Here is a 55,643-nt window from a genome sequence, read left to right on the forward strand (position 1 = left end):
GGCGGCGCCGCGGTGGCCGTCAGGGCGGCGATCACCGGGCGGCCCAGCGCCTGGGCCACCGATCCGAGCCGCAGGTAGTCGGGGCGGAAGTCGTGTCCCCACGCCGAGACGCAATGGGCCTCATCGACCACCATGAGCGAAGGGGCCGCCGCCGCGAGCTCCTGGATGACGTCGGGGCGGGCGAGTTGCTCCGGCGCGCAGAAGAAGAACTCCGTCTCTCCCTCGCGCAGCGACTCGAACGCCGCCGTCCGCTTGCCCGCCCGAGTTCCGGCATCCAGGCTGACCGCGTCCTCGTCGTGGCTGCGCAGGGCCTCGACCTGGTCGCGCTGCAGGGCGATCAGGGGCGACACCACCAGGGTCGGCCCCCGCAGGAGCAGCGCGGGCACCTGGTAGATCGCCGACTTGCCGCTCCCGGTCGGCATCACCACCAGCGTGTCCCGGCCCTCGGCCAGCGCCGTCATCGCGGCCAGCTGACCTGGCCGCAGATCGGTCAGTCCCAGCGCCTTCCTGGCCATCCGTTCACACTGCGCGCCCACATCCCGCATCGGCCCCCCGCTGGTCCTCGTTCGTCCCGGAAGGTCCCCCTGCCCCGCCGCGCGTACGGCATGTCACCCGGGCAGCAGGTCGCACGCGCGAGCCCGGCACGGGATCGGCCGGCGCCCTGCCGCCGGGTCTGAGCCGTCGCCGCGTGACCACCGCTCGCTGGCACCCCGGTCGTGGCCGCCATCGTGTCATGGCGGTCAGGCCGATCCCCTTGGTGCGGTCCTCAGCGCTGTGGCGGGGCTTCCGGCCCATGCCCATCAGGTCGTACGCACCACCGTGAGGCGCGGTGACTACCTCTTGGATCTGCCGGCAGGCTACCCGTGACGCCAGTCGCCTGTGCCGAGCGCCCCGCCGGCCTGCGGCCCCATCAACCCGAGACCGCCGTCCACGAACAGTGTCGTTCCGGTGATGTAGGAGGCGGCGGGACCGGCCAGGAACGCCAGCGCGGCAGCGACCTCTCGGGCGTCGCCCGCCCTGGCGATCGGGTATCCCGGCCTGCTGCCGATCTGTGGCAGCCGATCTTCCTGTCCCGTCATCGCCGTGGCGATCTCACCGGGTGCCACGGTGTTCACGGTGATGCCGTACTCGGCCAGCTCCAGTGCCAGAACCCGGCTGAGCATCCGCAACCCGCCCTTGGCCGCGCAGTACGGCCCCGCTCCCACCCTCGGGAGTTCCTCGTGCACGCTGGTGACGTTGATGATCCGGCCGCCCCGGCCGGAGTCGATCATGCGTCTGGCGGCGCGCTGCGCACACAGGAACGCCCCATCGAGATCGACCGCGAGGACAGAGCGCCAGCGCTGGTAGTCCATGTCCAGCAGCGGCTCGGCGCTGCCGGTGCCCGCATTGTTGATCAGCACGCCCAGACCGCCCAGCTCTTCAGCGAGCTCATCCACGACGCGTGCCGCCCGTTCCGGGTCCGTCAGATCGTGCTGCCGTACCGCCGCCTCCCTGCCCGATTCCCTCACCAGCTCCGCGACCTCATCGGCGCTGTTCCGGTCGGTGTGGAAGGTGATGCCGACGTCGAAGCCCTGCTCGGCCAGGGCCACAGCGGTGGCCTTGCCGATCCCGGAGTTCGCTCCGGTGACGACCGCGATCCGGTCGTATCCCTTGTCCATGATCTCCCTTTCGTCATCATGACGGCACGTCTCCTTTACCTGCCCCGGTCATACCGTGGCTCCCCCGGCGGACTGCGCTTGATCGGCCCGCTGACGGCGCATCGGTCCGGCGCAGGCGTGCCTCACCGGCCCGCCGGCGCTGGATGTCTGCGGCGGCGCGGGTGCCTTCGAGGAGCTCTTCGACGGCTTCGACCGCGGTGTGGGCGGGGGTCCACCCCAGGTCGGTACGGGCGCGGGTTCAGCAGATCGGCCGGCACGCGCGGCTCAGCGGCGATGTTGAACGGGAGATCATGCCGTTTGACGAAATATCCGGAAGATGGGCCCGTCTTCCTCAACGATCTCTGCGTCCAGGGTCTTGTCGTCCAGGAATGAGGCGGCGGTCGGTTCGAGGTACACCCGAACGCCCTCCGATTCGAGCACCTGATCGTCGGGGTGCGGTCCACCCGAGATCGACAGTTCCAGAGATGTGGCAGGACCGTCGTCCGACGACGATGCGATGCGCAGCCCGGTGTCCGGCGGCGTTTCCGGATGCGACGTCAGGTCGCGGATTGCGGCGACCGCGTCGGCGGTCAGCGTAAGCACGGTGACTCCTCAGTAGGCGAAACTCCGTGATCGTGCAAAGAGCAGTGGCAACTTTCCTTCTCTCATTCGCCCAGAGGTGCGTGCCCGAGCCGGGGCAGAAAATAACCCCAATAGAGGCATTAAGTCACCTATTTCCGGACAAACGTCCTGCGGTCGACAGAAGTCCTCTCTTGCGGACTTAAATGTCCCCATGTGAGGATATAAGTGGAACAGCGGATCGCCAGATTCGCGAGCTAGGAGGGAAGTTCCATGGTCGATCTTCCGAGTGGTCCGCTGGCCGAGGTGGACCTCGAATTCCAGAAGATGGCGCTGGAGACGGGCGGGCTCACGTTCGACCTGGCGGGGACCACGGTGCGGGAGAAGCTGCTGCAGGCCACCGCGCACGACATCTGCCGCGGCCATCTCGGGCTGGCCTTCACGATGCACATCACGGCCCTGAACATGCACGGCGTCCCCTACGCCGACATGCTCGCCCTGATCAGGTTCGTCGCCCCCTACGCCGGGTATCCGGCGGCGGCCGACGCGCTGGGCCGGGTGGCTCAGGTCGCCGCCGAACTGGGTCTGGACACCACCCCTGAGCCGAGCGGGGTGGCCGAAGGTTCACCCGGCGTCGCCTGGCCGGTGAGTGATCCGTGGATGGCCGAGTTCCTGGCCTCGCGTACCGGACGGGCCTGGTCGGAGGAGCGGCTGAGCGCCCGCGAGCGCGCGTTCGTCGCGCTGACCTCGCACATCGCCAGGAGTTCCTTCGGGGAGTCCTTCCACCGGCACGTCACGCTGGCTCTGCGGGTCGCCGGCCCCGGCGACGTCCGCGACGCCGTACGATTCACCGCCGAACTGGGCGTCACCGACGCGGCCGCCGCGCTGGAGGCACTGGAGGAGGTGCTGGCGGCGGCGTGATGTCGCCCGCACCGGTGCGCTTGGCGAAAGGCGCGCCCATATGACAGTTGCCACCTAGATTGGAGTGCCGTCAGACGCGTCTGACAGCGGTGGCCTTCGGCGCGATGTTGCTGCCCGGAGGTGCGGCACGCGCCGCTGATACGCCCTGCCGGTCGATGAGGAAGGCGGGGTGCACCAGCTCCTTCATGCGCCATCGACCCCTCCTTCCGTCGGCGGGCGGGCAGGTGTCAGTCGAATGCCGTCAGTTGTCGCTCACGCGCCGCACTCAGATGCCCCCGCATCGCCGCCTCGGCCGCGTCCGGGTCCCCGGCCCCGATGGCCGCGGCGACGCGTTGATGCTCCTCGATCGTCGTACCGGCGTGGGCGTAGGGGAAGTATCTCCGGTGCAGGTGAAGGTGGACATGCAGGCGCTCGAGCCCGTCCCGGAGGAGGGGGTTGCCCGACGCCTCGGCGATGAGGTCGTGGAAGCGGGCGTCGTGGGTGGTGAAGGCCGCGTGCCAGCGCCAGCCTCCGGGGTCGTCCGGCTCCTGGGCGATCGAGGTGGAGGCCTCCGCGATGATCGACTCGCGTTGCGCTGAGGTGGCCCGCTCGGCGGCCCATCGCACGGTGGCGGACTCCAGCAGCAGCCGCATCTCGAACAGGTGGTTGAACTCGGTACGGGTGAGCAGCGGGGTGACCGTGTAGCCCACGAGGGCGCGCTTGCGGACCAGCCCGTCGGACTCCAGGCGAGCCAGGGCCTCACGGATCGGCGTCTGGGACACCTCGAGCTCCCGGGCCAGCGCGTCGATGTTGACGCGGTCGTCGGGCTGCATGCTGTGCTCGAGGATGCGCACCCTGAGCACGTCGTAGACGTCGTCGCCGAGCGTCGACCGCCTGAGCCGGATCGGTTCGGTGGATGCCATCGGGCCAATCCTCCCACGGAGAAGGTCAGGCCTTGACGCCCTGACGAGCAGCCACTATACCTCCATGAAACATCCTATAGGATCTATGATTCTGAGAGGCGCGGTCATGAATCCACGATCACTGATCCGGCTCGGCGGGCTGGCTGCCGCCCTCGTGCTCGCCGCCACCGCCACCGCCGGTTGCACGAGGAAGAGCGACGACACGACGGCGGCCGGCGCGCCCACGCGGACGCCCGACCAGGTCAAGATCGCTCTGGTCCCCGGCGGGGCACATCCCTACTTCCAGCCGTGGAAGGACGCCGCCGCCAAGGCGAAGAGCGAGCTCGGCGTCGGCGACGTCACCTTCAACGAGACCTCCGACTGGGACCAGACCAAGCAGAACGACGTGCTGAAGTCCCTCGCCGCGCAGGGCTACAACGCCTTCGGCGTCTTCGGCGTCTCCCCGGAGAACATCAACGCCACCTTCGAGGACCTCAAGCGGCAGGGCTTCCCGGTCGCCTCGCTGGCGTCCTGCCCGGCCGGCGAGTCCGACAAGGCGGACTTCTGCCTGTCCACCGACGTGCAGCTGGCCGCCTACAAGGCGGCGCAGGCCGCGATCGAGGCCATGGGCGGTCAGGGCGACCTCGTGCACCTGACCGGCAACAAGGTGGACTCCAACACCCAGCGCCGCATCGCGGGGGTGCAGAAGGCGGTCGACGAGACCGGCGGGAAGGTCAAGCTCCTGCAGACCGTGACCGACGTGGACAAGGACCTGCAGACGGCGCAGAAGGCCGTCGCCGACCTCCTCGCCGCCAAGGGCGACCAGATCCAGGGCATCGTCAACACCGCCTACAACCCCGCGGTGGCCGCCGCGGAGGGCGTCGAGCGGGCCAAGCTGCCGATCAAGGTCGTCGCCATCGACGACGACAAGACCATTCTCGCCGGCCTCAGGAACGGCTCGGTCGCCGCGACCGTGCTGCAGAACCCGGCCGGCCAGGCGTCCGTCGGATCGTACGCGCTGATGAAGCTCGCGGGCGGCTGCACGATGGCGCAACCGGGAGTGATCATCGACTCCGGTTCCTTCGTCGTGACCAAGGACGACATCGACACCTACGACGCGGACCGCCAGGCGAAGACGGACGAGCTGAAGAAGGCGTTCGACAGCCGGTACCTGTCCTGCAAGTAGTCAGTCCCGCGAGCCCAGGAGGAGCCACTTTGCCCGCGATCATCCACGCGGAGGCGTATCTCGTCGACCTCGAGGTCGAGACCGTCCGCACGGACGCCGTCCAGTCGTTCATCAAGCAGGAGACCGTCTTCGTCGAGATCCGGACCGATGACGGCGGCGCCGGCACCGGTTATACGTACACGATCGGCACCGGCGGCACCGCCGTGCTCGCCCTGCTGCGCGACTACCTGTTGCCCAGGCTGGCGGGCGCGGACGCCCGCCGGGTGGAGGCCGTGTGGCACGACCTGTTCGCCGCGACCCGGGCGACCACGGTCGGCGCGATCACCTCTCTGGCCCTCGCGGCCGTCGACACGGCCCTGTGGGACTGGCGGTGCCGCGACGCCGGCCAGCCGCTGTGGATCCTCGCGGGTGGCGCGAAGGACCGCATCCCGCTGTACGACACCGAGGGCGGCTGGCTGCACCTCACCACCGAGGAGCTCATCGCCGGCGCCCGGGCCAGCCAGTCCGCGGGCTGGCCCGGCGTGAAGCTCAAGATCGGCCGCTCTCCGGTCGAGGACGCGGAGCGGCTGGCCGCCGTCCGCACGGCGGTCGGGCCCGGCTTCGACCTGATGCTGGACGCCAACCAGTCGCTCACCCCGGCGGAGGCCGTCAGGCGGGCCCGGCTCCTCGAACCGTCCGACCCCTACTGGTTCGAGGAGCCGCTGCCGGCCGACGACGTCGCCGGGCACCAGGCGCTGGCCGCGGCCGCCTCGATCCCCGTCGCGGTGGGCGAGTCGCTCTACTCCGTGGCGCAGTTCCGCGAGTACCTGCACCGGCAGGCGGCCGGCATCGTGCAGGTGGACGTGGCGCGCATCGGCGGCATCACGCCCTGGCTCAAGGTCGCGCACCTGGCCGAGGCGTACAACGTGCCGGTCTGTCCGCATTTCCTCATGGAGCTGCACGTGAGCCTCTGCTGCGCGGTCCCCAACAGCCGCTACCTGGAGCACATCCCCCAGCTCAGGGCGATCACCCGGCAGGAGATCGGGATCGCCGACGGGCACGCCCTGGCGCCGGCCTCCCCCGGGCTCGGCATCGAGTGGGACCGCGACGCGATCGACGACCGGAGAGTCGCGTGAGCACGCGGACGGCGACACCGCCGGAGATCCCCGCGGCGGGTCCGCCCGGACCGCGCGGGCCGTCGAGGATGCCGCTCTGGGCGAACCCGCGCCTCGGGCTGCTCATCCTGCTGATCGCGCTGGTCGCGATCTTCACCGTGCTGCGGCCGGCGTTCCTGGACACCACGCTCACGCTCGTGCCGCTGCAGTCGGACATCAGCGTGTACGCGGTGGTCGGCCTCTCCCAGCTGGCGGTCCTGTCGCTGGGCCACATGAACATGGCCGTCGGCCGGATGGCGGCGATGAGCGCGTTCGCCATGGGCCTGGCCTATGACCGGCTCGGCGTGTCGCTGGTCGTCGGCCTGGTGATCGGGCTGATCGTGGGCACGTTGCTCGGCGCGCTGGCCGGGCTGATCATCTCGCGTACCGGCGTCAACTCGTTCGTGGTCACGCTGGCGATGGACTTCGCCCTGGTGGGGCTCATCACCATCCTCTACACCAGGTTCACCGACGGCGTCGCCTTCGCCAGCCGGCCCGATGGCATGGACGCGCTGCGCAACGACACGTTCGCCGACTACTGCATGGGCGACCTGTGCGGCCCGCACATCCCGCTCGTCGCGCCGATCGCCCTCGTCGCGGTGCTGGCGGTGGGACTGCTGTTCCGCTTCGGCAGGCTGGGCCGGGAGATCCTGATGACCGGCGCCAGCGAGAAGGCGGCCGAGCTGTCCGGCATCCCCGTCCGGAGCCGGGTGGTGCAGGCCCACGCGCTCAGCGGGCTGCTGGCCGGGCTGGCCGGCTTCCTGCTCGCCGCGAACAACGGCGCGTTCTCGGCGCGCATCGGCGACGCGTTCCTGCTGCCTTCCTTCCTCGGCCCGGTGCTCGGCGGCACGCTGCTGGCCGGCGGCGCCGTCAGCGTGCTCGGCACGGTGCTGGGCGCGACGCTCACCCAGGTCATCTACAAGGGGCTGAACCTGCTGCAGTTCCAGCTCGACCAGCTCAATCTCTACATCGGCCTGGTGCTGCTCGGCGCGCTGTCGCTCGATCGGGTGCGCCACGTCGTCGCGGAACGAAGGAGGGCCCGGGCATGAGCACCGGCACCACGACGGCCGGCCGCGCCGGACTCGGCGGAAGCCTCAAGGAGGTCACCGCCCGGCCGGAGTTCACCCTCGCGGTGCTCGCGGCCGCCGGTTTCGTCGCGCTCGCCGTCGCCACGGACGGCAACCTGCTCTCGCGCGGCACGCTGGAGGCGTTCTTCCGCTTCCTCGCCGTCCCGATCGTCATCGGGCTCTCCCAGATGGTCGTGCTGGCCATCGGCCAGATGAACCTGTCGGTCGGCACGCTCACGGGCCTGTGCGCCATGGTCGCGGCATGGCTCATGCTCGAAGGCGGCCTGCCCGCCCCGCTGGCCGTGCTGGGCGCGCTCGGGGTCGGTCTCGCCGCCGGCCTGGTCAACGGGCTGCTCGTCGTGTTCACGCGGATCAACGGGTTCATCGTGACCCTCGCCACCATGACGATCATCGAGGGGCTGCGGTACGGGGTCAACGGCCCCGACACCTTCCAGGGGTACTCGCCATGGCTGCGCGGCCTCGGCACCGCCTCGGTGCTCGGGCTGCCGGTCGTCCTCGTCCTGGCTCTGGTGGTGGCCGCCCTGGTGGCCCTGTTCTTCGGCCGCGCGGTCGTGGGCCGGCAGTTGCTGGCGACCGGCGGCAGCCCGTTCGCCGCGCGGCTCTCCGGCATCTCCAACGATCGCTCGATCGTCATCGCGCACGGGCTCAGCGGCCTGCTCGCCGGCGTCGCCGCCGTCATCACGGTCGCCGCCTCCGGCTCCGTCAACTCCAGCATCGGCGACGACCTGCTGCTGCAGAGCTTCGCCGCGCCGATCATCGGCGGGGTGGCGCTCGCCGGCGGGGTGGTCAGCGTCGCCGGCACCTGCCTCGCGGCGTTCCTGGTCCGGCTGGTGGACGTCATGCAGGCACAGTTCGACATCAACCCGCGCTGGATCGACCTGATCGTCGGCGCGGTCGTCCTCGGTGCGGTGCTGCTCGGCACCGTACGCCAGAAGCTGTCCAAGGGGTCGTCATGATGCTCACCGCCGAGAACCTGGTGAAGACGTTCCCGGGGGTTCGCGCCCTGGACCGGGCCACCCTGCGGCTCGCCGCGGGCAGCGTGCACGCCCTGCTGGGCGAGAACGGCGCGGGCAAGAGCACGCTCATCAAGATCCTCACCGGCGTGCACCGGCCGGACGGCGGGCGGGTCGCGCTCGGCGCCGCCGAGCTGCACCTGAACGGGCCGCTCGACGCCCAGCGGGCCGGCATCGGCGTGGTGCACCAGGAGCGCAACCTGATCCCCGGGTTCTCCGTCGCCGAGAACATCCTGCTGCACCACCTGCCGCGGCGCCTCGGTCTCGTCGACCGGGCGCGGATGCGTGCCGAGGCCCGCCGCTGCCTCGGCCTGCTCGACCTGGACCTCGACCCGGACACCCCGGTCTCCCGGCTCTCCGTGGCGCAGGCGCAACTGGTCGAGATCGCCAAGGCGCTGAGCGTCGACAGCAAGGTGCTCCTGCTCGACGAGCCGACCGCGTCGCTCACCGGGGACGAGGCCGACCGGCTCTACGGGATCGTGCGCAAGCTGCGCGACAGCGGACACGCCGTCGTGCTGGTGAGCCACAAGCTGGAGGAGGTGTTCGCGGTCGCGGACACGGTCACCGTGCTGCGCGACGGGCGCAGCGTGGCCGAGGCCGAGCCGCTCGCCGCCTACACGCGGGACCAGATCGTCGACCTCATGGTCGGGCGGGCGTACTCCTCGGTCCGCCTCGCCGAGCGGCACGTCGACCCGGCGGCGCCACCGGCCCTGCGGCTGGACAAGGTGTGCACCGCGCGGGGCCACCGCGGCATCTCCCTGTCGGTGCGCCCGGGAGAGATCCTCGGGCTGTACGGCCTGGTCGGGGCCGGCCGCAGCGAGCTGGCCAAGGCGCTGCTCGGGCTCGACCGGATCACGTCGGGAACCGTGGAGGTGCGGGGCCGTCCGGTACGCATCCGCGATGTCGGCGAGGCGCTCCGCGCCCACCGCATCGGCTACGTGACCGAGAACCGCAAGGAAGAGGGCCTCTTCCTTGACCAGCCGATCACCCGCAACGTCGGCGTCACCGTGTGGCGGCGCCTGGCCAGGGCCGGGCTGGTGACCGATCGCGCGGAACGTCGCCTGGTGACCCGGTACGTCGACCGGCTGGGCATCCGGATCGCTTCGCCGTCCCAGCTCGCGGGCCAGCTCTCCGGCGGCAACCAGCAGAAGGTGAGCCTGGCGAAGTGGCTCGCCGCCGAATGCGAGATCCTCATCGTGGACGAGCCGACGGTCGGTATCGACGTACGTACCAAGGCGGCCTTCCACGAGCTGATCGCCGAGCTGGCCGGAGCCGGGCTGGCGCTGCTGCTGATCTCCTCGGACCTGCCGGAGATCGTCACTCTCGCCGACCGGATCGCGGTGATGAACGGCTTCGGCCTGCGCGGCGAGCTGGTCAACGACCACGACTACGCCCGGATGAGCCAGGCGATCATCCGGTTGATCCACGACGAACGGGTGCCCGGGGAGCGCCTGGAGTAAAGTCGCCGAGTTTTGCGATACATAACAGCTATGCCGCCACGCCACCCAGATCGGCCACGGCTTCCCCGCTCACCCCGGCCGCAACCGGCACATGGGCAGCGAGAGGCCAGAGAACATCCAGGCCGAGTGGTCGGACACCAGCGGGACGATCACCGTCGACGGGGGATCCTGCGTCCTGGAGGCCACTCCCGAGGCCCTGACATTACGGATCGAGGCCGAGGACGAGGACGGGATGCAGCGCCTCCAGACCCTCCTCACCAGGAACATCACCCGGATGGGCAGAAGGGACAGCCTGGCCGTGGCCTGGAACCGTACGGACGCGAACGCCGAGACGGCGCCCGCCACCGGGACGGCGCGCGTCGCGAAGGCCAGAGGCCGGCACACGGTGCTCGGTCTTGCGTTGGTCGCCGTCCTGGCGGTCGGCGTGCACGTGGGCCTGGCCGCAGGCATTCTGGCGATCCCGCATTGGGCTGGACTGGGCGCGGACGTCGTCCTGGTGGCCCTCCTGGTGAAGGTGGGTCTCGTGGCGACCCACGTCTGGCGCCGCCGCCCATCCGCCAGAGCCCGCTGAGACCGAGCCGGCGTCCGGCTCAGCGGGCCCGCAACCCGGCCAGAGTGAGTCCGACGAGCCTCTGGACAGCGGCTTCCGACGGAAGGGCGGCAGCCGCCTGAAGCGCGTGGAGGCAGAACGTGGCAAGCTCGTCCGCCGCCAGGTCGTCACGTATGACACCGGCCCGCGCGGCATCGGCCAGCGCATCGCGGAGCATGGCGTGCAGCTGCTGCCGGGCGTGGCCGGCGTCGTGCGATCGGTGCAGGAGCGTGACGAGGTCGGGGCTGAAACCGTGCCCTGCCATCTGCCGATGGATGAGCGCGTACGTCTCCAGCATGGCCTCGAGCCGCCGCCCGGCATCGCTCTCGCGCTCCCCCGCCCGCGCGAGGCGCTCCAGATGCCCGGCGACCTGGCGGTTGTGCCAGGCCAGCAGAATCGTCTCGACGTCGGGGAAGTATTTGTAGAGCGTGGCCCGGCCGATGCCGGTCTTCTCGGCGATCTGCGACATGGTCACCGCCAGCAGCCCCCGCTCACCCACCAGCTCCACTGTGGCGTCCAGGATCGCGTCATGCACGGTACGGCGGTGCGCCTCGATCGTCTCGTTCCACAGTTTGGGCACCCAGCCAGTGTACGAGGCGGCATGAGGGCCACATCTTGCCGGCGATCAACCACTCACCGCAGGAGCCGCGCTTCGAAAGGGGCGAGGGTGACCGCACCGGGCAGCGGGTCTCGCTCGCCGGCGGTCGGGTCCGAGGACCAGAGCGTGCTCCTGGAACCGGGAAAGGCGACCGTCTGGTCGCGGCCGGAGAGGTTCACCGCCACGACGACCGAGTCCTCGCCGTCGCCGCGGAGGTACGCGAGATGGTCCGCGTGGGCGGAGAGCACGGTGATGCCGCCCTGACGCAGCGCGGCCAGCTCTCGCCGGGAGCTTCAGGAGCTCCCGGACGAGGCAGAGGAGCGAGCGGGGGTCGAGCTCCTGGCTCTCGACGCTGAACCGTCCCGCCCAAGCGGGTATGGGCAGCCACGGCTCGACGCCGTCGGGCGTGACCCGGCGTGCGGCGGCGTCGCCTCCCAGGGCATGGGCATCCGCTGGGGGTCCCGGCCGAGCCTGAGGCCGGGCGCGCGGAGTTCGGCGCAGTCACGGGCGCGCCAGGCGTCGACCGGGGCGTCGGGGAGGCCGAGTTCGTCGCCGTAGTAGAGCGTCGGTGTTTTCGCGAGGTCCAGCCCCCGCGTGCCGAGGGCGGCGACGCGTTCGAGCTTGAGGTGGAGCTCACCCATCGCGCAGGCGGGCGTCCTTGATGAGCCGCCACACCGCGTCCACGCGGAACCCGTCGACCCCGCGGTCCAGCCAGAACCTCATGACCTCGAACATCGCCTGCCGGACGGCCGGGTCACGCCAGTTCAGGCTCGGCTGCTCGGGCAGGTGCGCGCGGTAGTAGTACTGCCCGGTCGGCTCGTGGAAGGTCCAGGCCGGGCCGCCGAAGGCGGAGGCCCAGTTGTTGGGCGGGCCGCCGTCCGGCTTCGGATCGTGCCAAACGCGATGGCGACGGGGACGGTGCGGGGCCGATCAGACCTCGGAAAGGGATTTCCGCTGCGACCACTTGTTGTAGTGATGGGCGTGTCCGGGGCCGGAAAGACCACCGTCGGCCGCTTGCTCGCCGAGCGGCTGGGGGTGCCTTTCCTCGACGGGGACGACCTTCATCCGCGGGCCAACGTGACCAAGATGGCTTCGGGCGTGCCGCTCACGGACGACGACCGCTTCCGGTGGCACGTCACGGTCGGAGCCGCTCTGGCCGGCTTACGGGCCGAAGGGGCGGGCGTCGCGTGCTCGGCACTCAAACGGAAGTATCGGGAGATCATCCGGGGTTCCGCGTGGACTGCACTCATGAGCCGGAGCGCGTGGTCGCGAACCTCGTGGAGGAAATTTTGGCGCGCGACTCCCACGTCCCGCCCGTCGAGGGGCGGGGCATCCGACCTCATCATCGGTTCTGTAACCGGTTTAACCGGATGATGTGCGTGTGCTTCTGCGGTGTCAACCGGGCGTTCTCGGTCGGGACGAAAGTTTCATGGGGCTGAGCACCGGTTGACGAGCACAAACGCTTTCCTGATCGCTGCTGGGTGAAGTTCGAACGTTGACAGGCTTCCCAGCTCATGGTCCCATCCCGCCGTGAGTAAACGGTTAAACATGAACCTTGCTTGATTTGCACCTCCGCCGTACCAGAGCGCGGCCCACCGGCCTCACTCCTTAGGCACCCCAAGGAGATCCCGATGCACCTCCCACCGCGGTGGCGAGCCCTTCGCCTGATCGCCGCCGCCTCAGCCGCCCTGGGCCTGAGCGCCGCGATCGCGCCCGGTACGGCCGCGGCGAGCAGCGCGGCAGCCGGGAACACCTACTACGTCGCCCCCAACGGCAACGACAACGCCGCGGGAACCCAGGCCGCCCCCTGGGCGTCCATCGCCCACGCGCAGGCCGTCGTCACGGCAGGTGACACGGTTTACCTCCGCGGCGGAACCTACGCCTACACCCGTGCGAACTCGGCCTGCGCCAGCCAGACGGCCCGGGTCGACGCGATCACCCTGAACAGGAGCGGCGCCCCCGGCAACCCGATCCGCTACTGGGCCTACCCGGGCGAGAAGCCGGTCTTCGACTTCTCGCGCATGAGGGACGACTGCCGGATCAAGGGCTTCGACGTCACCGGCAACTGGATCCATCTCAAAGGGCTGGAAGTCACCGGTGTGCCGCAGAACAACAACCTCAACCACGAGTCGTGGGGCATCTGGATCTCCGGCAGCAACAACACCTTCGAGCTGATCGACACCCATCACCACATGGGGCCCGGTCTGTTCATCCAGAACGGCGGCGGCAACCTCGTCCTCAACACGGACTCGCACGACAACTACGACCTGCGCTCCTCCAACGGTGCCGGGGAAAGCGCCGACGGCTTCGGCGCACACATCCCAGCGGGCAACGCCGGGAACGTGTTCCGCGGCTGCCGCGCGTGGTGGAACGCCGACGACGGGTTCGACCTCATCAGCGCCTACTCGTCCGTGATCATCGAGAACTCCTGGGCCTGGCGCAACGGGTACGTGCCGGGGACCACCACGGGCGCGGGCAACGGCAACGGTTTCAAGGCCGGCGGCTACGGCGGCGACTACGACCCCGGCGCCGTCAAGCACACCGTCCGGACCTCGGTGGCCTTCCTCAACAAGGCCGCAGGCTTCTACGCCAACCACCACCCGATCGCCAACGACTACTTCAACAACACCAGCTACGGCAACCACCCCGACTTCAACATGCTCGGGGTCGATTCCGGCGGCGCCGCCGTCGGGCGGGGCAATCTGCGCAACAACCTCGCCTACACCGGCACCCTGACGTCCAACATGAACGGCACGAATGCCGCGTACAACTCCTGGCACCTCGGCGTCACGCTGACCGACTCCCAGTTCCAGAGCGTGTCGACGTCCGGCTGGGACGCTCCCCGCCAGGCCGACGGCAGCCTGCCCGCCCTGCCCCACCTCCGCCTCGCCGCGAACAGCACCCTGATCGACAAGGGCACGTCTGTCGGCCTGCCCTACAAGGGATCGGCGCCGGACCTCGGCGCCTTCGAGCAGTCCGCCGGCACGCCACCGGCGGTGCGCCACGAAGCGGAGAGCGCACCCGCGGTGTGCCCAGGCACCATCGATGCCGACCACGGCTCCCGCTGCGGCCACCCGATCGGGCGGACAGCCAGGCCCGCCCCCGCCCTATCGCCGGGCCACCGATCACTTCTGGACACAAGGGAGGCATCATGACATGTACGTTACGTACGGCTCTGAAGCGAGGGTGGTTACTCGTCGCCGCATCGGTGGTCGTGTCGGTGGTCCCGACCGCTCACCTCGCCGCGGCGGAGTCCTCCAGTGGCGCGGCCGATCCACTCGCGGGGCTCTACGACCAGGTCTCCCGATACTCCGCCGCCGACTATACGGCCGACTCCTGGGCGTCGTTCTCGTCGACCAGGAACGCGGCGGCAACAGCGATCCAACGAGGGGACACGGAGCGTGCCGCCGCGCAGGCGGAACTCCAGGGCGCCGCCGACGGACTGGTGATGGTCCGCGGCCTCAAGAGACTGGTCGCCGACTACAGGACACGCGTACCGGCCGCGTACACCGCTGACTCCTGGGCCCCCTTCGCCAAGGCGTTGACCACAGCGGCCGTCGTCGCCGCCGACGCATCGGCGACCAAGCCGGAGGTCGCCGCCGCCAAGACGGAGCTGACGAGCGCCGCCGCGAAGCTGGTGGCAGCCGATGAGGGGACGTTCCAGACCATCACGAACAACACCTTCTGGAACGACACCAACGGCAACCCCATCTACTCGCAGGGCGGAGGCGTCTTCAAGTTCGGCGACACCTACTACTGGTACGGCGTGCACTACGCGGGCGCCGAACTCTACCGGGCCAATCCGACGAGGAAGTACGACAGCGACGTCACGTTCGTCTCGATCCCGGTGTACTCGTCGAAGGACCTGGTGAACTGGAAATTCGAGAACAATGTCGCCACGAGCTCCACGGCCCCCTTCGCCAACGGCGGCTGGGTGGGGCGCCTCGGCGTTTCGTACAACGAGAACACCGGCAAGTACGTGCTGGTCGTGCAGGGGCCGGGCGGGGTCGTGTTCCTGCGGGGTGACTCGCCGACCGACACCTTCGACCACGCCTACACCCAGGCCCAGATCGTCAACTCGCCGACACCGGGCACCGGAGATCAGACGGTCTTCACCGACGACGACGGGAAGGACTACCTGATCTTCTCCAACGCCTCGGGACGCGCCAACGCCTTCGTCGCCAAGCTCAGCGAGTCCGACTCGCTGCGGGTGGAGCCCGCGGTGCGGATCGGTTACAACTCCGCCGGTCGCGAGGGCAACGCCATGTTCAAGCTTGACGGCAAGTACTACCACGCCTCATCGGACCTGCACGGCTGGAACAGCTCGGTGACGCACGTCATCGAGTCGACCACCAGCAATATTCAGGGTGCCTACACCGGGGAGTACACGCTCCCCGGTACCGAGATGGACTACAGCCACGTGACCCAGACCGGGTTCTTCGTGACGGTCAAGGGAACCAAGCAGACCACGGTGATCTTCGCCGGTGACCGCTGGGCCGACTTCGCCTGGAACGGTATCGGGTACAACCAGTGGATGCCGGTGACCAAGACCGGCGCGCGGCCCCAGTTCCACTCGGTGAGCCAGTGGCAGTTCAACGCCACGACCGGAGAGTGGCGCGTCGGGCCGGCGAACAACTACGTACTCAACCCCAATTTCCAGGCTGACCGGGTCATCGTCCCGCAGGTGCAGGGGTGGACCAACTTCCGCGAGTCGGGGCCGAGCTCCATGGTGACCAACGTCAACGGCGGTGCGAACGGATCCCGCTTCGCGCTGCAGATCGGCGCCGCGGAGGCCTACGCGGGTGGCGTGCGGCAACAGATCACTGTGCCGGCCGGCACGTACGGGCTGTCCCTGTTCGCCAAGACCGCGGGTTCGCTCAGCGCCGCCCAAGTGACGGTCACCGACCCCGGCGGCACCTCGCGCACGCTCAACGTCCCGGCATCGAGCGGCTGGACCCGGCGTGAGCTCGCGGGCATCCCGCTGTCCGCCGGTACCGCCACCGTCACCATCCGAGCGGCGTCCGGCAACGGACACCTCCTCGTCGACGACCTCGCACTCGTCAGGACGTCCGGCGACACGCCACCGACGGGGCAGCGTTACGAGGCGGAGACCACGCCGGCGGTCTGCCAGGGCACGATCGATTCCGATCGAGCCGGCTTCTCCGGCAGCGGTTTCTGCAACGGCACCGCAGCTGTGGGCGCCTACGCCCAGTTCACGGTGAACGCGTCGGCGGCCGGCACGGCCACGGTCGGGATCCGGTTCGCCAACGGCGCCAGCAGCGGCGCGGCACGGCCGGCGAGCCTGGTGGTCAACGGATCCACGGTGGGGACGGTTCCGTTCGAGTCCACCGGCGCCTGGACGACGTGGGTCACCAAGACAGTGACCGTTCCGCTGAACGCCGGCGGCAACACCATCCGACTGGAGCCGACCACGGCGGCCGGACTTCCCAACGTCGACTACCTCGACGTCGGCGCCACGGCCGCCTGAACAACCGCGCCCCGGCACAGGTGCCTTCAGGCCGACGACGGCGACACCGCCACCCGCTGGTGCACCGCCGACGGCAGGACCGGTCACTGGTGGCAGGTCGATCTCGGGAAGCACGGCGGCGTCGACCGGCACGGAAGTGCGCCGGAAGTTCACCCGCAACCACAGGTACCACGTCTCGGTCTCCACCGATGGCTCGGGCTTGGACGCGGATGGCTGATCGGACGGCGAGCACGACCGCGGCCCAGCTGCGGAGCGACACCTTCGCCCGCGACCGCCCGGTACGTCTCCAGAAAGGGTTGCATCTTGCCCGTGGCCACGTAACGTCCCGAGCAGCGGCCCTCGCCACGGGAGGAGAGATCGGCATGTCCGACGATGAGGCGCGGCGCGTTTTCCAGGTGGTCGACTCGTTCGAGCCCGGCAAGTTCGTGCAGTTGCTGGCGGAGGACGCCAGGATGGTGTTCGGCAATGCCGATCCCATGGTGGGACGCGACGCCATCGCCGAGGGGCTGCGGACGTTCTTCGCCACCATCGCGGGCCTCGCACACAGGATCGTCAGAACGTGGCAGGTCGACGGCGACACCATCGCCGAGACCGAGGTGACATACCGGCGGCTCGACGGCAAGGACGTCAGGGTCGTGGCCGTGTCCATCTGGCATACCCGCGACGACGGTCTGATCTCGGACTACCGCATCTTCGTCGACCTGGCGCCCGTCTATGCGACGTAGAGCCACGTCTACTGCGGCGTAGGAAGACTGGCTTGCGGCCGGTTTCCGATCCTGGGCGAGTTCCACTACGGCCGCTGTCCGGCGGCCGAATGGCAAGAGGAACCGCGAAGGTTCGGGCCGGCGAGGTGACCGCGATCTGCGGCGTTTCGTGACCATGTGAGTCCGGCTGGGGTCGGCGTGGTGATGCGGATCGGGCCGTGGGGCACGGGGAATCACGCAACGGCGGTTTCCCGGACTGGGTGCTCAAGGCGGACTGCGTGCCGCAGACCGACGATCCCCGTCCGGGTTGACCCGTAAGTATGGGGGCCGGTGGTGGCGGTGCAGGCCAGCTGTTCTAGGGATCTTTCCGCGGCCGCTCGGCTGACCGGGCCAGTGATCGACCAGGTCGATGAGGTGGTGACGCCGTTCGACCAGGCCGTGTCGGCCCGGCCGTCCCGCGCGAAGATCAAGGCGGCTGAGGCGTTGCTCGAACGGGCCAAGGCGGGTGAGGCCCGGTCAATCCTCATCGTCTGTGTCGTCACCGTCAGGGTCACGCACCTGATCACCAGCTACACCGGCCTCGGCGTGGGGCCCGGGAGGCCCGGCAGGGGGCGCATCGAAACCCCAGCTCACAGACGATTTGGCGGCTCATCGCGCAGTTCTGAACGAATCATGGCTGGGGTGGACCGGGTCAGGTGACGGATTGCGCCACCAAGGCCATGGCCTGCCGCATGGCGTTCCGTACCTCGTCGGGTCCGTCGCCGCGCTGCAGCGCGGTCAGTGCGGATGCGCTGATCGCGCCCACCATCGCGCCGACCAGGGCGGAGGCGGTGATCGTGTCGAGTCTGTCGGGGAATGCCCGCTGCAGCGCCTGGGCCAGTTCGGTCTGCGCGGTGAGGTGACGCTGCAGCAGCCGGGCCTGCAGCGCCGGCACCGAGGCCGCCAGCCGTGCGCGAAGTGCCGCGAGCCCGCTGGGGAGGTCGCTGTCCCAGGCGTTGGCGATCATCTCGTCCATCGCTTGCACCAGCACTTCGGGTAGCCGTTCTCCGGCGCGGCGCTCGGCGATCGCCTGCAGTGCCAGATCGACGCGCACGTCGGCATTGGCCAGGAGCACATCCTCCTTGGCCTGGAAGTGGAGGAAGAAGGTGCGGGGGGAAACCTCCGCGGCGTCGGCGATCTCGGCCACGGTCACATGGTCGTAGCCCTTGTCCTCGAACAGGCGCACCGCCGCCTCGATCAGTGCCTGCCGGGTGCGCTGCTTCTTGCGCTCCCGCAGTCCGCGTTTCTCCGCCACGAGAGCAGCTTAGTTCATCTTGCAAATTTATGCATACTGTGAATCGATACATAGACTGCAGTCAACTGAAGGGCGATCATTCATGGGAAGTCTGGACCGACGCGTCGTCCTCATCACCGGAGCAGGGCGCGGGATCGGGCGGGAAGAGGCGCTGTTCTTCGCCGCCGAAGGAGCCAAGGTCGTTGTCAACGATCCCGGCGTCGCCGTCGACGGCACGGGCGGCGACGCCGGGGTGGCCGCGAAGGTCGTCGAAGAGATCACTGCCCGCGGCGGCCAGGCCGTGGCCAACACTGACAGCGTCACCGACTGGGACGGCGCCCGCCGCATGGTGGAGACGGCCCTGGAGTCCTTCGGCGACCTCCACATCGTGGTCAACAACGCGACCATCGAACGGAACATGGGCCTGACCGACCTCTCGGAGGAGGACTTCGACGACGTCGTGGCCGTCAAGCTGAAGGGCACCTTCGCGGTGACGCACTGGGCGGCCCGCCACTGGCGCGACCGGTATCAGGCAGGTGTCCACGCCGACCGCGCCGTGGTCAACACCTCCTCCGGCTCCGGGCTGCTCAACCCGCTGCCCACGCAGGTCTCCTACGCGGCAGGCAACGCCGGGGTCGCGGCGCTGACCACCGTGGCCGCCCTTGAGCTCGGCCGCTACGGCGTGCGGGTCAACTGCATCTCGCCCTCGATGGCCCGCACCCGCCTCACTCTCACCGTTCCAGGCATGAGCCAGGAACCGCCGACGGGCCGGTTCGACCCACTGCACCCAGCCGCCAGCGCGCCTGTTGCCGCCTACCTGGCCAGCGCAAGCTGCCCGCTCACCGGCCAGGTGCTGTCGGTGCGGGGTGGAACGGTCGCGGTCAACCACGGCTGGTCCCTCGGCGGCCACATCCACAAAGACGGGCTGTGGAGCGTGGCGGAACTGGCCGAGAAGGTGAAGGAGCTGCCGATGGACGACCCGTTCGACAAGCTTGCCCAGGCCCTGACCGGCGCACTCGGCACCGTCGGACGCGACCAACTCCAGGAGATGATCAACGCCCTGCTTGACCAGGGAGTCGACTCCGACGCGGCCTCCGCATGATGCGATGAGCCACATCCCGGACCGCCTGCTCAGTCACGCGGTCCGGGGACGGATGGGGGCCTGTTTCATAGGTGACCGCCTGTGGGGTGCACCGGCTGGATGACCGAGGCTGGTTGTGCTTTCCCATCCTCAGGCAGGCCGCCGGCGAGCAGTGCAGCCTGAGCCTCCTCACGCTGCTTTGCCGCGCTCGGTCAGCTCGTGGGCTGACGCCGTAGCAGGGATGTCTCTGCTGCGGGGACGTCGGACCGCGTCCCCGGAGCTGCGCTCGGCCACCCTGAGGGGGGTGGCGGCCCGGTTTGCGAGGCTTTGGCCCGTGACCGCCGTCTAACCTCCGCTCTGGTCGCCGTGCACCTCCTTGGCCAGGCCGACGTCGGCGATGGAGCGCTCGATGAGAGCCAGCTCCGTGACAACGGTCCCGTGCCTTACGGCGAGACACCCGAGGGCCAGCGGGACTTCCTGTACGAGCTGTTCGCCGGGCTGAAGGCCGTCAAGGACGGAGCCGTGATCGGTGACCTCTACTGGGATCCGGTCATGATCCCGGCCGACGGAGTCGGCTGGCAGGTCGGCGGCGACAACGTCGTCAGCAACACGACCCTGTTCGACTTCGAGGGCAAGGCGCTGCCGGCGCTCCAGGCCTACGCCGACAACTGACGGAACCCGCCCACTCGCCCGAGCCGGTACGCCGGCTCGGGCGAGTCCTCGTTCGACTCGCTCTCGCAGGTCGCCGCCTCTGGAGAACATTCTACGTTCACCGTCTATTTAAGATAGGACGTTGGACGTAGGATGTCCGCTCGTAACCTTCTCCTGTCAGGAAGGGCGAGGACATGCACGATGGCCATTCCCCCCAGGGCCGTGCCGGGCGTCGCTCCTGGCGCCGCCGGGCGGGCGCCGTACTGGTGCTTGCCGGCTTACTCGTCAGCGCGTTCGGCGCGCCGGCGACCGCGGCGCCGCCGGAAACCGTCGAGGCCGGCGCGACCGCCGGCACCGCACCGTTCGTGGACGAGCAGGTGCTCTACAAGCAGGGCGACTTCGGATACGGCTGCTTCCGGATCCCCGCCGTGGTGCGGGCCACGAACGGCATGCTCCTGGCGTTCGCCGAGGGACGGGTGAAGGACTGCGGCGACGACGAGGACATCGACCTCGTGCTGCGCCGTTCCGCCGACAGCGGGCGGACGTGGGGCCCGCTGCAGGTGGTCTCGGAGGGCAACGGCACCACCCACGGCAACCCGGTGCCGATCGTCGACGAGCGCACCGGGCGGATCGTGCTGGTGAGCACCCACAACGGTCCGGAGCCGTGCCCGAACGGCTGTGACCGCGACCCCTGGGTGCAGTTCAGTGACGACCACGGGGCGACCTGGTCGGCCGCCAGGGAGATGACCGAGGGCAAGCGCCCGGAGTGGAACTTCTGGTACGCCACCGGCCCGATGCACGGCATCCAGCTCAAGCGGGGCGCGCACGCCGGGCGGCTGGTCGTCGGGGCGAGTTTCGAGAGCTGGGACCGGGTCGGCAAGCACGTCTACGGCACCCACCTGCTCTACAGCGACGACAGCGGGGCGACGTGGAACATCGGCGCCGAGACCTCCCGCGACGACGGCACGGTCATCGCCCAGGAGGTCACCGTCGTCGAGCTGAACGACGGGCGGATCTACGCCTCGGCCCGCGAGCGCGGCACCGACGAGGGCAGCCGGGCGTACGCGACCAGCAGCGACGGCGGCCAGACGTGGGACGCCCCGTTCCGCACCAAGCCGGCACTGGCGACGACCGACGTCCAGGCATCGCTGCTGCGGTTCAGCGACGGGCGCATCCTGTTCTCCTCGCCGATGCACCCGGGCGCCCGGGAAGCGATGGGGATCCGGTCGTCCTACGACGAGGGGCGCCACTTCGAGACGTGGGACGAGGGCAAGGTCTTCTCCTGGGGCCCGTCGGCGTACTCGGACATGGTGCGTCTGGACGGCGACGAAGCGGCCCTGATGTACGAGGCCGGCAGCATTACGCCGTACGAGCAGATCCGCTTCGCCCGATTCAACGAGGCGTACCTGGACACGCCGAACGGCACCCCGCCCGGCATCCCCGGCCCCCCGGCGCCCGGCCCGACGACGCCGGACGCGTCGCCGTCCCGCAACCAGGCGTATGTCCGCGGTGGTGCGCAGACCACTGACGGGCGGTTCGGCGGCGGGCTGGCGCTGGACCGGGTGGACGACCGGGTCGAGGTGCCGTTCGACGACTCCATCGACCTCGGCGCGAAGGACTTCACGCTGACCTCCTGGATCCGGTATTCGGAGCAGACCGGCGCGCACACGATCCTCTGGTTCCACCGGGTGAACAGGGGCACCAACCCGCCGGCGCTGTGGCTGCGGGCCGAACCGGCGAGCAACCGCATCCGGGCGGTCCTGTCCGTCGACCGGTTCAACGTGACCGTGCAGTCGCCGGGCGCGTACAACGACGGGCAGTGGCACTTCGTCGTGCTCCAGCGCGTACGTGGCGAGCTCCGGCTCCTGGTGGACGGCGCAGAGGTCTCGTCGGCGGCGGCGCCGGCCGGTTCGGTGACCCTCGGCAAGGAGTTCGGGATCGAGGGAATCCACGTCGGGCAGCGGCTGGACGGTGCGGACCGCTTCCGCGGGACGCTGGACGAGGTACGCGTCTACCGGCGCGCCCTCGCCGACGCCGAGCTGGACCTGATCCGGCAGTGGAACCTCCCGGTCGGCGGCCGGCTCGGGCTGCGGCTGCCGTTCGATCAGGTCAGCTGAGGCTTCGGTGATGGCGCTCGCGGGCTCCGCGGGCGCCATCACTGCGGCGGAGGACGTCCTACGTCCCTTCGCCTGGGAAGAGCTCGGGCAGTTGGGCCCGGGCCAGCGGCCTGAGCCGTACGGCGAGCGCGGCGTCGACCGACTCGTACGGCCACCGCACCCGAGTGCCGATGTCGGCCCAGTCGCCGAGGTGGGCCAGGAACTTGTCCAGCGCCGGGTTGGCGTACCCGCCGCGCTGGAGCGGCTGGACGTGGGCGGCGAAGAACTCGTGGATCCGTCGCTCCACGTCGAGCGCGGCATCGGGCTGCGCGGCCATCATCCGCTGCCATGCCATGGCGCCGGCCGGGCTGAGGGCGGCGATGTTCGAGTAGGAGCCGGCGGCGCCGTGCCGCCGCCCGGAAGCCAGGTCGTGGCCGGCGACGAAGACGGCGAGGCCGGCCGCGTGGCGCCGCATCTCCGCGTACCACCGCGCGTCGCCGCCGGCCACCTTGATCCCGATGACCGCGGGAACCTCGCTGCGGATCACCGGATACAGGTCGGCCGGCACCTGCGTCTTGGCGTGCGGCGGGTTGTACAGCACGAGCGGCACCGGGTCGGCGGCGGCCGCGACGCGGGCCAGGAAGCGCACCACCTCGCCGCGCGACAGCGGCAACCAGTCCGGCAGCGTCACCTGGATCGCACCGGGCCGGAGCGCCCGCGCGCGGGTCACCCGGGCCAGGCAGGTCTGCGCGCTCATGTGGCCGGCGCCGATCTGGTACGGGAGCCCGTGCCGTTCGCACCGCTCCGCCATCAGCGCGTTGACGCGGTCGTACTCGTCCTCATCGAGCGCGTGGAACTCGCCCGCGGTGCCGTGCGCGTACAGGCCGTCGAGCCCCGCGGTGACGAGCACGTCCAGCGCCGCCCCAAGGCGGGGCCAGTCGATCGACTCGTCGTCCCGGATGGGCAGCAGGACCGTGCCCCAGGTGCCGCCGAGCGACCCCGGCGTCAAGGGCTCCACGGCGCCCCGCCATCCGTTCGGTACACGTAGAACATCCTATGTCCCGGATGTGCGCGCGAACAGGCCATGTCCGGCCGGGGAGCCATCTGTGTCGTCGGCGTAAACTTTCCTGGACCGGGCTGGCCTTCCGGGACCGAGAGGTGGGACCTTTGACGCAGGGTCTTCGACGAGCCTGGGGGTGACATGCGTACACGTGACGACGCGTCACTTCAGGAGCGCATCGTCGCCCTGATCCACGAGCGCGGGCTGGCCCCCGGGTCGCCGATGCCGACCGAAGTGCAATTGATGGAGCTGCTCGGGACGAGCCGCAACAGCGTGCGCGAGGCCGTGCGGGCCCTGCAGGCGTTGGGGATCGTCGAGATCCGGCACGGACATGGGACGTTCGTCGGGCACGCGCCGCTCGACGCGCTGACCCCGTCGTTCGCCTTCCGGGTGCGTTCGGGGCCGGGCGGGATCCGCGCGCTGCACGATCTGGTCGAGGTCCGCGAACTGCTCGAGACCGGGCTGATCGGCCAGGTGGCTCAGAGCACCAGCGCCCCCCGGCTCGCCGCGTTGGAGGCCCTGGCCAATGGCATGGACCGGGACCGGGAAGCCGATCGGGCGTTCCACGCGCTGCTGTACGACTCGTGCGGCAACGAGCTGGTGCTGCAGCTGATCGGCCTGTTCTGGGACGTCTACCACGAGGTCGAGCCGACGCTCGGCCCCCCGGAGGAGCGGACCGCCGAGATCGCCGTCAACCACCGCCGGATCGTGGCGGCACTTCGCGCTCGGGACGCCGAGGCCGCCCGGGAGGCGATGCGGCTGCACTTCCGCGACGTCAAGGCGCGCATCGCGCGGGCGGCGTCCCAACCGGCACCCGCGCCGACCTGACCCCTGGGGCCGGCGGAAGGCGGCGCTGCTCGTGCCGGAGAGCGACGCGCCGGTGGGATGCGGGAAGCCCGGCACCGCTCGTAGGAGCCTCCTGGACGTGCTCAGGAGGGGGGCGGGACAGGGTCTCAAGGCTCCGGGCGACGCCGGACTCCTACTTGAGGAGCTGCCGGGCCATCACCAGGCGCTGGATCTGGTTGGCGCCCTCGTAGATCTGAGTGATCTCCGATGTCCTACGCGGCTACCGGCGAAAAATCTGTCAATCAGAAGCCTGACCAGGGATTACTGTTCTCGACCCTCCCGACGGAACAGCGACGGAACAGAGCAGGAGGTCTCTCATGGCGATCCCGAAGAAGGGTTCGCGACTCATCACCGTCGATGGCACCGTGTTCCGCTGGCGCGTCCGTCGTAAGCCCACGTATTGCCAGGGGAACAGCTGGGGTCCGATGACGTTCGCAGTGGAACTGGCCGGCGCGTCGGGTCGCGTCCTTCTGGTGTCGCTCCCCTGCTCGCGCCCGGACGCCTGGTGGGGAGAACGGACGATGGCCATACGGCCGGCGCTCGTGACGGCGACCATACGCACGGCGCTCAATCATGAACGGCCAACCGCCTGTTTACGACCTCCCTTTCATGCGGAGATAGCTTCCTCGGGCGGCCAGCACGCCCGTCCGCTTTTCAGTCGGAGCAATCACCCTACTCGCCTGATCGGGCGCGTGGTCAAGGGCATACGGGCGGTGGCGTAGATGCAACGTGACGGTACGTCGTTCTACACACCTTCGACGCCGCCAACCACCACCTCGACTCTCGCATCGAGCACACCGGCGCCGAAGACGACCATCGGGCAGCCGTCGACCTCGCCCACAGGCGACTGAAGCACCGGCTCGACGCACTTCCGGGCCTTCGCTTCGACGACATCGCGATCCGACCTTTCCAGCACACGTCCGACGGGGTGCTGTTCGGCCTCGTCATAGAGACCTTCGAAGGCGAAGAACACGCCGAGTTCTACCCGAACAACATCGGCTTCTACGAACCATGGGACGGCCTGTACGACACCTGACCACCTGATCCGTATGGAACGGCGGATGCCTCAGTATGGTCGCCGCCCACATGCCCAACAGCAAGTGGACCCGAACAGCAGGGCTGCCAGGCCCCAAGGAGCGAAAGCCGCGCGACAGCGATCTGGCATCCGTCTGAAAGCGGTGTGCATTCCGCTGGTCGGAACCACACCGCCATCAAAGAGACGACAGAAAACCATGGCACACCGGACGTCGATAGCTTAGTATCTGGCAATCAGACGTACGCGGACGTCGATCTCTTTGGGTGCCCGGCGGGCCCAGATGGGATGAGGGGCTCATCGTAGTCACCCGCGGTATTCCAGCCTCGCAGCTGATTCATTCGCAGACCTGTAGTGCTGAGCCGGGCAGCATGAGGGAGCCTGCGTGTCTCATAGTCCTCAGCTCAAGCGCACAGCCAAGATTTTCCACCTGGCAACCGGGCTTCCGTACCAGGCTGTGTGCCTTCCACTCGCCCGAAGAGGCGTCATCACGCGTGAGCATCCAATCCCAGAGGCGCGAACTCGTGCTCAGCAATGGCTGGAGACACAGGTGCTGTACGCGCTCTGCGATGCCTTCCGCGACGACGACGGGCTGAAAAGCAACGTGCTCGGGCTCAGCGCGGTAAGACCAGACGAAGAAAACCTTGTGCTTGTCCCTGTCCCTACCTTCACCGCTCGTGTCGTCGCCTCCATTCTTCCAATCTATGATGCGGATTATGGCGGTGTATGGGGATGTCCGGGCGTACGCCTTCATCGGGTGGGGCGGCAGCTCTGGCAGCTATCCGATATCGTCACGAACGCCTCGGTCCACGTGGTGGTCTCTGGCCACGAAGATCCCGCATCGGTTTATCAGCTGAAACCAAAGTCCCGCCTCCTGTGGAAAACGAGTCCGGGTCGGCTGACCGATGTCGAGGAGGACACACTGCGCTTCTGGGGCTCCGGCCTGGATCGCCGGCGCAAAGAAAGAGACCGCATGCTCAGCAGCTTGATGCGGCGGGCGATACTGCTCAACGCGGTTGGCGTTACCCACGGCGGGGCTAATCTCTACGATCACGCCCATTCAGACATCGTCATCGAGTGGTGCTGCGGCTCATCCCTGTCCCAGCTCGCCGCCAAGCTACAAAAGTCACGTCTCTTGGCGAGACGTGAGTCCTCCAATGGCATAAATGGCACAGCACCAGACGATCTAGGTAGCGTAACGTTTCGACCACTCAGCCACCAGATCGGATGGGAGGATAAGCGTCCAAGGATCATCGTTCGGCGTATAGACCTGGGACACCCTGGCGGGCCGCGGGAGTCTGCGTCATGACTTTCAGCGACCTTATCTCCGTACTAGTCGCTGGAAGTGCAGCGATCATTGGACGCTACATCGTGGCACTTATCGGATTGGCGATAACGCTCAGGCGCAGCCCGTCCCGTGACAGGGCGACCCTCTTCAAGGCCTTTACTCAAGTCCTTCGAGCTCCAAATGCACTAGAATCGGGATTCACTCACCTCTCCCGAAACGTTGGCCGGAGGGCGTCGAACGGATCCCAGGGGGCGGCGGAGTAATGGCTCATATTGGGGCAGGATGCCGTCAGGCAAGCACGTATACGGGCAACGGGTGAGCAAGCCTCAACCGATCCTCTGGATGGTGGAGCCTTGGAGATTCGATCTCCTGACTTGCTGCCTGCAAATCGGTCTGATCTCCAGGCGGAAGGGCCTCGACCTGGGCCGCCGACGGTCCGCGAGTGACCGTGACTGACCGCTGTTGACCGCCCTTAATGGCACGCTAATGGCACGGCGTCGCCCATGCTCGTCCACCTGCGAAACAGAGGTCAGCCGGCCCAGAGGAGGTCGATGATGCGCAAGGCCCGGGTCTCCTCGTCGAGGATGAACGTCATCATCCCTTGGCCGTTGTCTCCGAAGAAGGCGTGTCTCACAGCGGACTGGCCGGGACGCTCCGCGACCGTTCAGCTCGTAGAGGGCGCCCGTGGGAACCATCGAACTTGTGGCTCACACCCGGCTCTCCCACTCCGGCGGGGTGTAGGGAGTGAACATCTCCGTACGTTTCTGGAGAGCGTCCTGGACGGCCTCCTCGTAGCCCGGGCGGGCGTAAGCGATCGCACGCAGGCGCCACTGACGCAACAGCGTCTGCACCTGCTTGAAGCGGGCCAAGTCGTGCGCGGCACCCAAAGCCTCGTCATACTCCGCCCGGAACCGGGCACGGTGCGCCGGGGGAAGCGCCTCGAAGATCGCGGCCGGATCCTCACCTGGATCATGGGCCGCAACGGGCTCCACAGGCTGAGCGGTCATACCGACCGACCTATCTTCCCAAGCGTGAAAGCGCGCCATCATGCTCTCGCTCAGTCACCCCCGCTAACGGTAGGAGAAGACCAGATCTCCATTGGCCAGCGGCAGAACAAAGCTCAGGCGTCTGACCTGGGAGCCGCAGAGCCAGTAGGCACCTTCCAGAAGCGAAGTCCTCCAGGGGTCGGGGCTCCGGCCCGACTGGAAGAAGCGCCTGAGCACCCAGCGTGAAGCGCCCCTGCGAAGACGATTGTGGGCCAAGGAAGAACAGCCCGAGCGATAGCGAGGACCGCTAGGGGCGGGCTGCGACGGCCAACCACCCAGACGGGCATGGTCTGCTCGGCTTATCCCGGGGCGATGGCGAGCGGGATGATCAGGCGGCATCGACGACCGGCACTGGCCGCTGATCCGCCGCGTCGCGGTGGAGATCCACGACGAGCCCGGCATCGGCCACCGAGGGCCGGCTGGAGCTCGTCCTCCGGGCGCTCGGCGGGCGGGGTTACCGCGCTCACGTGCTCCCCGCCACCGACGAGGGTTCCCTGGGCCGCCGCATCGTCTTCGCCGAGGCCTGACCGGTGCTGGGCGGCGTACCCCCCAAAGTGTGGGGTCGGGTTGGCAACCTTTGGCGGAGGCCCGGAGGGGTGGTACGGGGGGAAGGTAAAGGCATGATCCCTTCCAAGAACGTCATCAGAAGAATGGTCGTGCTGGCAGCGACGGGCGCGCTGGCGTTCGGGCTCACCGCGTGCAGCAAGGAGGCGCCGGCGGCGACCGGCGGCTCCGACGACATCGCGGCGCAGTACCGCGAGCTGGCGCAGTGCATCCGCAAGAACGGCGAGCCGAACTTCCCCGACCCTGTGCAAGACAGCAACGGGCAGTGGCGGCTCGCACCCGGCACGACGGCCCCGCCGGCCGCGGCCCAGTCCGCGTGCAAGACGATCCTCGACAGGATCCCGGCCTACCAGGGACCGGAGGGCAAGCCGGTGACGGCGGCCGACATGGCGAAGTGGCGAACCTGGGCGCAGTGCATGCGTCAGAAGGGCATCTCCGACTGGCCCGACCCGAACGCCGACGGCAGCTTCACCCTGCCGTCCCGGCTGGGCGGCCCCTCTGGCAAGGACCTGTACCAGACCCAGTTCGACGCCTGCCAGCCGCAGCTGCCCCCGGGCGGCCTGACGGTCACCAGCAAGGGATGAGGATCGCGTGCACGGGCGCATCGAGCAGGAGCGGCAGGACTCCGGGAACCACCCGGAAGAGCTACGGCAGGAGCGGCAGGTGGACGAGGTGCCCACGTCGGTGAGCTCGACGACACCCCCGGCGGCGCCCCCGACGACGGAGCGGCGGCGGTCAGGCGGCAGGCGCGGCCGTACCGTGCTGGTGACTGTGCTGGCCCTGGCCGTGACGGGCGCCGCCGGATGGGGCGTCATGCGGGTGACCACGAACGGCACCGCCCGGCCGGCGCCCACGGCGACACCCGGGCTGGCGTTGTCCACGGCGAAGGTCGAGCAGGCCGACGTGGCCGAGCGGCGGCTGGTGAACGGCACGCTCGGGTACGCCGGTGCGTACAACGTCATCGTCAGCCGCTCGGGGGTGGTCACCCGGCTGCCGGCCGTCGGCAGCACCATCACGCGCGGCAAGGCTGCCTACGAGATCGACGGCGCTCGCGTCCCGCTCCTGTACGGTGACCGCCCCGCCTGGCGCGACCTGCGCCTGGGCGTCTCGAACGGGCTCGACGTCCTCCAACTGGAGCGCAATCTCAAGGCACTCGGCTACGGCACGAACGTGACGGTCGACCGGCACTTCTCCTACGCGACCTACTACGCGCTCCGCCGCTGGCAGAAGGCCGCCAAGCTCAAGGTCACCGGCCAGGTGCCGCTGGGCCATGTCGTCTTCGTCCCGGCCGCGATCAGGGTCGGCGGCTGGGACACCAAGGTCGGCAGCGTCGTGGCGCCCGGCCAACTCATCGTCCACGGCACCAGCCGGGCTCCCGCGGTGCTGGTCCAGCTCGCCCCGGCCCAGCTGCCGCAGATCCGCGTCGGCGACCAGGTCGTGGTCACGCTGCCGGACGGCAAGACCCGCAAGGGCCGCATCAGGATCATCGGCGCGGCGGCCGTCGACAGCGACGCGGCGACCGACAGCGGCGCGGCGGCGAAATCGGTGGCTCCGGTGACGATCTCACTGACCAGCAAGGTACGCGGGTTCCTGGACCAGGCACAGGTCCAGGTCTCGATCGTCACCCAGCAGCACAAGAAGGTGATCGCGGTGCCGATGACGGCGCTGCTCGCCCGGCCGCTCGGCATGTACGAGGTGGTCGTGGTGGAGGGTGGCAGCCGGCGACGGGTGCCAGTGAAGACCGGGCTGTTCGACGAGAGCACGGGCATGGCTGAAGTGACCGGGGACCTCAAGCCCGGCATGCTGGTGGAGGTGCCTGGTGACGGTTCTTGAGCTGCGGAACGTCCGCAAGACCTACCCGGGCGAGCCGCCCGTGGAGTCGGTGCGCGGGGTGAGCCTCGCCGTCGAGGCGGGCGAGATGATCGCGGTCCGCGGCGCCTCGGGATCCGGCAAGTCGACCCTGCTGCACCTGATGGCCGGGCTGGACCGGCCCACCAGCGGGTCCGTACGCCTCGACGGCCAGCACGTCGAGCTGCTGACCGACCTGCAGCTCGCCGGACTGCGCGCCTGGCGGGTCGGCGTGGTGTTCCAGCAGTTCTTCCTACTCGAAGCGCTGACGGCGATCGAGAACGTGGCCTCCGGCCTGCTGTATCGGGGTATCCCGGCCAAGCAGCGCCGCGCGGCGGCCGTCGAGGCGCTGGAAAGGGTCGGCCTGGCCCACCGGATGCACCACAGGGCCACCAAGCTGTCGGGCGGCGAACGGCAGCGGGTCGCGATCGCGCGGGCCGTGGTGGGCCGGCCCGCCATCGTGTTCGCCGACGAGCCGACCGGCAACCTCGACTCGGTCAAGGGCGGCGAGATCCTCGCCATCATGCGCGAGCTGAACGAGGAGGGCACGACCCTGGTCGTGGTCACCCACGAGGAACGCGTCGCCGCCGCCTGCGAACGCTGCATCGAACTACGTGACGGGGTGGTGGTGTCATGAGCGGCTCTGTATCCGGCCTCGTGCGGGACGAGAAGGACGCCGTCGCAACACGGTCGCCGGTCAAGCGCAGCAAGCTGCGGCTGTACGACCTGATTCCCACCGGCACGCTGGGCCTGCGCGCCCGCAGGACGCGGGCGGTGCTGTCGGCGCTGGGCATCGCGATCGGCATCGCCTCGATGGTCGCGGTGCTCGGCGTCACCCGCTCCAGCGAGTCCCACCTGCTGGCGCAGATCGACCGGCTCGGCACCAACCTCCTGACCGTGGTGAACGGCGACGACCTGGGCGGCACCGAGGTCGCGCTGCCCGCCGCGGCCGCGCCGATGCTCCGCCGGATCTCCGGCGTGCTCGGGGTCGCCCCCACCGCGCAGATCAGCACCGCTCGCGTCTACCGCAACGACCAGATCCCCACCGGGCAGACCGGTGGCCTGGCCGTACGCGCCGCGGACGCCTCACTCCTCGACACCCTGCAAGGGTCGCTGAAATCCGGGCGATTCCTCACCTCGGCCGACGCGCCGGTGGCCGTGCTCGGCAGCGACGTGGCCAAGCAACTCGGCATCGTACGGCTGGACCTGGGCACCCGGGTGTGGCTGGGCGGGCACTGGTTCACGGTCGCGGGCGTCCTCGACTCCTTCACCCTGGCGCCCGAGATCGACCGGTCCGCACTCGTCTCCTTCGCCGCGGCCAAGGAACTGCTCGACTACGACGGCGCGCCCAGCCGGATCTACGTACGGACCGACCCGGACCAGGTGACGCAGGTCGCCGGCCTCCTGGCGAACACGGCCAACCCGGCCAACCCCTTCCAGGTCAAGGCGAGCCGGCCCTCCGACGCGCTCACCGCGCAGATCGCCGTCAAGCAGTCGGCCGGCGCGCTGTTCCTCGGGCTGGGCGCGATCGCCCTGCTGGTCGGCGCCATCGGCATTGCGAACGTCATGGTCATCTCGGTGCTCGAACGCCGGGTGGAGATCGGGCTGCGCCGCACCCTGGGCGCCACCCGCATGCACATCGCCGCGCAGTTCCTCACCGAGTCGCTGGTGCTGTCCGCGCTGGGCGGGCTCGGCGGGGTGCTGATCGGTTCCGGTGTGACCGTGGCCCTGGCCATGGCGCAGGACTGGGGCATCGCGATCCCGCCCAGCGCGATAGGCGGCGGGTTCGGGGTGGCGATCGTGTCCGGCGTGCTCGCCGGGCTCTACCCCGCGCTGCGCGCCGCGGCACTGTCGCCGACCGACGCGCTGCGTACGACCGGCTGAGCTTGACGCTAGTCCTCAACGGAGGGCTGGTCGGCGGAGAGCGCCTCACCCAGCGGGACCAGACCGCACTGCAAGCCGAAGATGGCCGCTTGCGTGCGGTCTTGGAGTCTCAGCTTGGTGAGGATGCTGGAGACATAGGACTTGACCGTGGTCTCGCTCAGCGACAGCGTCCTGGCGATCTCCCTGTTCGACTGGCCACGCGCCAGCGCCGCCAGCACATCGCGCTCCCGCGGCGCCAGCATCCGCAACGGATCCTCCTTCGCGGGGCCGTCGTCATCGCGGACCCGCTGGACCAGCATCGCCGCGACCGGCGGATCTAGCACGCTCCCTCCCGTCACGGCCATGCGCACCGCCTCCACCACCCGGTCCACCGCACTGGTCTTCGACAGGTACGACAGCGCGCCTCCGCGCATGGCCTGCAACGCCACCTCGTTCTCCACGAATGAGGTCAGCACGATCACGGCGGGCGGCGCCGGCCACTCCTTGAGTCGCTCCAGCACCTCCAGCCCGCCCATACCAGGCATCACCATGTCGAGCAGGACGACGTCGGGCCGCAGGCTCTGGATCGCCGCCAAGGCTGCGGGCCCGTCGGCGCACTCCCCGGCCACCTCGATGTCCACCTCGTCTTCTAGGACGTACCGCAGTCCCTGGCGGACCACCTGGTGATCGTCCACGATCAGCACCCGGATCATGCTTCCTCCGCCGGAACCCGCACCCGCACCGTCGTACCACTGCCGGGCGCACTCACCACCTCGATCACGCCACCGACCTCGATGACCCGCTCACGCATCATCTCCAGGCCCATCCCGTGACTGTCGTGCTTCCGCGCCATGTCGAAGCCACGGCCGTAGTCGCGGACCACGATCTCGATCTCCTCGCCCTTCTGCCTCAGGCGCAGCTCGATCCGCTGGGCGCCGCCGTGCCGCGTCGCGTTGCTGAGCGCCTCCTGCACGATCCTGAGCACAGCATGCTCCGCGCCGGGTCCCAGGCGCACCTCGTGCAGGTCGGTCTCGACCGTGACGCCGAGCCGTACCTGGAAGGCCTCGCACAGATCGCGCAACGTCGCCACCAGGCCAGCCTCCTCCAGCGCGATCGGACGCAACTGCAGGAGCATCGCCCGCATCTCGCGCATCGTGTGCTCCACGGTCTTCTCCATGGACTCGGCCTGCTCCTGGAAACGCGAGCTCTCCGGCAGCGTACGCCGCAGGCTGCGGGCCACCAGGCTCAGCGAGAACAGATCCTGCGAGACCGAATCGTGCAGCTCCCTGGCGATCCGGGTCCGCTCAAGCCGCCGCGCCTGCGCCCCGGCGAGCTCCCGCTCCGCCCGGCCGGCCGCGACCACCCGCTCGGCCATCACGTTGAAGCCCTCTTCCAGGCGGCCGATCTCGTCACCGGCGGAAACCGGCACCCGAGTGGTCAGGTCGCCGGCGGCCATGGTGGCCGCACCGGCCGCCAGCCGCTGGATCCGTTTGATCAACTTGCGGGTGCTGAGCAGGCCGAACACCAAGCACACCGGGACGAGCACCACCAGTGCGAGCCCAGCCGACAACGGCCCCGCCCGGTCGTCGCCGTCGGAGGCGACGTCGACGACCGGCGAGCCGTCGGTGACGCTGCGGTCCTGTACGTAGACGACCCCGATCACCTGCCCGGCGGCCTCCACCGGGTTGATCGCCCAGCCGACCTCATTCCCCGACAGCGTGATCGCGCCGGTGCGTGCCTGCGTGCTGGACGACAACCCGGGGGGCGTCGACCCCGCGCCGTAGGCCGACGGCTCCGACGGCTGCACCAGCCGGCCGTCCAGCCCGGCCACCGCGCGCACCATCTTGCTGTCGGCCGACGCGGTCGCGGCCAGCCAGCGCCGGGCCACCGCCGCCAGGATCTCCGGGCGGGACCGGCCGTCCTGCTGCCGGGTCAGGTCGTCCGCGAGCAGGCTGAGGCCCGCGGCCTGTCCCGCCCCGAAGAGTCCGGCGCGGTCCTGCCGGGTGCAGCCGCTGCTGGTCTGCACCGTGACTTGCGTTTTCATCACGCTGGGGACGACAAAACCGGCGATTCCTCCCGCTACCAGCGCCGACATGGCAGAAATGAGCACATATGACATGGCTATCCGGGACCGAAGGCCGTAGCGGGAGGACATTCACCATCTCCAACAGAGACACGGTTTCAGCAGATACAGGATCTTTCATTGCCGCTAGAGCCCACAACGCAGACCTTCGCGACCAAGACGGATGCTGAGGTCTGGCTGACCAAGATCGAGGCACAGATCCTAGAAGACGACTGGATCGACCCGGACGCCGGAAAGATCGCGTTCGGCAAATATGCAGGCGCCTGGATCAACGAGCGCCCCGGGCTGCGTCCTCGGACGGTGGAGCTGTACGGCTCCCTACTCCGCAGGCACATCGCCCCTACACCGGACTCCAGAGGCGAGACCTCGACTTGGACGCCGGAACCGTCCGGGTCGAGCGTCAGTTGATCCAGATCACGGGCAAGGGCCTGGTCTTCGCCGGTCCCGATGACGGGCCGATCCGTAACACCAACTTCAACCGTCGCGTATGGCGTAAGGCGCTCCAGGACGCTGGTGTGCCGAAAATCCATTTCCACGACCTACGGCACACAGGCAACACCTTGGCGGCCAACGCTGGCGCGTCCATCCGGGACCTCATGACGAGGATGGGACACGCCAGCACGCGAGCCGCGATCATCTACCAGCACTGTGCGTCGCGTTGCTGTACCAGACTGCTGTAGTGCGTCGCGCCGGCACCCGGGCGCTGCCCCAGGCGGAACTCAGCCCGCCTACTCTTCGACCCCGTTAGCCTGTGCGTGTTGACCCTTCAATCGGGAGAAGCCAGTGCGATCAGACATCAGCCTGGATGAAATGGCTACTGGACTCTCCCGGCTTGCTGATCTCTCGACGGCTGTTCCTTTGCCGGAATCGGAGGTTGTGGCCCTTGAGGAAGTGATCGGCGCGCCGCTTCCTGACGAGTTCCGGTCGTTCCTGCTGCGTTTCGGCCGGGGAGTTTCGCCCGGCCCCTTGCTCGACCTGCGTTGGATCGTGGAAGAGACCCAGGGCGAGCGTGAGCATTTTCAGGAGGAACCCGAGGTGGCCGCCTACCCCTGGGAGCCCTTCCCGGTGACTCGGGATGATGTGCGGCAACTGCGGCGCCTCGCCGCCGAGGGGGCGGATCCCACCCTGTGGATGGACAAGCCCTCGCCTGGAACCATGTTCCTGTGCAGCCACGGGTGCTCGTGGATCAGCATGCTCGCCATGAACGGTGAGTACGCCGGCACCGTCTGGCTCACCGAGTGGGGCGAGGCGAAGGACATGTACTGGTGGCCATCGGCTCCCTGGAGGGATGTCGAGCCGTCGGGCCGTCTGCATGGAGGCTGGAGCGAGCCGGTGCCGTTCCTGGACTGGTACATGCGCTGGACACAGCAGCGCGTCAGCCGACGTCCGCTCTCGCGGCAGCCTGACTTGCCTTGACGGCAGAGACGTCAGCCTGCCCCAGCAGACGAACTCTCGCTCCTTGATCCATGAGCCCTATCATCTGATCCGTAGGAAATGGCGGATGCCCTGTGGCTCACATGATGCCCGGCTTCCACGACAGCGCTCGAAAGGCCATCAACGACCGCCTGTTCCGACCCTGCGCTGTTTCCAACGATCTGCGGCCACCCCTCGCCCCGCGGGGGCAGGATACTTCGGGCGGCCCGACAGCGCCCGGGAGATCGTCGAGCGGTGGAGTCCTGTCATCTACGCCACGCGCGCCTGCGACAGCCCCAGGCGCCGCATCCGCTCCCGTACCGGCCATACGAGATGGCACAACCCCACCTCCGCCGCGCTTCCCTCGGTGATCTTAGTCCAGCCCATCGTCTGCCTCCTGTACATCGACGCCCGCCTACCGGGGGCATATCTCTCGGGCAGGATGACCCGGCCATGCAGGAGCGGCCGAGCTCGACGTGGCAGCCGTGGAGAGCTCACGAGCCACGGGCCACGGCCGGGTGAGCCTCACGGAACAGCCACGGACAAGATCCTTAGAGGCTAAGAATCGGACATGACGATCCCCGCTACCCCTTCAGGGGAACGGGGTTTCTGCATGTCACGGGCTACTTGAGGAGCTGCCGGGCCATCACCAGGCGCTGGATCTGGTTGGTGCCCTCGTAGATCTGGGTGATCTTGGCGTCGCGCATCATCCGCTCCACCGGATAGTCCCGCGTGTAGCCGTACCCCCCGAGCAGTTGCACGGCATCCGTGGTGATCTCCATGGCCGCGTCCGAGGCCGCGCACTTGGCCGCGCTGGAGAAGAAGGTCAGCTCCTTGACCGGGGTCCCGCGCATGGCCGTCTCGGACATGCTCGCGGCCGTGTACGTGAGCTGCCGGGCCGCCTCCAGCTTCATGGCCATGTCGGCGATCATGAACTGCAGGCCCTGGAAGTCGGCGATCGGGCGGCCGAACTGGCGGCGCTCCTTGACGTAGCCGATCGCGTAGTCCAGCGCGCCCTGGGCGATGCCGAGGGCCTGGGCGGCGATGGTGACGCGGGTGTGGTCGAGGGTGGCCAGGGCGGTCTTGAAGCCGGTGCCCGGCGCGCCGATCATGCGCCAGGCCGGGACGCGGACGTCCTGCAGGATCACCTGGCGGGTGGGCGAGCCCTTGATGCCGAGCTTCTTCTCCTTGGGACCGAAGGAGACGCCCTCATCGGACTTCTCGACCACGAAGGCCGAGATGCCACGCGCGCCGGCCGACGGGTCCGTGACCGCCATCACGGTGTAGTACTCCGACACGCCGGCGTTGGTGATCCACATCTTGGTGCCGTTGAGGACGTAGTCGTCGCCGTCCCGGACCGCCCGCGTCTTCATCGACGCCGCGTCCGAGCCCGCCTCCGGCTCGCTCAGCGCGTACGAGAACATGGCCTCGCCCCTGGCCACCGCCGGCAGGTAGCGCGCGTTCAGCTCCTGCGACGCCGACAGCAGCAGCGGCACCGTACCGAGCTTGTTGACGGCCGGGATCAGCGAGGACGAGGCGCACGCCCGCGCCACCTCCTCGATGACGATCACCGTGGCCAGCGCGTCCGCCCCGGCACCCCCGAACTGCTCGGGGATGTGCACGGCGTGGAAGTCGGCCGCCACGAGCGCCTTGTAGACCTCCCAGGGGAACTCCTCGTTCTCGTCCGCGGCGGCCGCCTGCGGGGCGATCTTCTCCTCGGCGAGGGCCCTGATCGCCTCGCGGAGCATGGGGTACTCCTCCGCCGAGTCGTGCAGGTGGCCGGCCAGGCTCATACGCTTCTCCCAACTCAAGAACAGGCACTCAGTGACTTAACATAAGGCACTGAGTGACATGACGCCAGAGCCGGTGTACGGTGAAGCCCTCACAGGCGGGCGGAAGGGAGCAGATGTCCGCGAGGCGAGACGCGCGCCGGGAACTGATGTCCGCGGCCATCGGCCTGTCGCTCGAGGCCGGGTTCGACGCGACCACGGTGGACGAGATCGCCAAGGCCGCCGGAGTGGCCAGGCGGACGTTCTTCCGGCACTTCCGTACGAAGGAGGACGCGATCCTCCCCGACCACGACGCGTGCCTGGAGCGGGTGACGGAGTTCCTGGAGTCGGCCTCTCCCCTGCGCTCACCGCTTCTCGTGATCGCGGACGCCGCCGGGATCGTCCTGGACATGTACGCCGAGGACCCCGAGACGGCCGTCAAGCGGTACGAGCTGACGCGGCGGGTGCCGGCGCTGCGCGAGTGGGAGGTCGCCGCCATCAGCCGCTACCAGCGGGCCTTCGTCGGCTACCTGGACGGCCGCCGCGCCGAGGACGGCGGGCCGGAGTTCCGGCTGCGCCACGAGGTCGCCTCCGCCGCCGTGGTGGCCGCGCACAACCACGTGCTGCGCGACTGGCTGCGCTCCGGCGGCCGGGGGGACGTACGCGCGCGGCTCGCGGCGGCGATCTCGGAGGTGACCAAGGCCCTCGGCCCCTGGGTGGACGGCCTGGAGGCCGTCCACCCAGGGGCCGCCGCGGACGAGGTCATGGTCGTCCTCACCACCCGCCGCACGCCGCTGTGGAAGATCGCCGAGGAGATCGAGGCCGTCGCCCGCCGCCCCGACGATCCCGCTACTCGATGACCAGGTTGACGGGGATGTTGCCGCGGGTGGCGTTGGAGTAGGGGCACACCTGGTGGGTGGCCTCGACGAGCTCCCTGGCCGCCTCCGGCGCGATGGAGTCGGGCAGCTCGACGCGGAGGGTGGCCTCGAGCTGGAAGCCGCCCTTGCCGTTGGGCGACAGGCCGATCTCGGCCGTGACCGACGCGTCGGAGACGTCGAGCTTCTGCTGCGCGCCCACCAGCCGCATCGCCGAGGCGAAGCAGGCGGCGTAGCCGGCGGCGAAGAGCTGCTCGGGGTTGGTGCCCTCGCCGTCGCCGCCCAGCTCCTTCTGCATGGCCAGCTTGACGTCCAGCTTTCCGTCCGAGGAGACCGCGCGGGCGTCGCGTCCGGCGGAGGTGGCGATGGCGGTGTAGATGCTCATGTCGATGCCCTTCGTTTAGACAGACCTGTCTGTCTGCCCTTCTGGACCTGAGAGTAGACAGGTCTGTCTGGTATCGTCAACTGGTGAGCGCAGAGACGTTGGAGGGCCGTCGCCCCAGCCCGGCGCGCGAGCGCGTCCTCGAGACCGCGACGCGCCTGTTCTACACGGAGGGCGTGCACTCGGTCGGGATCGACCGGATCATCGCCGAGGCGGGCGTCGCCAAGGCGACCTTCTACCACCACTTCCCCGGCAAGGACGACCTCGTCCGCGCCTACGTGGTCCAGCAGACCTCGCTGCAGCGCGCCCTGGTCACGACCCTGCGGGCCGCCTCGCCGCGCGAGAAGCTGATGGAGATCTTCGCCTACATGTGCGAGTTCGGCGCGGGCACGAGCTATCGGGGCTGCCCGTTCGTCAACACGGCGGCCGAGTATCCCGACCCGGCGCACCCCGTACGGCAGGCCATCAACGAATACCGCCACTGGGTCCGCGGCCTCTACCGCGACCTCCTGGCCGCCGACGGCCACCCCGACCCGGAGCGGACCGCCGACATCGTCCTGCTGCTCAGGGACGGGCTCGTGGTCGGCTTCGACCTCGACGACCCCGCCACGGTGCGGGCCGCCGTCCAGGAGGCGCTCGCCAGGGTGCTGGCCGCGTGAGCCCCCCGGCCGGGGGGCTCACGGCTCAGCCGGCGAGCAGGTTCGCCGTGGGGATGATCTGCCGCTGTACGGTGGGGCTGGACCAGTGGAGCTGGGCGATGGCGTCGTAGCCGCTGTCGTAGAACTCCATCTTGATGTCGTGCGCCCCGGCGCTCAGCGCGATCTGGCCGCTGTCGTCGCGCTTGGAGTGGTCCGTCCAGTTGTCCACGAGGAGCGTGCCGTCCACCCAGAGCCGCACGCCGTCGTCGCTCGTGGTGATGAACGTGTACGTCTCGGCGCGCTCGGCGACCACCTTGCCCGTCCACCGCACGCTGAACGTGTCGGCGGACACGGCCGGGTCGGGGGCGTTCGCGCCCCAGTCGAAGTCCACTGCCGGGTCGATCCGGGTCAGCTTGGGCGCGGTCAGGTCGGCGTTGTCGAAGTAGGTCGCCGACAGGCCCTGCTGGTCGATGACCAGGGTCGTGACCGAGCCCGCGGGGAGCGTGAGCGTCGCGGCGCCGCCCGCGATGGCGGCCGTGCCGGTGCGGTGCGGGGTCCACGCGTCGGAGGTGCTCTGCCAGATCGCGGCCGTGCCCGCCGTCAGGCCGGTGAACGCGAGCCTGGTCTCCAGCGGCTGGGCGCCGACGTTGACCAGGACGACGTTCTTGGCCGCGTCCGAGGCGAACGCGTACAGCCGGTCGGTGTCGGCCGCCGCCTGCACCATGGTCGTGCCGAACGGGCGGAACAGGCCCTCGCCGGTGAACATGCCGATGCCGTGGTAGATGGGCAGCGGCTCGCTGCGCTGGATGCCGCCCTCGCCCTTCGTGCTGGTCAGGCCGAGCTGGCCGTTCTTGTCGCCGTACTGGTAGGCGGCGGCACCGGCGTGCAGGATCTGGCCCAGCGCCGCCGCGCCCCACAGCGTGTTGAAGTGGGTCAGCGTACGGTGGCCGTCGGGGTCGTCGAAGTCGGAGTTGAACTCGCCGATCTGGAGGTCGATCCTGCGGCCGAGCACGGACTCGGCCAGCGCGCCGACCTCCTTGAGGTCCGTCTCGTAGCTGCGGACGGCGGCGCCCAGGAGGTCCTCGTCCCTGATCGGGTCCGTGCCGTTGCCGTAGTCGTGGTAGTCCAGGAAGTCGACCCGGTCGCGCGAGCCCTCCAGGAACGTCCTGATGTACGACAGGTCGTTCCAGGCCGTGGCGGGGCCGCCGACGCGGACCGCGGAGTCGGCGGCGTCGAGCGCGTCGGTGATCAGGTTGAAGCGCCGGCTGTACTCAGATGCCGACATTTCCGGCTTTTCTGGGGTGCAGGTGCAGTTGAGCTCGTTGCCCAGGATGAAGCGCCGCACCGGCGTGCCCGAGGCCGCGAAGTGCCGGTAGAGGGCGACCGCGTCGTCCCGGTTCACCTCGGCGGTCTGGCGGCCGTCCACCTGGAGGATGACGACCGGCTCGGCACCCAGGTCGCGAATGGCCGCGATCCAGGCGTCGCCCGTGATGGTCGTGTCGCACTTGTACCCGCCGCACACGATCGGGCTGGAATGGTGGCCCGGCTCCTGGTAGTGCAGCTCTATGCGCATCCGGCCCGCTTTGAGGTTGCGCAGGTTCTCGCGGTGCCGGGGGTCGTTCGTGATGTACGAGCCCTCGCCGTACCCGGTGATGCCCACGCCGTAGTCGCCGGCGGACAGCGTACGGACCGGCTTGGTGAAGTCCACCGAGACGGCGGCGGAGACGGCCGCCTCCGCGGGTGCCGCCACCGGCCAGATCGCCACGGCCGCGGCCAGGCCGCCCGCGAGAGCGGCGCGGAACGCGCGGCGCGCCAATGCAGTCATCCTTCTCCTGTCACAAGATCCGTGAGAACCCGTGGATCATGACATATACGGATGACAGCCGCGTGAACGTCGGCGTCCGGGCGTTCCGTCGGTTCATACTGGGTCGTGTGGACCTCGCCGGAGAGCTGAGTGTTGCCGCGTACCTGCGCGAGGCGTTCGGGTGGGACGCCGACGTCGTGGTGTCGGCCGGGCCGCGCGGCGCGCTGGGGCAGATCTGGCGGCTGGAGGTGGGCCCGGCCCGCTACGCGCTGAAGGAGATCTTCGGCGAGCCGCCGTCGGAGGCGTTGCTCGAGGCGGAGCTGGCGTTCGCGCGGCGGGCGGCCGAGGCGGGAGTGCGGCTGCCGGCCGGCCACCCCGACCGCGCGGGCCGCCACCTGCTGAGGGCGCCCGGCGGCGGGACGTGGCTGCGCCTGTACGACTGGGTGGACCTGCGGCCGGTCGATCTGGCGGCGCCGGGCACGCCGCGCGAGCTCGGGACGCTGCTGGCGCGCCTGCACCGGTGCGCTCCCGCCGCGGCGGCGGAGGCCGACGGCGGGCCGCCCGCCGCCTGGTACCACCAGGTCCCGGCCGAGCACGAATGGCCGCAGGTGGAGCGGCACCAGGACCCGGCCGGACAGGAGTGGCCGCGGGCGGGTGCGGCCTGGGGTGGGCGGCTGGCCGAGCGGCTGGCCACGCTGCCCGAGCTGTGCGCGGCGGTCGCGCCGGCCGATCCCGCCGACCTCATCGTCTGCCACCGCGACCTGCACCCGGAGAACGTCCTGGCCGACCCCGCGGGCGCGCTGGTGATCGTCGACTGGGACAACCTCGGACCGGCCGCGCCGGGACGGGAGCTGGCCAGGGCGCTGTTCGACTGGTTCTGCGACGGCCCGGACGCGGATCTCGACGCCATGCGGGCCATGTACGAGGCCTACGTGCGCGCCGGCGGGCCGGGGCGCATCACCGAGCCGGCGGACTTCTCGATGCTGCTGGCGGGCCGGCTGAACTTCCTGCTGCGCCAGACCCGCGTCGTGCTGGACCCGGGGGCCGAGCGGCGGCACCGCGACTGGGCGGAACGCGAGATCGACGAGGCCCTGCGCATCCTGCCGACGCCGCGCCAGCTCGCGGACGTGCTGGCGCTGACCGCCGCCCGCTGACCCGGCGGGCGGTTGGTGTGGCTATGACCGCAATGGGTATGCCACCGATGATTACTCAGAGTAATCGTCAGGCTACGAAGTGGGCGTACCAGATGAGAGTCGTCGTTGATCTCACCCGCTGCGAGGGCTACGGGCAGTGCGCCTTCCTCGCGCCGGATGTCTTCGCGATGCGCCGTTCCGAAGCCCTCATGTACGAGCTCCACCCGCACGACTCCGAGCGCACCCGCGTCCTGCGCGCCGCCGCGGCCTGCCCGGTCCAGGCCCTGGTGGTCGACCAGGTCCACACGCTCGGGAGGCCCGCCAAGGCCGCCCCGCCCAAGCCGGTGAACGGGAGGAGGCCCGTGGAGGTCGGCCGCGTCGTCATCGTGGGCGCCTCGCTGGCCGGGCTGCGGGCGGCGGCGACGCTGCGCAGAGAGGGCTACGCCGGGTCGCTGACCCTGATCAGCGCGGAGCCGTACGAGCCGTACGACCGGCCGCCGCTGTCCAAGCAGGTCCTGACCGGGCAGGTGGCCGCCGACGACACCGCGCTCCCCCGGCGGGCCGAGTTCGAGGCCGAATGGCTGCTCGGGCAGGCGGCGACCGGCCTGGACCTGGCAGCCAGGCAGGTTCGCCTCGCGGACGGCCGGAAGGTGGACTTCGACCGCCTGCTGATCGCCACGGGAGCGCGCGCCCGGCCCTGGCCGAACGCGCAGGAGGCCGCCCTCGACGGGGTGTTCGTGCTGCGTACCAACGAGGACGCGGCCCGGCTGCGGAAGCGGCTGACCGCGGGCCCCCGGCGCGTGCTGATCATCGGGGCCGGTTTCACCGGATCGGAGATCGCCTCCGTCTGCCGCGAGCTGGGCCTGGACGTCACCGTCACCGAACGCGGGAAGGCGCCGCTGGCGGGCGCGCTGGGCGGGACGATCGGGGCGATCGCGGCGGACCTGCAGCGCGATCACGGCGTGGACCTGCGCTGCGGGGTCACCGTCGAGGCGCTCGAAGGGGACGGGGAGGGGCGCCTGCGCCGTGCGCGCCTGTCCGACGGCACCACGCTCGACGTGGACGTGGCGGTGGCCGCGCTGGGCGCGGAGCGCAACGTCGAATGGCTGGAGGGCTCCGGGCTGGCCGCCGGGGTGTGGGGCGTCGCCTGCGACGCGGGCTGCCGCGCGTTCGACGTCAACGCCCTGGTCACCGACAACGTCTTCGTCGCCGGCGACGTGGCGCGCTTCCCGCACCCGGTGTACGAGTACCAGTTCCTGTCCCTCGAACACTGGGGCAACGCGGTGACCCAGGCCCAGGTCGCGGCGCACAACATGATCAGCGCCGAGAGCGACCGCTGGCCGCACGTGTCCCTGCCGGTCTTCTGGTCCGCCCAGTTCGGCGTCAACATCAAGTCCGTCGGGGTGCCGACCTTCGCCGACGAGGTCGTGATCGCGCAGGGCTCGGTCGCCGAGCGCCGGTTCGTCGCCGTGTACGGCAACCGGGGCCGCATCACGGCCGCGGTCGCCTTCGACCAGGCGATGTGGCTCGACTTCTACCAGGCGCAGATCGAGCGGGCCGCGCCGTTCCCGCCCGGCCCCGGCATGGTCGGACGGCCCGACGGCCTCCAGGTCATGCCGGCCGACGTACCGCAGCGGGTCTCGCCCGCCTACGGCGCGACCGTGGTGCTGACCGGCCACAACCCGGACGAGCGCCGCGTGACGCTGCAGCGGCGGCACTGAACGGCGCGGCACCGGACCACACCGAGCGAGCACATCAGGGAGCCTTCATCGTGGCGAAGGAAGTGACAGGGGAAGTGACAACAGGGGCGGGCGTCTACGAGCGGATCCTCGACCACGCCAACCGCGCCGATCCGTACCCGCTCTATGCCGAGCTGCGCAAGACCCCGGTGGCGCGGCAGGCGGACGGCAGCTACGTCGTCAGCGGCTACCGGGAGATCGTCGCGCTGCTGCACGACCCCCGCGTCAGCTCCGACGTCCGCAACATCCCCGAGATCGCCGCCGAGCAGGAGGCGGGGACGGCGCTGCCGTCGTCGTTCATCAGGCTCGACCCGCCGGACCACGACCGGATCCGCTCCATGATGATGCGGCACTTCGGGCCGCCCCACTCCCCCGGCCGGGTCGACGGCCTGGAACCCCGGATGTTGCGGATCGTCACGGACCTGATCGACGCGTTCGCCGGGAAGAGCCGGGTCGACATCGTCGAGGACTTCGCCTATCCGTTGCCGGTCACGGTGATCTGCGAGCTGCTGGGCGTGCCCCGCCAGGACGAGCCCCGCTTCCACCGCTGGTCGCAGGCCATCATCGAGACCATCGACCCGACGACCGGGACCGTCGCCGAGCGGGAGCGGCGGAACATGGAGGTCAGGACGGAGCTCGGCACGTACATGAAAGAGCTGGTGGACGCCCACCGCCGGCAGCCGGGCGACGACCTGCTCTCGGCCATCGTCACCGACCCGGCCATCGACCTGCGGCTGGAGGAGCTGCTGAGCGCCGCCGCGACGCTGCTCGTCGCCGGCCACGAGACCACCGTCAACCTCATCGCCAACGGCATGCTCACCCTGCTGCGCAACCCCCGCGTGCTGGACCGGCTGCGCCACGAGCCCGACCTGGTCGTCGGCACGGTCGAGGAGCTGCTCCGCTTCGAGCCGCCGGTGCAGCTGCTCAGCCTCCGGCGCTCCGCGCTGGCCGACATCGACCTCGCGGGCACGACGATCCCGAAGGGCGCCATCATCAGCCTCGCGCTCGCCGCCGGCAGCCGTGACCCCGCGCGCTTCCCCGATCCCGACCGGTTCGACCCCGACCGGCAGGACAACCAGCACCTCGGGTTCGGCAGCGGCATCCACTACTGCTTCGGCGCCCCGCTGGCCCGGCTGGAGACGCAGCTCGCGCTGGGCGAGCTCGCGCGGCGGCTGGTCAACCCGCGCCTGGTCGCCGACCCGCCGCCGTACCGGCCGAACCCCGGCCTGCGCGGGCCCCGGCACCTCCACGTGGAGTTCGACGGCGTCCTGCCCGCATGAGCGATCCGCGCCTCGCCGACGGGGTGATTCAGTCCGGGCCGTTCTCGTTGCAGACTGGCCCGATGGGGGTGTGGGTCCGGGTCGAGGGCGTCGTTCAGGGGGTGGGGTTCCGGCCGTTCGTGCACGGGCTGGCCACGGGGCTCGGGCTGGCGGGCCGGGTGGGCAACGACGCGCACGGCGTCTTCGTGGAGCTGGAGGGCGGGCGCGGCCAGATCGCGGAGTTCCTGGTACGGCTGGAGCGCGACGCGCCCCCGCTGGCCGCGATCGAACGGGTGACCGTCACCTCCCGTACGGTGCGCGCCGACGGCCGGTTCCGGATCGTCGCGAGCGACCCGTCGGGGGCGTCGCGCACGCTGGTGTCGCCCGACATCGCGACCTGCGCCGACTGCCTGGCGGAGCTGGCCGACCCCGCCGACCGGCGCTACCGCTACCCGTTCGTCAACTGCGTCAACTGCGGGCCAAGGCTGACGATCGTGCGGGCGATGCCGTACGACCGGCCGCTGACGACGATGGCGGGGTTCGCCATGTGTGACGGGTGCCTGGCGGAGTACCACGATCCGGCCGACCGGCGCTTCCACGCCCAGCCCATCTGCTGCCCGGCCTGCGGCCCCACGCTCAGGCTCGTCGCCGCGGCAGGCGCGGCGGGCACGGCGGGCGCGCCGTCGACAGAGCTCCCCGGTGCGGCGGGCGAGCCGCTGGCGGAGGCCGTGCGGGTGCTGCGCCGGGGCGGGGTGCTGGCGGTGAAGGGGCTCGGCGGCTACCACCTGTCGGTGCTGGCCTCCGACGAGGGCGCCGCCGCCGAGCTGCGGCGGCGCAAGCGGCGCGAGGACAAGCCGTTCGCCGTCATGGTCGCCGACCTGGCCGCGGCCCGGCGGCTGTGCGAGGTGGACGAGGCCGGCGCCGCGCTTCTGACCGACCGCGCGCGGCCGATCGTCCTGCTGCCGCGCCACCCGGACGCGCCGGTGGCCGGGGCGGTCGCGCCGGGGAGCCGCCATCTGGGGCTGATGCTGCCGTACACGCCGCTGCACCACCTGCTGCTCGCCGACGCGGCCGCCCCGATCGTGCTGACCAGCGGCAACCGCTCCGACGAGCCGATCGCGTACGACGACCGCGACGCCCTGGAGCGGCTCGGCGGCATCGCGGACGCGTTCCTCACGCATGACCGCCCGATCCACCTGCGCGCCGACGACTCGGTGGTGCGGCCCTTCCGGGGCAAGGGGATGGCCGTGCGGCGCTCGCGCGGCCACGCCCCGCGCCCGTTCACGCTGGCCCGGGAGGCGTCCCGGCCGATCCTCGGCTGCGGCGCCGAGCTGAAGAACACCTTCTGCCTGGCGAAGGGGCGGCACGCGTTCGTCTCCCCGCACATCGGCGACCTGGAGGACTACGAGACCTTCCGGTCGTACGTCGAGGGGATCGAGCATTTCGCCGCGCTGTTCGACGTGCGCCCCGAGGTGGTGGCCCACGACCTGCACCCGGAGTACCTGTCCACCAAGCACGCCCTGGGCCTGCCGGGCGTCGAGCTGGTCGCCGTCCAGCACCACCACGCGCACATCGCCGCCTGCCTGGCCGACAACGGCGAGCACGGCCGGGTGATCGGTGTCGCGTTCGACGGGCTCGGCTACGGCCTCGACGGGACGCTGTGGGGCGGGGAGTTCCTGCTGGCCGACCTGGTCACGTTCGAGCGGGCCGGGCATCTGGCGCCCGTGCCGATGCCGGGCGGCGGCGCGGCGATCAGGCAGCCGTGGCGAATGGCGGCCGCGTACCTGGGCGGCGAGGGCGAGGCGCTGGCCGTGGCCCGGCGCAACGAGCGGCGGTGGGGGCAGGTCAGCGCGCTGGCCCGGCGCGGCGGGCAGGCGGCGCCGCTGACGTCGAGCGCGGGCCGCCTGTTCGACGCGGTGGCGGCGCTGCTCGGCGTGCGCGACGCCATCACGTACGAGGGGCAGGCCGCGATCGAGCTGGAGCAGCTCGCCAACCCCGCCGAGCGCGGCGGCTACCCGGCGGCGGTCTCCCGCGACGGCGGGGTGCTGGTGGTGGCGGGCTCGGACCTGGTACGGGCCGCCGCGGCGGATCTGGCCGCGGGCGCCGGCGTGCCGGTCATCTCCGCCCGCTTCCACAACGGCGTGAGCGATCTCATCGTGCGCTGCTGCCGGATGCTGCGCGACGGGACGGGGTTGACGACGGTCGCGCTGTCCGGCGGCGTCTTCCAGAACCTGCTGCTGCTGGAGCGCACGGTGGACCGGTTGAGCGGGGCCGGCTTCCGGGTGCTCACCCACTCCGGCGTGCCGGCCAACGACGGCGGCATCAGCCTCGGCCAGGTGGCCGTCGCCGCCGCCAGGGACCGGCTCGGTCCGGTCAGTCCCTAGGGCGCTCCACGGGGCTTTCCGGCACGTCCCGGTGCGGCCACGGGGAGGCGCCGACCACGACCCCGTACAGCAGGTGGTCGGCCAGCAGCGCCAGGCGCTCCGGCGTGGTGCGGGGGCGGCGCGGCAGGCCGAGGGCGGGCGCGATGGCCGTCTCGAAGGCGAGCCAGATCGCCACGCCGTAGGCCGGTCCCGCCCAGGGGCGGCGGCGCAGCCCGTGAGGCAGCAGCCCGTACAGCGCCCCTCCGGCCGTGCCGTACCCCCAGTGCGCCAGCTCCACCATCGCGGGACGCCGCCGGTGGTGCACCCGGCGGAACAGCCGCGGGACGGTCCGCTCCAGCACGGCCTCGGGCGGAACCTTCGCCACGAGGCCGACCGCCGTCGTGAACTGCCGTAGCCCGGACATCGCCATGGAGCCGATGGCTCCCCGGGCGGCGGCGCGGATGAGGGTCTGCGCGGGCCGGGGTGAGACGCGTTCGCGCAGCTCATCGCGGGTGCCGGTGCGGGGCGGCAGGGTCTGCGTCATGGTTTACAACCTCCGTCATCACGGTATGTCCGCTACGTAGAGTCGCAGGTCGGATACCAACGATATGGGGGCCTAAACCTCTACACGGGCCGACAAGGGGGCTTGGGCCATGACAACCACACAAACACCGAAAGCATTGGACGAGGTTCACATCCTGTGGACCTCGGAGGGCATGAGCTGCGACGGCGACACGGTCTCGGTCACCGCCGCCACACTGCCGAGCCTGGAGGACGTCCTGCTCGGGCTCGTACCGGGACTGCCCAAGGTGCACCTGCACAACAAGGTGCTGGCCGCGGAGACGGGCGACGCCTTCATGGCCCCGTTCCACCGGGCCCACCAGGGCGAGCTCGGCCCGTTCATCTTCGTGGTCGAGGGATCCATCCCGAACGAGAAGATCAACGGCGAGGGCTACTGGACGTCCATGGGCAACGACCCGGCCACGGGGCAGCCCATCACGGTCAACCAGTGGATCGACCGGCTCGCGCCCAAGGCCTGGGCCGTGGTCGCCATCGGCACCTGCGCGACGTACGGCGGCATCCACGCCATGGCCGGCAACCCGACCGGATGCATGGGGCTGGCCGACTACCTGGGCCGCGACTTCCGCTCCGCGGGCGGGCTGCCCATCGTCAACGTGCCAGGCTGTCCCGTCCAGCCGGACAACTTCACCGAGACGCTGACCTGGCTGCTGTACCAGGCGGCGGGCATGGCGCCGATGATCCCGCTCGACGAGATGCTCCGCCCGACCTGGCTGTTCGGCAAGACCGTGCACGAGGGCTGCGACCGGGCCGGCTACTACGAGCAGGGCGACTTCGCCCTCGACTACAACTCCCCCAAGTGCCTCGTGCGCGTCGGCTGCTGGGGGCCGGTGGTCAACTGCAACGTCACCAAGCGCGGCTGGATGGACGGCGTCGGCGGCTGCCCGAACGTGGGCGGCATCTGCATCGCCTGCACCATGCCCGGCTTCCCCGACAAGTTCATGCCCTTCATGGACGAGCCTCCGGGAGCGTCCGTCTCGGTCGCGATGAGCGGCGCGTACGGCGCGATGATCCGCAGGCTTCGCGCGATCACCAACAAGGCAGCGAACAAGGAGCCGAAGTGGCGCCACAACCGCCGCAGGCTGACGAGCGGGTTCGACCCGCGCTGGGGAAACGGTTGAGAGGGAGAGCGGCGAGGTGGCAATCCGTACGGCAGGTGAGAAGCAGCTCAAGGGCGAGGCCCGCGAGCTGGTGGAGATGTCCTGGGACCCGATCACCCGAATCATCGGGAACCTGGGCATCTACACCAAGATCGATTTCAAGAACCGCGAGGTCGTCGAGTGCAAGAGCACCTCGTCGCTGTTCCGCGGCTACAGCGTGTTCATGAGGGGCAAGGACCCGCGCGACGCCCACTTCATCACCAGCCGCATCTGCGGCATCTGCGGCGACAACCACGCGGTCTGCTCGATCTACGCGCAGAACATGGCGTACGGCATCAAGACCCCGCCACTGGGTGAGTGGATCGTCAACCTGGGCGAAGCCGCCGAGTACATGTTCGACCACACGCTCTTCCAGGACAACCTCGTCTTCGTCGACTACTGCGAGCAGATGGTCAAGGAGACGAACCCGAGCCTGCTGCGCCGGGCCGAGACGACCCTGGCCACCAATTCGGCGATCCACGGCTACCGGACGATCGCCGACATCATGCGCGCGTGCAACCCGTTCAGCGGCGACCTCTACCGCGAGGCGCTGCAGGTCAGCCGGATCACCAGGGAGATGTGCTGCCTGATGGAGGGCCGGCACGTGCACCCGTCCACGCTGTACCCCGGCGGCGTGGGCACCGTGGCCACCCCGCAGGTGTTCACCGACTACATGGTGCGGCTGCTGAAGGTGCTCGACTTCGTCAAGCGGTCCGTCCCGATGAACGACGACCTCTTCGACTTCTTCTACGAGGCGATGCCCGGCTACGAGGAGGTCGGCCGCCGGCGCGTGATGCTCGGCTGCTGGGGCGCCTTCCAGGACCCGGAGGTGGTCGACTACGACTACCGGAACATGAACCAGTGGGGCCGGCGGATGTTCGTCACGCCGGGGATCGTGGTGGACGGCGAACTGATCACGACGAACCTGGTGGACATCAACCTCGGCATCAGGATCCTGCTGGGCAGCTCGTACTACGACGACTGGCAGGCCGAGGAGACGTTCGTCACCCACGACCCGCTGGGCAACCCGGTGGACCAGCGCCACCCGTGGAACCAGACGACCCTGCCCAAGCCGCAGAAGCGCGACCTGGACAACGGCAACTACAGCTGGGTGATGAGCCCCCGCTGGTACGACAAGCGCACCGGCGACCACCTGGCGCTCGACACCGGCGGCGGCCCCCTGGCCCGGCTGTGGACCACGGCGCTGGCCCGCCTCGTCGACACCGGCACGGTGCGGGCCACCGGCCAGAGCATCGAGATCAACCTGCCCAAGAGCGCCTCCCTCCCGGAGACGCGGCTGGAGTGGAAGATCCCGCGCTGGGCGAACACCATCGAGCGCAACCGCGCCCGCGTCTACTTCGTGGCGTACGCGGCGGCGATGGCCGTCCACTTCTTCGAGCAGGCGATGGGCGAGGTCAGGGCCGGGCGCACGAAGGTGTTCACCGACTTCGAGGTGCCGGACGAGGCGATCGGCTGCGGCTTCCACGAGGCGGTGCGCGGCGTGCTGTCGCACCACGTGGTGATCCGCGACGGGAAGATCGCCAACTACCACCCGTACCCGCCGACGCCGTGGAACGCCAGCCCGCGCGACATGCACGGCACGCCGGGCCCGTACGAGGACGCGGTGCAGGGGTTGCCGATCTTCGAGGAGAACGGCGCCGACTCGTTCAAGGGCATCGACATCATGCGTACGGTGCGCAGCTTCGACCCGTGCCTGCCCTGCGGGGTGCACATGTACCTCGGCGACGGCAAGGTGCTCAAGCAGGTGCACTCGCCCACGTTCGGCGCGGGCGTCTCCGGCTGATGAACGAGCGCGTCCGCAGGATCGAATCCCTGCTCGACAAGGCCGACGCGGCCGCCACGGAGCTCGTCGCGGAGGTGCTCGGCCTGTACGGCGAGGGCCTGGCGCGGGTCATGACGCTGGTGGGCGACGAGGCGGCGGCCCGCCTGGGCGCCGACGAGCTGGTCTCGCCGCTGCTCCTGCTGCACGACCTGCACCCGCTGGACACGCGGACCCGCGTGGAGCAGGCGCTGGCCGGCTCCGCCGACCTGCTCTCCGTGGAGGGCGACCTGGTACGGCTGCGCGTACGCCCGACCGGCTGCCGCTCGTCGGCGGCCGGGGCGGCCTCGGCCCTGCGGGAGGCGGTGCGCGAGGCGGCCCCGGAGATCGAGCGGGTCGAAATCGAGGTCGCGGACGCGGCCCTGATCCCGGTCGAGAGCCTGACCGTCCGCCCCGCCTCGCGGGCGCCGGTGCCATGACCGGCCTGCTGCGCCGGCTCGCCGCGCAGGCGGTCGAGCCCGCCCGGCGCGAACGGCGCACGCAGCGCTGCGAGCTGTGCGCCGAGCCGCTGCCGGCCGTCCACCGCCACCTGCTGGAGCTGGCCGGGCGCGAGCTGCGCTGCGCGTGCCGCGCCTGCCAGGTGCTGTTCGACCACGCGGCGGCCGGCGGCGGGCACTACCGGCTGGTGCCCGAGCGCCGCTGGCGGCTGAGCGGCTTCCGCCTGGACGAGGGCGCCTGGGCCCGCCTGCGGGCCCCGGTGCGCACGGTGTTCCTGATCCACGACTCGGACACCGGCGACCCGGTCCTGTACTACCCGAGCCCGGCCGGGGCGGTGCGGGCGCCCGCCGACCGGACCGCCTGGGAGCTGCTGCGGCGCGACAACCCGGTGCTGCGGCAGCTGGAGCCGGACGTCGAGGCCCTGCTCGTCGACAGCGAGGCCTGGATCGTGCCGGTGGACGACTGCTACGCGCTCGTCGGAGCCATCCGCGCGCACTGGCGGGGCCTGACGGGCGGCAAGGACGTACGCGAGCACATCACCCGATTCTTCACCGACCTCGGTGGCCGGTCCGTCACCGTGCCGGCCGGCAGCAGCGACAGGAGTCCAGCGTGAGCAAGAAGTCGACGATCAGGACCGGGCGGCGCGACGTGCGCCCCGACGCCCCCTCCCACGTCAAGGGCGTGGCCCAGGGCAACGCGACGGGTGGTTACGACAAGCAGAAGGGGCACCTGCCCGACGGCCGCTCCACGGCGCGGCGCTCGACCGGCGTCAACCCGCACATGCACGACCCGATCGACCCCGACATGCCCAACCTGTCGCCCGCGTGATGCCCGCGACCACACCGGCCCTGCGGATCGAGGTGCGCGACGTCGAGGCCGCCACGCCCGCCGTCGCGCCCGCTCTGCGTTTCCGGCTCGACCTGCGCGCGGACGCTCCGGTCCGCGCGCTCACGCTGGCCACGCAGCTGCGCATCGACGCCACCGCACGCGGCTACGACGAGCAGGCGCGGCAGCGGCTCAAGGAGCTGTTCGGCCCGCCCGAGGAGTGGGGCCGCAACCTGTCCAGCCTGCTGTGGACGCAGACCGTCACCCACGTCCCGGCCTTCGAGGGCAGCACGACCGCGCCGGTCACGGTCGCGTGCACCTACGACTTCGACGTGGCCGCCGCCAAATACCTGCACGGCCTGCCGGACGGCGAGGTGCCGCTGCGGTTCCTGTTCACCGGGACCGTCTTCTACCTCGACGACGGCCGCCTGCAGGCGGCCTGCCTGCCGTGGGACACCGAGGCGGACTTCCGCATGCCGGTGTCCGTGTGGAAGGACCTCATGGACCGCCACTTCCCGGACACCGCGTGGATCCGGCTGGAGCGCGGCACGTTCGACCGCCTGTACGCGCACCGGGTCCGGCACACCCTGCTGGGCTGGGACGACGCGGTGCGGTCGCTGCTGGAGACGAGCGGAGGCTGATCCCCCATGGACCCTGTCAGGCAGATCGCGCAGGCCGTGCTGTACGAGGGCTACCTGCTGTGGCCGTACCGGGAGTCGTCGCTGAAGAACCGGCACCGCTGGACGATCGGCGGCATCCACCCCGAGGCATATGGGCGGGCTGGCGGCGACCCGTGGCTGACGCGTACCGAGTGCCTGCTCGAAGCCGGGCCCCGCGACCTCGTCGACGTGTCCGTGCGCTTCCTGCACGTCGTCACCCGGCTCCGCGCCGGAGCGCCGGAGGCGTCCGGCCTCGGCGAGGAGGCGCAGGAGCGTGAGGTGAGCATGCCGGGCCTGGTCCTGGAGGACCTGCTGCACGGCCCGGTCATCGAGAAGATCGACATCCCGGCCCGGCCTCAGTCCCCCGAAGGCGGCTGGCGGGAGCTGTGCGGGCGGATCGAGGCGAGCGCGCGGCGGCTGCGCCCGGACCTGTTCCGGATCACGGTCGAGGTGGTCAACACCACGCCCTGGCCCGGGGGCGGCCGGGAGGAGGCCGTGCGGCGCACGCTGGTCTCCGCGCACACCGTGCTGCGCGCGCCGCGGGCCCGGTTCGTCTCCCTCATGGACCCGCCGGAGGACCTGCGGGCGGAGGCGGCGGCCTGCGACAACGCCGGCGTCTGGCCGGTGCTCGCCGGGCCGGAGGGCGACCGGCACACCGTGCTGGCCGCGCCGATCATCCTCTACGACCACCCGCGGATCTCGCTGGAGAGCCCCGGCGACCTCTTCGACGCGACCGAGATCGACCAGCTCCTCACGCTGAGCGTGCTCGCCCTCAGCGACGGGGAACGGGAGGAGATCCGCCACGGGGACCCGCGCGCCCGCGCGATCCTCGACCGCTGCGACTCCCTCACACCCGACGAGCTGATGCGGTTGCACGGCATCATGCGCAGGACGGAGCCACACGAATGACTGGATTCTGGACCCGGATGGCGGGCCGCGGCCCGGCCGAGGTCGTCATCGCCGGCGTGCCGGTCGGGCCGGGCAGCCGGGTACGGCTGCGGCCCCGCGCGCAGGCCGACGTCTTCGACCTCGTGCTGGACGGCCGCGTGGCCGTCGTGGAGAGCGTGGAGCAGGACGACGAGGGCGCCTTCCACCTCGCGGTCACGCTCGACGACGATCCCGGGCGCGACCTGGGCGAGGCGCGGCTGCCCGGGCACCGGTTCTTCTACTCCTGCGAGGAGATCGAACCTCTCGGGGAGCAGGACGGCCGCCCGGCGCCCGCCCGCGTCCTGGTGGCCGGGATCGGCAACGTGTTCCTGGGGGACGACGGGTTCGGCGTCGAGGTGGCCCGCCACCTGGCCGGGCAGGCCGGCGTACCCGGCATGGAGGTCGTCGACTTCGGCATCCGCGGCATGGACCTGGCCTACGCCCTGCAACGGGACTACGCGGGCGTGGTCTTCGTGGACGCGGCCCCGCGCGGCCTGGCTCCCGGCACGCTCACCGTCCTCGATCCCGAGCTGCCGGACGGGGCGGAGGCGCAGGCGTCGGTGGAGACGCACGGCATGGACCCGGTCCGGGTCCTGCGGCTGGCCCGGCAGCTCGGCCGGCTCCCCGCGCGGGTGCGGATCGTCTGCTGCGAGCCGGCGTCGGTCGAGGAGGAGCCGTTCGAGCTGAGCGCGCCGGTACGCGCGATGGTCGGCGAGGCGGCCGGCCTAGTGAAGTCCCTGGTTATGGAAATGATTGCGGAAAGTGCCACTCCGGACGCCCGCGATCCGGCACCCACGGTGAGGTGATGTGAGATGTGGAAGTCGCGCACGGTGAAGCTGGTCGTGCTCTGCGGATTGGCGCTGGTCGTCATCCGCCAATGGCCGGACATCCGGCGATACATCAAGATGGAGCGAATGTAGGGGCAGCATGCATGAGATCGGGATGTGCGAGGGGCTCGTCGAGCTGATCGAGCAGCAGGCGGGAGGCAGGGCGGTCGCGGCCGCCCGGGTACGCGTCGGCGCCCGGCACGCCGTCGTCGACGAGGCCTTCGGGCAGGCGTTCACGCTGGCCGCGGCCGGCACGACCGTGCAGGACGCGGTGGTGGAGCTCGTCATCACGCCGATGACGGTCGGCTGCCGCAACTGCGGCGAGCGCTCCGAGTCGGTGGACACGCTGGCGGTCTGCCCGGGCTGCGGCGACGACGGCGTGGACATCAGCGGCGGCGACGAGCTGGTCCTGGAGTCGCTCACCTTCGCCACCTCAGGCGCTGCCGGCGGGGAGGTGTCCGGTGTGCCTTGGCATTCCAGGTGAGCTCGTCGAGCGCCTCCCCGAACACGAAGACCTCGCCGTGGTGGACGTCAGCGGCGTGCGCCGGCGCATCAACGTCGGCCTGCTCGCCGACGAGGAGCTCGGGCCCGGCGACTGGGTGCTCGTGCACGTCGGGTTCGCGCTGTCGAAGATCTCCGAGCTGGAGGCGCAGGCGGTGCTCGACTATCTCAACGGGCTCGGGCAGCCGTACGAGGACGAGCTCGACGCGCTGCGCACCTCGGACATCGCCTAGGAAGGACCTCTGATGCGGTTCGTCGATGAGTACCGCGACGCGGGCACGGCACGGGCGCTCGCCGCGCAGATCGCCGCCCGCTGCCGCCCGGGGCGCCGATACACGTTCATGGAGGTGTGCGGCGGTCACACGCACACCATCTACAAGCACGGCCTGGAGGACCACCTGCCGGCCGAGGTGAACCTCGTGCACGGCCCCGGCTGCCCGGTCTGCGTGATCCCGATGGGCCGGGTGGACGACGCCATCCACATCGCCCGCCGGCCGGATGTGATCATGACGTCGTTCGGCGAC

General features: G+C 70.2%; 58 protein-coding genes and 2 pseudogenes (2 of these 60 running past the window's edge). 42 read left to right on the top strand and 18 right to left on the bottom strand.

Features of this window, described 5'->3' with window-relative positions; genetic code table 11:
- From HD596_RS50195 to HD596_RS50205, 3 genes are all read right to left on the bottom strand, one after another.
- On the bottom strand, positions 1–515 hold the start of the coding sequence (locus HD596_RS50195) for a RecQ family ATP-dependent DNA helicase (RefSeq protein ID WP_246555430.1). 1,072 nt of this gene lie to the left of the window's left edge; the window shows 515 of its 1,587 coding nt (coding positions 1–515); the start codon lies at positions 513–515; its stop codon lies beyond the left edge, outside the window.
- A 342-nt stretch (positions 516–857) separates the two neighbouring features.
- On the bottom strand, positions 858–1,658 hold the full coding sequence (locus HD596_RS50200) for an SDR family oxidoreductase (RefSeq protein WP_185076362.1): 801 nt from the start codon (positions 1,656–1,658) through the stop codon (positions 858–860).
- A gap of 288 nt (positions 1,659–1,946) precedes the next feature.
- The gene (locus tag HD596_RS50205; RefSeq protein WP_185076363.1) at positions 1,947–2,240 is read right to left on the bottom strand and encodes a Fe-S cluster assembly protein HesB; all 294 of its coding nucleotides are present in this window, start codon (positions 2,238–2,240) and stop codon (positions 1,947–1,949) included.
- A gap of 249 nt (positions 2,241–2,489) precedes the next feature.
- Here HD596_RS50205 and HD596_RS50210 point away from each other — a divergent pair, with 249 nt between their 5' ends.
- Entirely contained in the window at positions 2,490–3,137 is a 648-nt protein-coding gene (locus HD596_RS50210) for a dehydrogenase (RefSeq protein ID WP_185076364.1), read from the top strand.
- A 227-nt stretch (positions 3,138–3,364) separates the two neighbouring features.
- Here the strand turns inward: HD596_RS50210 and HD596_RS50215 are convergent, their stop codons facing one another.
- Complete coding sequence (locus tag HD596_RS50215) at positions 3,365–4,039, bottom strand: GntR family transcriptional regulator (RefSeq protein ID WP_185076365.1); 675 nt, start codon at positions 4,037–4,039, stop codon at positions 3,365–3,367.
- A gap of 106 nt (positions 4,040–4,145) precedes the next feature.
- Here HD596_RS50215 and HD596_RS50220 point away from each other — a divergent pair, with 106 nt between their 5' ends.
- From HD596_RS50220 to HD596_RS50245, 6 genes are all read left to right on the top strand, one after another.
- A complete protein-coding gene (locus HD596_RS50220) occupies positions 4,146–5,204 on the top strand; it encodes a sugar ABC transporter substrate-binding protein (RefSeq protein WP_185076366.1) in 1,059 nt (352 codons plus the stop codon).
- Positions 5,205–5,233: 29 nt separating this feature from the next.
- A complete protein-coding gene (locus HD596_RS50225) occupies positions 5,234–6,319 on the top strand; it encodes a mandelate racemase/muconate lactonizing enzyme family protein (protein ID WP_185076367.1) in 1,086 nt (361 codons plus the stop codon).
- Positions 6,316–7,386: an ABC transporter permease gene (locus HD596_RS50230; RefSeq protein ID WP_221519975.1), complete on the top strand. Its 1,071-nt coding sequence runs from the start codon at positions 6,316–6,318 to the stop codon at positions 7,384–7,386. The genes HD596_RS50225 and HD596_RS50230 overlap by 4 nt, the downstream gene beginning before the upstream one ends.
- Positions 7,383–8,381: an ABC transporter permease gene (locus HD596_RS50235; RefSeq protein ID WP_185076368.1), complete on the top strand. Its 999-nt coding sequence runs from the start codon at positions 7,383–7,385 to the stop codon at positions 8,379–8,381. The genes HD596_RS50230 and HD596_RS50235 overlap by 4 nt, the downstream gene beginning before the upstream one ends.
- Positions 8,378–9,898 (top strand): sugar ABC transporter ATP-binding protein, encoded by a 1,521-nt coding sequence (locus HD596_RS50240; protein WP_185076369.1) that lies wholly within the window; start codon positions 8,378–8,380, stop codon positions 9,896–9,898. The genes HD596_RS50235 and HD596_RS50240 overlap by 4 nt, the downstream gene beginning before the upstream one ends.
- Before the next feature lie 91 nt (positions 9,899–9,989).
- The gene (locus HD596_RS50245; protein ID WP_185076370.1) at positions 9,990–10,469 is read left to right on the top strand and encodes a DUF2218 domain-containing protein; all 480 of its coding nucleotides are present in this window, start codon (positions 9,990–9,992) and stop codon (positions 10,467–10,469) included.
- A 19-nt stretch (positions 10,470–10,488) separates the two neighbouring features.
- Here the strand turns inward: HD596_RS50245 and HD596_RS50250 are convergent, their stop codons facing one another.
- The 4 genes and pseudogenes from HD596_RS50250 to HD596_RS50260 form a co-directional block, all read right to left on the bottom strand.
- On the bottom strand, positions 10,489–11,067 hold the full coding sequence (locus HD596_RS50250) for a TetR/AcrR family transcriptional regulator (protein ID WP_185076371.1): 579 nt from the start codon (positions 11,065–11,067) through the stop codon (positions 10,489–10,491).
- A gap of 53 nt (positions 11,068–11,120) precedes the next feature.
- On the bottom strand, positions 11,121–11,333 hold the full coding sequence (locus HD596_RS50255; protein ID WP_185076372.1) for a DUF3459 domain-containing protein: 213 nt from the start codon (positions 11,331–11,333) through the stop codon (positions 11,121–11,123).
- A 45-nt stretch (positions 11,334–11,378) separates the two neighbouring features.
- Positions 11,379–11,726, bottom strand: a complete 348-nt coding sequence (locus HD596_RS66225; protein ID WP_446685867.1) for an alpha-amylase family glycosyl hydrolase — start codon at positions 11,724–11,726, stop codon at positions 11,379–11,381.
- Positions 11,719–11,982 (bottom strand): annotated as a pseudogene (locus HD596_RS50260) (alpha-amylase family glycosyl hydrolase); the annotation flags it as partial. The pseudogene HD596_RS50260 and the gene HD596_RS66225, both read right to left, overlap by 8 nt.
- A 78-nt stretch (positions 11,983–12,060) precedes the next feature.
- Between HD596_RS50260 and HD596_RS50265 the strand changes: the two are divergent.
- The 6 genes and pseudogenes from HD596_RS50265 to HD596_RS50285 all read left to right on the top strand — a co-directional run bounded on the left by HD596_RS50265 (position 12,061) and on the right by HD596_RS50285 (position 17,976).
- Positions 12,061–12,459, top strand: coding sequence for a gluconokinase (locus HD596_RS50265; protein WP_246555434.1), 399 nt, complete (start codon positions 12,061–12,063; stop codon positions 12,457–12,459).
- Positions 12,460–12,716: 257 nt separating this feature from the next.
- Positions 12,717–14,240 carry a right-handed parallel beta-helix repeat-containing protein gene (locus HD596_RS50270; RefSeq protein WP_185076374.1) on the top strand — a complete coding sequence of 508 codons (1,524 nt, stop codon included), beginning with the start codon at positions 12,717–12,719 and terminating at the stop codon, positions 14,238–14,240.
- Positions 14,237–16,573 carry a carbohydrate-binding protein gene (locus HD596_RS50275; RefSeq protein ID WP_221519976.1) on the top strand — a complete coding sequence of 779 codons (2,337 nt, stop codon included), beginning with the start codon at positions 14,237–14,239 and terminating at the stop codon, positions 16,571–16,573. Before HD596_RS50270 ends, HD596_RS50275 begins: the two co-directional genes overlap by 4 nt.
- Positions 16,574–16,615: 42 nt before the next feature.
- A pseudogene (locus tag HD596_RS66035) lies at positions 16,616–16,894 on the top strand (hypothetical protein); the annotation flags it as partial.
- 41 nt (positions 16,895–16,935) lie between these two features.
- The gene (locus HD596_RS50280) at positions 16,936–17,298 is read left to right on the top strand and encodes a nuclear transport factor 2 family protein (RefSeq protein WP_185076375.1); all 363 of its coding nucleotides are present in this window, start codon (positions 16,936–16,938) and stop codon (positions 17,296–17,298) included.
- A 312-nt stretch (positions 17,299–17,610) separates the two neighbouring features.
- Entirely contained in the window at positions 17,611–17,976 is a 366-nt protein-coding gene (locus HD596_RS50285) for a hypothetical protein (RefSeq protein WP_185076376.1), read from the top strand.
- Here HD596_RS50285 and HD596_RS50290 read toward each other — a convergent pair.
- Complete coding sequence (locus HD596_RS50290; protein ID WP_185076377.1) at positions 17,969–18,571, bottom strand: TetR/AcrR family transcriptional regulator; 603 nt, start codon at positions 18,569–18,571, stop codon at positions 17,969–17,971. The genes HD596_RS50285 and HD596_RS50290 overlap by 8 nt on opposite strands.
- An 82-nt stretch (positions 18,572–18,653) precedes the next feature.
- Here HD596_RS50290 and HD596_RS50295 point away from each other — a divergent pair, with 82 nt between their 5' ends.
- The 3 genes from HD596_RS50295 (at position 18,654) to HD596_RS50305 (ending at position 22,399) form a co-directional block, all read left to right on the top strand.
- Complete coding sequence (locus HD596_RS50295) at positions 18,654–19,652, top strand: SDR family NAD(P)-dependent oxidoreductase (RefSeq protein WP_185076378.1); 999 nt, start codon at positions 18,654–18,656, stop codon at positions 19,650–19,652.
- Between the two features lie 345 nt (positions 19,653–19,997).
- Entirely contained in the window at positions 19,998–20,303 is a 306-nt protein-coding gene (locus HD596_RS50300) for a glycosyl hydrolase 53 family protein (protein WP_221519977.1), read from the top strand.
- A gap of 173 nt (positions 20,304–20,476) precedes the next feature.
- Positions 20,477–22,399, top strand: a complete 1,923-nt coding sequence (locus HD596_RS50305) for a sialidase family protein (RefSeq protein ID WP_185076380.1) — start codon at positions 20,477–20,479, stop codon at positions 22,397–22,399.
- A gap of 58 nt (positions 22,400–22,457) precedes the next feature.
- On the opposite strand, the gene HD596_RS50310 is transcribed toward HD596_RS50305, so the two are convergent.
- The gene (locus tag HD596_RS50310; protein ID WP_185076381.1) at positions 22,458–23,396 is read right to left on the bottom strand and encodes a dihydrodipicolinate synthase family protein; all 939 of its coding nucleotides are present in this window, start codon (positions 23,394–23,396) and stop codon (positions 22,458–22,460) included.
- 183 nt (positions 23,397–23,579) lie between these two features.
- Here HD596_RS50310 and HD596_RS50315 point away from each other — a divergent pair, with 183 nt between their 5' ends.
- The gene (locus HD596_RS50315) at positions 23,580–24,266 is read left to right on the top strand and encodes a FadR/GntR family transcriptional regulator (RefSeq protein WP_185076382.1); all 687 of its coding nucleotides are present in this window, start codon (positions 23,580–23,582) and stop codon (positions 24,264–24,266) included.
- Positions 24,267–25,029: 763 nt separating this feature from the next.
- On the opposite strand, the gene HD596_RS50320 is transcribed toward HD596_RS50315, so the two are convergent.
- Positions 25,030–25,257, bottom strand: a complete 228-nt coding sequence (locus HD596_RS50320) for a hypothetical protein (protein WP_185076383.1) — start codon at positions 25,255–25,257, stop codon at positions 25,030–25,032.
- A gap of 610 nt (positions 25,258–25,867) precedes the next feature.
- On the opposite strand from HD596_RS50320, the gene HD596_RS50325 reads away from it, so the two are divergent.
- Positions 25,868–26,626: a hypothetical protein gene (locus HD596_RS50325; protein ID WP_185076384.1), complete on the top strand. Its 759-nt coding sequence runs from the start codon at positions 25,868–25,870 to the stop codon at positions 26,624–26,626.
- Between the two features lie 686 nt (positions 26,627–27,312).
- Here the strand turns inward: HD596_RS50325 and HD596_RS50330 are convergent.
- Complete coding sequence (locus HD596_RS50330; protein ID WP_185076385.1) at positions 27,313–27,612, bottom strand: DUF6247 family protein; 300 nt, start codon at positions 27,610–27,612, stop codon at positions 27,313–27,315.
- A gap of 659 nt (positions 27,613–28,271) precedes the next feature.
- Between HD596_RS50330 and HD596_RS50335 the strand changes: the two genes are divergently transcribed.
- From HD596_RS50335 to HD596_RS50350, 4 genes are read left to right on the top strand one after another with little or no spacing between them, the layout of a single operon-like run.
- Positions 28,272–28,799, top strand: a complete 528-nt coding sequence (locus HD596_RS50335; protein WP_185076386.1) for a hypothetical protein — start codon at positions 28,272–28,274, stop codon at positions 28,797–28,799.
- Positions 28,800–28,806: 7 nt separating this feature from the next.
- Positions 28,807–30,048 carry an efflux RND transporter periplasmic adaptor subunit gene (locus HD596_RS50340; RefSeq protein WP_185076387.1) on the top strand — a complete coding sequence of 414 codons (1,242 nt, stop codon included), beginning with the start codon at positions 28,807–28,809 and terminating at the stop codon, positions 30,046–30,048.
- Positions 30,035–30,700 carry an ABC transporter ATP-binding protein gene (locus tag HD596_RS50345; RefSeq protein ID WP_313046646.1) on the top strand — a complete coding sequence of 222 codons (666 nt, stop codon included), beginning with the start codon at positions 30,035–30,037 and terminating at the stop codon, positions 30,698–30,700. Before HD596_RS50340 ends, HD596_RS50345 begins: the two co-directional genes overlap by 14 nt.
- A complete protein-coding gene (locus HD596_RS50350) occupies positions 30,697–31,947 on the top strand; it encodes an ABC transporter permease (protein ID WP_185076388.1) in 1,251 nt (416 codons plus the stop codon). The genes HD596_RS50345 and HD596_RS50350 overlap by 4 nt, the downstream gene beginning before the upstream one ends.
- 8 nt (positions 31,948–31,955) lie before the next feature.
- Here the strand turns inward: HD596_RS50350 and HD596_RS50355 are convergent, their stop codons facing one another.
- The gene (locus HD596_RS50355) at positions 31,956–32,639 is read right to left on the bottom strand and encodes a response regulator (RefSeq protein WP_185076389.1); all 684 of its coding nucleotides are present in this window, start codon (positions 32,637–32,639) and stop codon (positions 31,956–31,958) included.
- The gene (locus tag HD596_RS50360; protein WP_246558326.1) at positions 32,636–33,970 is read right to left on the bottom strand and encodes a HAMP domain-containing sensor histidine kinase; all 1,335 of its coding nucleotides are present in this window, start codon (positions 33,968–33,970) and stop codon (positions 32,636–32,638) included. Before HD596_RS50360 ends, HD596_RS50355 begins: the two co-directional genes overlap by 4 nt.
- Positions 33,971–34,380: 410 nt before the next feature.
- On the opposite strand from HD596_RS50360, the gene HD596_RS50365 reads away from it, so the two are divergent.
- Both HD596_RS50365 and HD596_RS50370 read left to right on the top strand, forming a co-directional pair.
- On the top strand, positions 34,381–34,689 hold the full coding sequence (locus HD596_RS50365) for a tyrosine-type recombinase/integrase (protein WP_185076391.1): 309 nt from the start codon (positions 34,381–34,383) through the stop codon (positions 34,687–34,689).
- Between the two features lie 103 nt (positions 34,690–34,792).
- Positions 34,793–35,425, top strand: a complete 633-nt coding sequence (locus HD596_RS50370; protein WP_185076392.1) for an SMI1/KNR4 family protein — start codon at positions 34,793–34,795, stop codon at positions 35,423–35,425.
- 620 nt (positions 35,426–36,045) lie between these two features.
- On the opposite strand, the gene HD596_RS50375 is transcribed toward HD596_RS50370, so the two are convergent.
- Complete coding sequence (locus HD596_RS50375; RefSeq protein ID WP_185076393.1) at positions 36,046–37,215, bottom strand: acyl-CoA dehydrogenase family protein; 1,170 nt, start codon at positions 37,213–37,215, stop codon at positions 36,046–36,048.
- 113 nt (positions 37,216–37,328) lie between these two features.
- On the opposite strand from HD596_RS50375, the gene HD596_RS50380 reads away from it, so the two are divergent.
- Positions 37,329–38,051: a TetR family transcriptional regulator gene (locus HD596_RS50380; protein WP_185076396.1), complete on the top strand. Its 723-nt coding sequence runs from the start codon at positions 37,329–37,331 to the stop codon at positions 38,049–38,051.
- Here the strand turns inward: HD596_RS50380 and HD596_RS50385 are convergent.
- On the bottom strand, positions 38,041–38,451 hold the full coding sequence (locus HD596_RS50385) for an organic hydroperoxide resistance protein (RefSeq protein WP_192785113.1): 411 nt from the start codon (positions 38,449–38,451) through the stop codon (positions 38,041–38,043). The two genes, HD596_RS50380 and HD596_RS50385, sit on opposite strands and share 11 nt — an antisense overlap.
- 83 nt (positions 38,452–38,534) lie before the next feature.
- Here HD596_RS50385 and HD596_RS50390 point away from each other — a divergent pair, with 83 nt between their 5' ends.
- Positions 38,535–39,107 carry a TetR/AcrR family transcriptional regulator gene (locus tag HD596_RS50390; protein WP_221519978.1) on the top strand — a complete coding sequence of 191 codons (573 nt, stop codon included), beginning with the start codon at positions 38,535–38,537 and terminating at the stop codon, positions 39,105–39,107.
- Between the two features lie 25 nt (positions 39,108–39,132).
- On the opposite strand, the gene HD596_RS50395 is transcribed toward HD596_RS50390, so the two are convergent.
- The gene (locus tag HD596_RS50395) at positions 39,133–40,911 is read right to left on the bottom strand and encodes a PA14 domain-containing protein (RefSeq protein WP_185076398.1); all 1,779 of its coding nucleotides are present in this window, start codon (positions 40,909–40,911) and stop codon (positions 39,133–39,135) included.
- A 107-nt stretch (positions 40,912–41,018) separates the two neighbouring features.
- Here HD596_RS50395 and HD596_RS50400 point away from each other — a divergent pair, with 107 nt between their 5' ends.
- From HD596_RS50400 to hypF, 4 genes are all read left to right on the top strand, one after another.
- The gene (locus HD596_RS50400) at positions 41,019–42,044 is read left to right on the top strand and encodes a phosphotransferase enzyme family protein (protein WP_185076400.1); all 1,026 of its coding nucleotides are present in this window, start codon (positions 41,019–41,021) and stop codon (positions 42,042–42,044) included.
- Positions 42,045–42,136: 92 nt separating this feature from the next.
- On the top strand, positions 42,137–43,744 hold the full coding sequence (locus HD596_RS50405) for an FAD-dependent oxidoreductase (protein ID WP_185076402.1): 1,608 nt from the start codon (positions 42,137–42,139) through the stop codon (positions 43,742–43,744).
- A 50-nt stretch (positions 43,745–43,794) separates the two neighbouring features.
- Positions 43,795–45,042 carry a cytochrome P450 gene (locus HD596_RS50410; RefSeq protein WP_313046655.1) on the top strand — a complete coding sequence of 416 codons (1,248 nt, stop codon included), beginning with the start codon at positions 43,795–43,797 and terminating at the stop codon, positions 45,040–45,042.
- Between the two features lie 62 nt (positions 45,043–45,104).
- A complete protein-coding gene (gene hypF / locus HD596_RS50415) occupies positions 45,105–47,405 on the top strand; it encodes a carbamoyltransferase HypF (RefSeq protein ID WP_185076404.1) in 2,301 nt (766 codons plus the stop codon).
- Here the strand turns inward: hypF and HD596_RS50420 are convergent.
- Complete coding sequence (locus HD596_RS50420; RefSeq protein WP_246555436.1) at positions 47,395–47,928, bottom strand: DUF1440 domain-containing protein; 534 nt, start codon at positions 47,926–47,928, stop codon at positions 47,395–47,397. The two genes, hypF and HD596_RS50420, sit on opposite strands and share 11 nt — an antisense overlap.
- Before the next feature lie 109 nt (positions 47,929–48,037).
- On the opposite strand from HD596_RS50420, the gene HD596_RS50425 reads away from it, so the two are divergent.
- The 12 genes in view from HD596_RS50425 to hypD are tightly spaced (at most 16 nt apart) and all read left to right on the top strand, a layout consistent with a single transcriptional unit that may run on beyond the window.
- Positions 48,038–49,084, top strand: coding sequence for an NADH-quinone oxidoreductase subunit B family protein (locus HD596_RS50425; protein ID WP_185076406.1), 1,047 nt, complete (start codon positions 48,038–48,040; stop codon positions 49,082–49,084).
- A gap of 16 nt (positions 49,085–49,100) precedes the next feature.
- Complete coding sequence (locus tag HD596_RS50430) at positions 49,101–50,906, top strand: nickel-dependent hydrogenase large subunit (protein WP_313046659.1); 1,806 nt, start codon at positions 49,101–49,103, stop codon at positions 50,904–50,906.
- Positions 50,906–51,361, top strand: coding sequence for a NifU-related iron-sulfur-binding protein (locus HD596_RS50435; RefSeq protein WP_185076408.1), 456 nt, complete (start codon positions 50,906–50,908; stop codon positions 51,359–51,361). The genes HD596_RS50430 and HD596_RS50435 overlap by 1 nt, the downstream gene beginning before the upstream one ends.
- Positions 51,358–51,993, top strand: a complete 636-nt coding sequence (locus HD596_RS50440) for a DUF5947 family protein (protein WP_185076409.1) — start codon at positions 51,358–51,360, stop codon at positions 51,991–51,993. Before HD596_RS50435 ends, HD596_RS50440 begins: the two co-directional genes overlap by 4 nt.
- A complete protein-coding gene (locus HD596_RS50445) occupies positions 51,990–52,208 on the top strand; it encodes a hypothetical protein (RefSeq protein ID WP_185076411.1) in 219 nt (72 codons plus the stop codon). The genes HD596_RS50440 and HD596_RS50445 overlap by 4 nt, the downstream gene beginning before the upstream one ends.
- A complete protein-coding gene (locus HD596_RS50450) occupies positions 52,208–52,846 on the top strand; it encodes a DUF6084 family protein (RefSeq protein WP_185076413.1) in 639 nt (212 codons plus the stop codon). The genes HD596_RS50445 and HD596_RS50450 overlap by 1 nt, the downstream gene beginning before the upstream one ends.
- A 6-nt stretch (positions 52,847–52,852) precedes the next feature.
- Complete coding sequence (locus HD596_RS50455; protein WP_185076415.1) at positions 52,853–53,773, top strand: hypothetical protein; 921 nt, start codon at positions 52,853–52,855, stop codon at positions 53,771–53,773.
- A complete protein-coding gene (locus HD596_RS50460; RefSeq protein WP_246555437.1) occupies positions 53,770–54,597 on the top strand; it encodes a hydrogenase maturation protease in 828 nt (275 codons plus the stop codon). The genes HD596_RS50455 and HD596_RS50460 overlap by 4 nt, the downstream gene beginning before the upstream one ends.
- 6 nt (positions 54,598–54,603) lie before the next feature.
- Positions 54,604–54,711 (top strand): DUF6893 family small protein, encoded by a 108-nt coding sequence (locus tag HD596_RS66040; RefSeq protein ID WP_376776106.1) that lies wholly within the window; start codon positions 54,604–54,606, stop codon positions 54,709–54,711.
- Between the two features lie 7 nt (positions 54,712–54,718).
- Entirely contained in the window at positions 54,719–55,102 is a 384-nt protein-coding gene (locus HD596_RS50465) for a hydrogenase maturation nickel metallochaperone HypA/HybF (protein WP_185076417.1), read from the top strand.
- Positions 55,080–55,352: a HypC/HybG/HupF family hydrogenase formation chaperone gene (locus HD596_RS50470; protein ID WP_185076419.1), complete on the top strand. Its 273-nt coding sequence runs from the start codon at positions 55,080–55,082 to the stop codon at positions 55,350–55,352. Before HD596_RS50465 ends, HD596_RS50470 begins: the two co-directional genes overlap by 23 nt.
- A gap of 12 nt (positions 55,353–55,364) precedes the next feature.
- A protein-coding gene (gene hypD / locus HD596_RS50475; protein ID WP_185076421.1) for a hydrogenase formation protein HypD crosses the window boundary here: on the top strand, positions 55,365–55,643 show its 5' end (the start). It continues 879 nt past the right edge of the window; only the first 279 of its 1,158 coding nucleotides appear in the window; it begins with the start codon at positions 55,365–55,367; the stop codon falls past the right edge of the window.

This window comes from Nonomuraea jabiensis (assembly GCF_014204795.1).
Taxonomy (GTDB): Bacteria; Actinomycetota; Actinomycetes; order Streptosporangiales; family Streptosporangiaceae; genus Nonomuraea; species Nonomuraea jabiensis.

Coding starts and splice junctions, on each gene's coding strand:
- HD596_RS50200 (WP_185076362.1), bottom strand. CDS start 1,658: ATGGACAAGGGATACGACCGGATCGCGGTCGTCACCGGAGCGAACTCC.
- HD596_RS50210 (WP_185076364.1), top strand. CDS start 2,490: ATGGTCGATCTTCCGAGTGGTCCGCTGGCCGAGGTGGACCTCGAATTC.
- HD596_RS50215 (WP_185076365.1), bottom strand. CDS start 4,039: ATGGCATCCACCGAACCGATCCGGCTCAGGCGGTCGACGCTCGGCGAC.
- HD596_RS50220 (WP_185076366.1), top strand. CDS start 4,146: ATGAATCCACGATCACTGATCCGGCTCGGCGGGCTGGCTGCCGCCCTC.
- HD596_RS50235 (WP_185076368.1), top strand. CDS start 7,383: ATGAGCACCGGCACCACGACGGCCGGCCGCGCCGGACTCGGCGGAAGC.
- HD596_RS50240 (WP_185076369.1), top strand. CDS start 8,378: ATGATGCTCACCGCCGAGAACCTGGTGAAGACGTTCCCGGGGGTTCGC.
- HD596_RS50245 (WP_185076370.1), top strand. CDS start 9,990: ATGGGCAGCGAGAGGCCAGAGAACATCCAGGCCGAGTGGTCGGACACC.
- HD596_RS66225 (WP_446685867.1), bottom strand. CDS start 11,726: ATGGGTGAGCTCCACCTCAAGCTCGAACGCGTCGCCGCCCTCGGCACG.
- HD596_RS50265 (WP_246555434.1), top strand. CDS start 12,061: ATGGGCGTGTCCGGGGCCGGAAAGACCACCGTCGGCCGCTTGCTCGCC.
- HD596_RS50270 (WP_185076374.1), top strand. CDS start 12,717: ATGCACCTCCCACCGCGGTGGCGAGCCCTTCGCCTGATCGCCGCCGCC.
- HD596_RS50275 (WP_221519976.1), top strand. CDS start 14,237: ATGACATGTACGTTACGTACGGCTCTGAAGCGAGGGTGGTTACTCGTC.
- HD596_RS50280 (WP_185076375.1), top strand. CDS start 16,936: ATGTCCGACGATGAGGCGCGGCGCGTTTTCCAGGTGGTCGACTCGTTC.
- HD596_RS50295 (WP_185076378.1), top strand. CDS start 18,654: ATGGGAAGTCTGGACCGACGCGTCGTCCTCATCACCGGAGCAGGGCGC.
- HD596_RS50305 (WP_185076380.1), top strand. CDS start 20,477: ATGCACGATGGCCATTCCCCCCAGGGCCGTGCCGGGCGTCGCTCCTGG.
- HD596_RS50315 (WP_185076382.1), top strand. CDS start 23,580: ATGCGTACACGTGACGACGCGTCACTTCAGGAGCGCATCGTCGCCCTG.
- HD596_RS50330 (WP_185076385.1), bottom strand. CDS start 27,612: ATGACCGCTCAGCCTGTGGAGCCCGTTGCGGCCCATGATCCAGGTGAG.
- HD596_RS50335 (WP_185076386.1), top strand. CDS start 28,272: ATGATCCCTTCCAAGAACGTCATCAGAAGAATGGTCGTGCTGGCAGCG.
- HD596_RS50350 (WP_185076388.1), top strand. CDS start 30,697: ATGAGCGGCTCTGTATCCGGCCTCGTGCGGGACGAGAAGGACGCCGTC.
- HD596_RS50355 (WP_185076389.1), bottom strand. CDS start 32,639: ATGATCCGGGTGCTGATCGTGGACGATCACCAGGTGGTCCGCCAGGGA.
- HD596_RS50360 (WP_246558326.1), bottom strand. CDS start 33,970: ATGAAAACGCAAGTCACGGTGCAGACCAGCAGCGGCTGCACCCGGCAG.
- HD596_RS50375 (WP_185076393.1), bottom strand. CDS start 37,215: ATGAGCCTGGCCGGCCACCTGCACGACTCGGCGGAGGAGTACCCCATG.
- HD596_RS50380 (WP_185076396.1), top strand. CDS start 37,329: ATGTCCGCGAGGCGAGACGCGCGCCGGGAACTGATGTCCGCGGCCATC.
- HD596_RS50385 (WP_192785113.1), bottom strand. CDS start 38,451: ATGAGCATCTACACCGCCATCGCCACCTCCGCCGGACGCGACGCCCGC.
- HD596_RS50395 (WP_185076398.1), bottom strand. CDS start 40,911: ATGACTGCATTGGCGCGCCGCGCGTTCCGCGCCGCTCTCGCGGGCGGC.
- HD596_RS50405 (WP_185076402.1), top strand. CDS start 42,137: ATGAGAGTCGTCGTTGATCTCACCCGCTGCGAGGGCTACGGGCAGTGC.
- hypF (WP_185076404.1), top strand. CDS start 45,105: ATGGGGGTGTGGGTCCGGGTCGAGGGCGTCGTTCAGGGGGTGGGGTTC.
- HD596_RS50420 (WP_246555436.1), bottom strand. CDS start 47,928: ATGACGCAGACCCTGCCGCCCCGCACCGGCACCCGCGATGAGCTGCGC.
- HD596_RS50425 (WP_185076406.1), top strand. CDS start 48,038: ATGACAACCACACAAACACCGAAAGCATTGGACGAGGTTCACATCCTG.
- HD596_RS50435 (WP_185076408.1), top strand. CDS start 50,906: ATGAACGAGCGCGTCCGCAGGATCGAATCCCTGCTCGACAAGGCCGAC.
- HD596_RS50440 (WP_185076409.1), top strand. CDS start 51,358: ATGACCGGCCTGCTGCGCCGGCTCGCCGCGCAGGCGGTCGAGCCCGCC.
- HD596_RS50450 (WP_185076413.1), top strand. CDS start 52,208: ATGCCCGCGACCACACCGGCCCTGCGGATCGAGGTGCGCGACGTCGAG.
- HD596_RS50455 (WP_185076415.1), top strand. CDS start 52,853: ATGGACCCTGTCAGGCAGATCGCGCAGGCCGTGCTGTACGAGGGCTAC.
- HD596_RS50460 (WP_246555437.1), top strand. CDS start 53,770: ATGACTGGATTCTGGACCCGGATGGCGGGCCGCGGCCCGGCCGAGGTC.
- HD596_RS66040 (WP_376776106.1), top strand. CDS start 54,604: ATGTGGAAGTCGCGCACGGTGAAGCTGGTCGTGCTCTGCGGATTGGCG.
- HD596_RS50465 (WP_185076417.1), top strand. CDS start 54,719: ATGCATGAGATCGGGATGTGCGAGGGGCTCGTCGAGCTGATCGAGCAG.